We start from the raw sequence: 57,107 nt of genomic DNA on the forward strand, positions 1-57,107 counted from the left end.
GTCCGCCCGGCCGCCGGTCGTACGGGCGGGTCAGCTCGACGAGCAGGACTCGCCGTTCAGCGTGAAGGCGTACGGCGCCGAGTTCTGACCGCTCCAGGTACCGAGGAAACCGAAGGACAGGGTGCCGTTCGCGGCCACCGACTGGTTGTAGTTCGCGGCGTCGGCGGTGACCACGCCGCCGTTCTGGCTGACGGTCGCGTCCCACATCTGGGTGACCTTCTGGCCGTCCCGGAAGGACCACTGGACCCGCCAGCCGGACAGGGCCTGGGTGGTGGTGACGGTGACGGTGGACTGGAAGCCGTCGGTCCACTGGTTGACCAGATCGTAGGAGACCTGGCAGTCGGGCGCCGCCGCGGAGGGGGTGGGAGTGGCGGAGGCGGTGGCGTGGTGGCCGCCGGTGCTCGCCGTGGCCGAGGAGGTGCCCTGGGGCTCCGGGTCGGGGTTCTTGTGACCCGCACTGCCGGCGGCGGTGGCCGAGGCCGAGGGAACGGCGGAGGCGGTGTGCGTGGGGGTCGGGTCGGCCGACGGGACGACGGAGCCGGGGTCGGCGACCGGCTGCCGGTCGTCCTGGGAGGCGGAGGCAGCGTCGTCGCCGGAGCCGCCGCCCATCGGCATCATCGACACGCCGAGCGCCACCAGCGAGATCATCACCGCCGCGCCGAGCAGACCGTGCCGCAGCACCTTGCCCCGGCCGCTGCCCTCCTTGGGGTCGCCGCCGTCGTGGTCAGCGGTGACCGGACGGCCCGCGCCGAGCCGTACCTCGGCGGCGCGGCGGCGGCGCTCCAGGTAGGCGAGGCCGCCCCAGCCGATGACCCCGCCGGCGAGTGCCGCGGGCAGTCCGCCGCCGTGCAGCCGCAGACAGGCGGCGGCCTCGGCGCACTGCACGCAGGTGGCGAGGTGCCGGGAGAGGTCCTCGGGCGTGTCGGCGGAGGAGGACCGGGTGACCGCGTCGAGGAGCCGGGCGTAGCTGCGGCACTCGGCGGCCATCGGCGTGTCGAGGTGGGCGCGGTGGCAGCGGTCGCGGAAGAGTACGCGCACCTGCTCCAGCTCTTGGGCGACGACGACCGGGTCGAGACCGAGCCGGCGTGCCACGGAGGACAGCGGCAACGCCTCCACCTCGGCCAGCCACAGCAGTTCGGCGTCCGCCTCCTGCATGTCCCTGAGGCCGCGCAGCGCGACGGGCCGCTGCAAGGGCAGACCCGTGTAGCGGGCGGCCTTCTCGGAGTTGAGCCACAGCCGCAGGTCCGGGTCGAGCTGGTGCCCGAGCCCTTCGGCCTCCCAGGCGGCCGCCGTGTTGCGCACGGCGGTGAGCAGCAAGGGGATCATCGGCAGCCGGGCGGCGCGCCGTCCGGAGCTGCGGACCGGAGCGAAGTCCGCTTCACGGGCTTCACGCATACCGAGCGTGAAGGCCTCGGTGGCCAGTTGATTGGCCGTCAGAGAGCCGGACGTGCACAGGTCGGCGTAGGAGAGCACCGCGTCCCAGCATTCGGAGAACAGCGCTGCCTCGGCGGCGTCCTGAGGGGTCGGCAGGTCGGGCATGGGTCTCCTGCATCCAAAGCGAGGTCAACTCACCGTATCGGCAACGGAGTTGGGGGGAACCTCGCGGCGGGCCCGAGTTTTTCACGTCTCCTGCACAACTGACAAGCGGCATATTCAAAACCGGCTACCGGTGGTCGTGCCACGGATTTCCCCGTCGCCCATACCACCGGTCCCCGGTGTCACGTCAACCGCTGCGCCCAGCTGTCCGGCCGCTCCCCGGCCGCCACCCGCCCCCGCGCGTCGAGCGCCCGCACCGGGTACGCGGACCGCGCGCGGGGATCGCGGTCACCGTACCGGACAGACGCTGACGGCCGAAGCGGGCACCTCGCCGTGGATCGTAGCCCGGCCGGAGAACGCGTTCGTTTCCACCGTGGTCCACAACTCCGCCCCCTAGTACGGACAGCGACCGCGTTTCGACTCACCGTTCTCGTCAGTCACTTGCGGCGGGCCGCCGGGAGTCACACCTTCGTCGGCTCCTCCGCCGGCAGGCTGTCCATGAAGGAGCTGACGGAGAAGACGGCACGGCCGGGTCCGGGCTCGCCGTAACCGGGCGGGGAGGAGAGGCCGAAGTCCTCCATCGTCTGACGGTAGGCCTGCAGCAGCCGGATGTGGTACTCCAGCGGGGCGCCCTGCGGGTTGGCCTTGCCGAGCGGGGTGGTCGGCTCCGGGCACCAGGTGGTGAAGCGGGGCGTGATGCCGTGCGACATGAAGAAGCGCAGCCCCTCGGTGGTCGACGCGATCGCCTCGTCGACCGTCTTGAAGCCGAACGGCTCGGCCATCTCCACACCGGCCACGAAGTTGGGGATCACGTTCCGCGCGCCGAAGATCTCGGCCGAGTCCAGGATCCGCTTGTGCCACTCGTCCCGGCCGACGTACCGCTCCTTGCCCGGGCAGTACATCTTGAAGAGGTACTCGTCCCACACCTCGAAGTTGGGGTGGTAGATCTGTACGCCGTAGTCCTTGAACCGCTGCACGTCGTCCCGCGGCAGCGCCTGCGCGACGACCTTGCCGATCCAGCGCCCCGGGAACCGCTCCTCGATGGCCTTGGCGTAGTGCCCGTAGAAGTCGGCCTCGTCCCGCCCGGCGACGGTCTTGGTGATCGCTCCGCCGGTCAACGTGTAGGCGGTGGACGCCTTCGCCGTGTCGTAGCGGTCGATGATCTCCAGGGCTTCGAGGACCTCCTCGACGTCCTTCACGCCCGTGTACGGGCGCCCGGCCGCCTTGTGCTGGCGCCAGTTGTGGTTGATGTCGCAGTACTGGCACTCCTCCTTGGCGCCGAAGTACTGGCAGACCCGGAAGACGGTGAGGTAGATCAGATAGCCCCACTGGATGGTCGGGGCGACCTCCATCACGGACTTCCCGCTGGCGAGCTTGTGCCGGTAGTACTCCGGCATCGGCGGCACCCCGACGTCGGCGATCCGCTTCCCGTCGAGGTAGAGCCCGAGCATGCCCTCCTCGTCCGCGGCCACGCGGTACGGCGAGGCCGGGTTCACCCGCACGGACACCACGGTCCGGCGCAGGTCGTACGGCCCGCCGGTGAGGATGATCTCCTCCGGGGGCCGGCGCAGCGCGGCCTCGCCCAGCTCGGGCAGGGTGCCGTGGTCGAAGGAGAAGATGAAGTACGACTTCGGCTTGACCTCGCCGCTCTCGTTGTCGCTCAGCGCGGACGGATCGAAGGCCAGACCGCCCCGGAGCAGGTCCTCCTTGAAGACGGCTTCCCGTGGTACGTGCGGGAACCTCTCCATCAGATCTTCGACCAGCGCGGTACGGCTGCCCATCCGTTTCTCCTCCCGGCTCAGGCGTTCGACTCCTCACGTTATGCCCATGCTCGGGCGTCAGCCGTGCCGGGTCCCCTCACGGCGCGCAATATGCCCCGGTACGGGGGTGTTGGGGGGCAGTGCGGGATCCGTCACCGGTGTCCCCCAGGCCGAGGTCAGCGGCAGGACGCCGGCCCACAGCCCCAGCTCCGCGTCCGGTCCGTCACCGTCGTCCGGCGCTCCGGTACGGATCTTCACGGAGGCCTCCTCCAGGGAGAGGGCGAGGAGGGTGGTGGCAGCCAGCTCCCTGCGGTTCGGGCGGCGGGCGTACGACCACTGGCCGGGGGCCGCGTGTTCGGAGAGAAGGCGCAGGCCTGCCAGCTTCTCCTCGGGGTCGGTCACCTTGCGGGCGATGCCGTGGACCACCGCGCTGCGGTAGTTGACGCCGTGCTCGAAGACGGACCGCGCCAGCACCAGGCCGTCGACATGCGTCACGGTGACACACACCGGGGTACCGCCGGCGAGACTGCGGCTGGCGACCGAGCCGTGCAGGTAGAGCTGCCGCTCGTCCCGCCCGTACACCGTCGGCACGACCAGCGGGCGCCCCTCGACCACCACCCCCAGATGGCAGACGAACCCGGCGTCGAGAATCGCCTCCAGCTCGGCCCGGTCGAGACTGCCCTGCTCGCGCAGCCGGCGATGGCGGGTGCGGTCGGTCACGGGAAGGCGTGGGGACAGCGATTCAGCGGCCATACCCGCACGCTACCGATACCGCAGTGAAATGACCACAGCATTGCCGATTGCAGCAACCGGCAGCATGCCATACAACGAAATCCGCAGACTTCTCCGGTCGCTCAGCCGCCGGCGGCCCGCCGTGTCGACTCCCGCAGCACCACATGCGTCCCGAGCACCAGATGCTGCCCGTCCGGGAGCTCGTCGCGGTGCAGGGCGAGGCGGACGGCGGCGCGGCCCAGTTCCTCCTGGGGCACGTGGACCGTGGTGAGCGTCGGGTAGACGTCCCGGGCGACCGGGATGTCGTCGTAGCCGGCCACCGCGATGTCGTCGGGTATGCGGCGGCCGGACTCCCGTAGCGCCTGGATCACGCCCGTGGCGATCATGTCGGTGGCCGCGAAGACCGCCGTGAACTCCCGCCCGGAGGTGAGGAGTTCACGGGTCGCCTGGTAGCCGTAGGAGCGGGAGAAGACGCCGTCGAGGATCAGGTCCGGGTCGGGGGCGAGGCCGAGGAGTTCATGGGCCCGGGTGAAGCCGGCGATGCGCTGGGCGCTGGTGGACAGGCCGGGGACCCGGCCCAGGTAGGCGATGCGCCGGTGGCCGCCGGCGAGGAGGTGGGTGGTGAGGGCGAAGGCGCCGCCCTCGTTGTCGTAGTCGACGACCGTGGCCGGGACGCCGGGGCCGAGCGGCGGGCGGCCGACGAGGACCAGCCGGGAGCCGGACCGGTCCAGGGCGTGCGCGAAGTGGGTCATGCGGTCGTGGTAGGCCTTGTCCTGAAGGGCGCCGCCCACCACGATCACCGCGTCGGCCCGCTGCTCCCGCATGGTCTCCACGACGGCGAGGATGCGCCGCGGGTCGCCGTGCGTGGTGCAGAGCATGCACAGCCGGCCCTCCGCCGAGGCCTGCTCCTCGACCCCGCGGGCGATGTGCGCGTAGAAGGGGCCGGTGACGTCGTCCACGACGAAGGCGACCGTCTTGTTGGTGGCACCGCCGAGCGCGCGGGCGTGCGCGTTGACCACGTAGTCCAGCTCGCGCATCGCCTTGAGGACCTTGGCGCGGGTGGCGGCGGCGACCGGGTAGGTGCCTCCCAGGACCCGGGAGACGGTCGACGCGGAGACCCCGGCCCGCGCGGCCACGTCCCGTACCGTCGAGGCGTCCCCGTTCAGCGCCGGCTGCGTCCTCTTCGCCACCGCTCGGCTCCCCTTCGTCATGTGTTCAGGTCACCCTACGAGACGGCCGGAGGCACCCGGCGGACGGCCCGTCACGCGGCCCGCTCCAGGACCGAGTGGTCGATGGCGTACAGCAGGCCGTCTCCGGTCAGCAGCCGTCCGGCTTCCTCCACGACGGTGAGTCCGAGCCTCGCCACCTCGTTGCCCTGCGAGCCGGCCAGGTGCGGGGTGAGGAAGGCGCCCGGGAGGTCGAAGAGGGGGGAGTCGGGGGGCAGCGGCTCGGGGTCGGTCACGTCGAGGATCGCGGTCAGGCGGCCGGCGCGCAGCTCCTCGATCAGGGCGTCGTGGTCGAGCAGGGAGCCGCGCGCGGTGTTGATCAGTACCGAGCCGGCCGGCATCAGGGCGAGTTCGCGGGCACCGAGGAGATGCCGGGTCTCCGGGGTCTGCGGGGCGTGCACGGTGACGATGTCCGAGGTGCGCAGCAGCTCGTCGAGCGGCAGCAGGGGGACGCCGAGCCGGGCGGCCTCCGCCTCGTCCACGTAGGGGTCGGCGAGGGCGGCCGACAGGTCGTACGGGCGCAGGAGTTCGAGGAGCCGGCGGCCGATGCGGGAGGCACCGACGATGCCCACCCGGCGGTGGAAGTTGCCGATGCCGGGGACGATGTCGCCGTACGGGAAGGCGCGGCGGGTGCGCAGCAGGTCGCGGAAGGCGAAGACGTCCTTCCCGGCGAGCAGGATCATCGCGAGGGTGTACTCGGCGACCGGCAGCGCGTTGGCGGCGGCGGCCGAGGAGACGGCGATGCCGCGCCGCCACACCTCGGGCGTGGTGAAGCCCTTGACCGAACCGGCCGCGTGCAGCACCGCCCGCAGTTTCGGCGCCGCGTCCAGGGCGGCCGCGTCCAGGACCGGGCAGCCCCAGCCGGTGACCAGGACCTCGGTGCGGGCGAGCGTCTCCCGTACCCGGGGATCGGTGAAGTCGTGCGCCACCAGAGTGGGATCGATTTCTACGTACTCGCACAGTCGCGCGAGCACCTCCGGCGGAAAGATGTGCGGCACGTTCTGGGCCGTCATGGCGAACAGTGCCTGGGGACGCTCGGGCAAGGAAGTGACCTTCCGGCTCGGTGACGCGCGGATAGCAACCGGTCTCTACCGTAGGTCTCGGCGAATGAGAGGGTCAATGGACAGGCACTCCCCGGAGGGGACGGACACTGCCCTGAGAACGACGGCACTCCCCCCGGCGAACGAACAGAAATGGGACGGCAGAGATGACGGATCCGGCGCAGACGGTCACCAACTGGGCGCGCAACATCACCTACACCGCCAAGGAGTTCCACCGCCCGGACTCCCTCGACGAGCTCCGGTCGCTGGTGGCCGGCAGCGCGCGGGTACGGGTGCTGGGCAGCGGGCACTCCTTCAACCGCATCGCCGACCCGGGCCCGGAGGGCGTCCTGGTCTCGGTCGCCGGGCTGCCGCCGGCCGTCGAGGTGGACACGGCGGCCCGTACGGTCCGGGTCGCGGGCGGGGTGCGCTACGCCGAACTGGCCCGCGCGGTGCATGCGCGGGGCCTCGCGCTGCCCAACATGGCCTCGCTGCCGCACATCTCGGTGGCCGGCTCGGTCGCCACCGGCACCCATGGCTCGGGCGTGGCCAACGGGTCGCTCGCGGCACCCGTACGGGAGGTGGAGCTGGTCCTCGCCGACGGCTCGACGGCCACCATCGCGCGAGGCGACGCCCGCTTCGAGGGTGCGGTGACCTCGCTGGGTGCGCTGGGGGCCGTCACCGCGCTCACCCTGAACCTGGAGGCGGCATATGACATGGCGCAGACTGTATACACCGAACTGCCCCTGGACGGCCTGGACTTCGCGGCAGTGTCCGGGGCCGCCTACAGCGTGAGCCTGTTCACCGACTGGCGGGAGCCGGGCTTCCGGCAGGTGTGGGTGAAGCGGCGCACCGACCGGCCGGCCGTGGACTTCGGGTGGGCCGCGCCCGCGACCGAGGCGATGCACCCGGTGCCGGGCATGCCGGCGGGCAACTGCACCCAGCAGTTCGGGGTGCCGGGGCCCTGGCACGAGCGGCTGCCGCACTTCCGGGCGGAGTTCACGCCGAGCAGCGGGGACGAGCTCCAGTCGGAGTACCTGCTGCCGAGGGCGGCGGCCGTGGATGCGCTGCACGCCGTCGACGGGATCCGGCAGACGGTCTCGCCCGTCCTTCAGACCTGCGAGGTGCGGACGATCGCCGCCGATCCGCAGTGGCTCAGCCCCGCCCACGGCCGCGACTCCGTCGCCCTGCACTTCACCTGGGTGGACGACCTGACGACGGTGCTGCCCGTGGTGCGCCGGCTGGAGGAGGCGCTGGCGCCGTTCGACCCGCGGCCGCACTGGGGCAAGGTGCACGCCGTGCCCGGCGAGGTGCTGCGCGGCCGCTACCCGCGGCTCGCCGACTTCCGGGCCCTGGCCCGGGACCTCGACCCCGACGGGAAGTTCACGAACCCCTTCGTGGCAGAAGTCCTGCACGGCTGACCGCGACCGACCACGGCCGACCACGGCCGACCACGACTGGCGGACTTAATCCAACCCTTAATGTAATGGCTTGTCGAAAGCGCTTCCCAGGCCATAGCCTTGCGCCGTGTGAAGCACACATCACGTGACATCCGCACCGCCAACCGCTACGAGGTGCTGCGGCACATCATCGCCGAGTCTCCCACCTCCCGACAGGAGCTGGCGGCCGTCACCGGGCTGAGCCTGGCCACGGTCGCCACCCTCGTCGGGGAGCTGCTGGAGCTGAGGATGATCACGGAGGTCGGCTTCGAGGACTCCGCGGGCGGCCGTCCGCGCGGACTCGTCGCGGTCAACCCGTCGGGGGGCGCGCTGATCGGCGTCGACATCGCGGAGACCTACGTCCGCGTCGAGCTGTTCGACCTCGCCCTGAACGTGCTGGCCCGCGCCGAGGAGGACGTGCGCCCCGGCGAGAACCGGCCGGAGCAGGTGGTCGGGCAGGTGGCCGCGGCGGTCGGCGCGGTGGTGGCGCAGGCCGGGATCGAGGGCGCGCGGGTGCTGGGCGTCGGGGTGAGCGTGCCGGGGCAGGTGGACCGGGCCACCGGCATCGCCGAGTACGCGCCCAACTGGGACTGGCACGACGTACCGTTGCTGCGCCTGCTGTCCGGACACATCGCGTATCCCCTCCACCTGGACAATCCGCTGCGGGCCTGCGCGGTGGCCGAGCAGTGGTTCGGGGCGGCGCGCGGGCGCGGGGACACCGTGGTGGTGAACCTCGGAACGGGGGTCGGCGCCGGGCTCGCGCTCGGCGGCGGACTGCACCGGGGTGTCAGCAACAGCGCCGGGGAGTGGGGTCACACGACGCTCGTCCTGGACGGCCGGCTGTGCCACTGCGGCAACCACGGCTGCGTCGAGACGTACGTCGGCGCCCCCGGCATCATGCTGAATCTGCGGGAGTTGAGCCCGCAGAGCCCGCTGCTGCACCCGGAGGACCAGACGGCCACCGTGGACGCGCTGGCCCGGGGCGTGGCGGACGGTGACCCCGTCGCGGTCGAGGTCGTACGGGACACGGCCCGTTACATCGGCGCCGGCATCGCCAACCTGGTGAACCTGCTCAACCCCGAACTGGTCGTGCTCAGCAGCTGGGTGGCCCGCCGGCTCGGCGAACCGCTGCTGGCGGAGGTGCGGGAGGCCGTCCGGCGGCACGCGCTCGGCCGGCCGTTCGCCGCCACCGAGATCGTCCTCTCCCCCATCCCCACCGACCCGGTCTGCCTGGGCGCGGCCACGTTCGCCCTGGAGGGCGCGCTGCGGTCGGTGGGCCTGCGCAACGGGGGCCGCACGGGCCGCACCGTGCCCGCCTCCCGGTGACCGGCCCCGCCGACCCGGCCGTCCCGCCCGTCGACGTGCTCTCCTCGCGGTGATCGAACAGTCCAAATCGCGGGTCGATTAATCCATTGCCGGGCTCCTCGGCGCTCTGCGACCGTCGTGGCGTATCCGCGGCCGGTCGGCCTCCCAAACCGACCGGCCGTATGTCGTGCACGGAACGAGGGGGTCCTCAGCGTGGCCGGAAGTATCGAGGTCCGCGGCCTGTCCCGCACCTTCCACACCACCGTCCGGCGGCCGGGTTTCGCGGGCGCCCTGCGATCCCTGGTCAATCCCGAGCGCGTGGAGAAGCACGCGGTCTCCGACATCTCCTTCGACGTCGCCCCGGGCGAACTCCTCGCCCTGCTCGGCCCGAACGGCGCGGGCAAGTCGACCACCATCAAGATACTCACCGGCATCCTCACCCCGACCTCCGGCGAGGCCCGGGTCGCGGGCGTGGTGCCGTACCGGGAGCGGGAGCGCAACGCCCGGAACATCGGTGCGGTGTTCGGGCAGCGGACCCAGCTGTGGTGGGACCTGCCGGTGCGCGAGTCGTTCGCGATTCTCCGCGACATCTACGAGGTACCGAAGGCCGAACACGCGGCGCGCCTGCGGGAGTTCGACGACCTTCTCGAACTCTCCGCCTTCTGGGACACCCGGGTACGGCACCTCTCGCTCGGCCAGCGCGTCCGCTGCGACCTGGCCGCCGCGCTGCTGCACGACCCGCCGGTCGTCTTCCTGGACGAGCCGACCATCGGCATGGACGTGGTGGTGAAGGAGCAGGTCCGCGAGTTCCTGCGGTACCAGGTGGCCGAGCGCGGCCGTACCGTCCTGCTCACCACGCACGACATGACCGAGGTCGAGCGGCTCGCGGAGCGGGTGGTGCTGGTCAACCACGGGCGGCTGGTGCTCGACGGCACCCTGGACGAGGTCCGCCGGGACTTCGGCTCCACCTGGCAGGTGCGGGCGACGCTCGCCGACCCGCACACCCCTGTGGGCCCGCTGCCGGGCATCGCGCTGGTGAGCCATGACGGGCCCCAGGTGGTGTTCGGCCCGGACGGTCCGGCCGCGCCCACCGTCCACCAGGCGCTGAAGCTGGTCATCGAGCGGTACGAGGTGACCGGTGTGGCGGTGGACGAGGCGGACCTGGAGGACGTGATGCGCGCGGCCTACGCCGAGGCCAGGGCCAAGGCCGAGGCGGCGTGATGACGACCCTGACCTACGCCTGGCGCGCCGCCCGGGTCACCCCGCTCGGCGAGCTGTACACCCCGCCCCGCATCACCGCCGCGCTGCTGCGGCTGACCGTGCAGGTGGTGCTGGTCGCGTCCCTGTGGCACGGCCTGTACGCCCAGACCGGTACGACGGCCGGGCTCTCCCGGGACCAGGCGGTCACCTTCGCCGTGCTGGCCGTACTCGCCTCCCGGCTGCGGGAGCTGGACCAGTACGCGGGCCGGGACTCGGTCGCGCAGCACATGTACTACGGCACGGTCGTCTACTGGTACCTGCGCCCGCTGTCCCCGCACCGCTACTACGCGCTGCGCGCCCTGGGCGAGCAACTCTACGGACTCGCCTGGGCGTTGGCCGGATACGCGATCTGCCTGGCGGCCGGCGTCGTGGTGCCGCCCGAGTCGGCGGCCGTGGCAGGGGTGTTCGCGCTCAGCCTGCTCCTCGGCCAGTGGGTCCTGCACTACGTCATGCTGCTCATCGACCAGTTGTGCTTCTGGACGCTGCGCAACACGGCCGCCCTGCTGATCCTGATCTTCGCGCAGAACCTGATGTCCGGGGTGTACGCCCCGCTGTGGTTCTTCCCGCACTGGTTCCTGGTCCTCAGCTCCTTCCTGCCGTTCCAGGCCACGCTCAACGTGCCGCTGTCGCTGTACGTGGGCCGCATCCCGCTCTCCGACGCGGGCTTCCAGCTCGGCGTCCAGGCCGCCTGGCTGGTGGCGCTGCGCGTCCTCACCCGGTTCCTGTGGCGGCGCGCCGCCCGTCGAGTCGTCTCCCAGGGAGGCTGAGGCCCATGAACGCCGTACGGATCATGTGGCGGGTCACGCAGCTCAACTTCCGTGCCCAGCTGGAGTACCGCACCGAGTTCCTGATGATGATCGCGATCGGGGCGGTCTGGCAGGTGTCGGTGATCGTGTTCGCGACCGTGCTGTTGACCCGGTTCGCCGGGATGGGCGGCTGGGACAGCTCGGACGTCCTGCTCATCCCGGCGACCCGGATGCTCGCCCACGGTCTGTTCGTCCTGTTCCTGGGCCGGGTGCACGGTCTGGGCCGGCACATCCAGGAGGGCAAGATCGACGCGTATCTGCTCCGCCCCCTCCCGGTCTACCGCCAGGTCCAGCTGGAGTTCTTCCCGACCAACGCGATCGGCGACCTGACGGTGGCGGTGGGCCTGATGGCGGGCGCGCTCGGCCGCAGCCACCTGGACTGGACGGCGGGGAGGATCTCGTACCTGATCGCCGCGGTCCTCGGCGGCATGCTCCTGGAAGCCGCCCTGTTCACCGTCGTCGCCTCGGCATCCCTGCGCTTCCCGGCCGCCGACTACTGGGGCCGCTGGCTGGAGGAACTCCTCGGCACCTTCGGCAGCTACCCCCTCAACGTCCTCCCGAGGGCGGTCGGCGGCTTCCTCACCTACGGCCTCCCGCTCGCCTTCGTCGCCTACTTCCCGGCGGCCGTCCTCACCGGCCACGGCCACTCCACCGGCGCCCCCTACTGGCTGGCCGCCGCCTCCCCCCTCCTGGGCCTGCTCGCCTACCTGGCCGCCCGGTGGCTGTGGCGGTGGGCGCTGGGGCACTACACGGGGGTGAACGGCTGACGTTCCGCTCGTGCGTCAGCTGTGCCGCGCGCCGCGGACCGGGGTGCACAGGCCGACGGCGGCGACGAGGGTGCAGCAGGCTCCGGCCACCGCGGCCACACGGGCGGTCCCGTACTGTTCGGCGGCCCAGGTGAGGACGGCAGCGCCGACCGGGGCGACCGAGTACTGAAGTGTCCAGTAGGCGGAGGTGACCCGGCCCAGGAGGGGCTCGGGGGTGATCTCCTGACGCAGTGACATGGAGCAGATGCCCGCCATGCCCAGACAGGCCAGGTAGACCGCGGTCAGGACGGCCACGGCGGGGACCGTGTGCGCCCGGCCGAGCCCGGCGAAGGCCAGTCCGCACACCGCGGTGGAGACGATCCAGGTGGGCCCGAAGCCCAGCCGCCGCCGGACCCGGGCGACCAGCAGCGCCCCGGCGATCGTGCCGACCGCGCCGACGGCCATCACCGTCCCCACCGTGCCGTCGTCGTGGCCGAGGTCGTGCTTGAGGTGGTAGATGACGAGGTCGGTGACACCGAGGCTGAGGAAGCTGAACACGGCGAGGAGACCGGCGAGCGAGCGCAGGACGGGGTGGCGGACCAGGTACGAGAGCCCGGTGCGCAGGTCCTGCCACAGACCCGTGTCCTTGACCGGCCGGTCGTCCGCGGCGCGCTCCCGGACCCGCACGAAGAGGAGACAGCCCGCCGAGACGGCGTAGCTGGCCGCGTCCACGGCCACCGCGTCGGCGGGCCCGGTCCGGGCGGCCACCAGGCCCGCGCCGAGCGGTCCCAGCACGCCGGCCGCGGCCGCGGTGGCGTTCAGCCGGCCGTTGGCCTCGGTGAGTCGGCCGGGCCCGACGAGTCCGCGGACGACGGTGACGTAGCCGACGGCGAAGAGCATCCCGACGGCCTCGCACAGGGGCAGGACCACATACAGGAGCCAGAGCTGCGGTCCCGCGAGCCAGACGAGCGGGACCAGCCCGTAGAGGACCATACGGACCAGGTCGCAGGCGATGAGGAGCTTGCGCCGGTCGACCCGGTCCACGACCACACCGGCGAAGACCGCCGCCAGCACCATCGCGGCGCCGCCGACGCCGGTGAGCAGACCCATCCGGGCCACCGAGCCGGTCGCCTGGAGGACCAGCAGGGGCAGCGCGATCAGGCTGAAGGAGTCGCCGAGGACGGACAGGGTCTGGGCGAGCCAGAAGAACCCGAAGTCCCGCTGTCTCCACAGCGGTTGCCCCTCCGCCGTCCGCTGCCGTGCCGCCCGCGTCACGCGCCGCGCCCCGTTCGCCACGGCTCCCCCTTCCGTCTCCCGGCACTCTATGCCGGTACCCCGGCCGGGCGCGCCGCGATAAATCGCCTGACGGGCAAAACCTAGAGACCCTAGGATCTTGGCTAGGAATCTATGATCCTGTCCAGGAACCCCAGGGGAGGCAGCACATGGCACGTGCCGGGATCACCGCCGACCGGCTGGTCGCGGCGGCGGCCGAGCTGGCCGACGAGGCCGGTTTCGAGCAGGTCTCGCTGTCCGCGCTGGCCCGCCGCTTCGGCGTGCGGGACGCGAGCCTCTACTCGCACGTCCGCAACCTCCAGGACCTGCGCCACCGGATCGCTCTGCTCGCGGGCGGCGAGATGATCGACCGGATCGCGGTCGCCGTGGCCGGGCGGTCCGGGCGGGACGCCCTGGCCGCCTACGCCGACGCCTACCGCGCGTACGCCCTCGAACGTCCCGGGCGGTACGCGGCCACTCAGATCCGGATCGACCCCGCCCTCGTCGACCCCGACAACCCCGCCATGCGCCGCACCGTGGAGATCACCTACGGCATGCTGCGCGGCTACGGTCTGGCCGAGCCCGATCTCACCGACGCCGTACGCCTGTTGCGCGCCACCTTCCACGGCTACTGCGGCCTGGAGGCATCGGGCGGCTTCAACGCGCCGCGGGACGTCCGCGCCTCCTGGGACCGGGCGGTCGACGCCCTGCACATCGCACTGGAGAACTGGCCCCGCGAGGAGACCGACCACCATGTCTGACCTGTACTACGACGTCACCGGCAGCGGCCCCGTGCTGCTCGTGCTCCCCGGCGGAGCGGGGCACCCGATGGGTCTGGGCCCGCTCACCGAACGCCTGGCCCCGCACTTCACGGTCGTCACCTGCGACCCGCTCGGCCTCGCCCATGGCCGCCTGGGCGACCCGGTCGCCGACCAGACCGTGCGGGACTGGAGCGAGGGAGCGCACCGGGTGCTGGAGGAGGTACTGGCGCAGGGCGAGGGCGAGTCGGCGTACGTCTTCGGTACCAGCGCCGGCGGTATCACCGCCCTCGACCTGCTGGCCCGCCACCCGGACCGGCTCCGGCACGTCATCGCGCACGAGCCGCCGTGCGTCACCCTGCTGCCGGACGGCGAGCGGCTGCGCACCGAGCTCATCGAGCAGCTCGGCGCCGCCCGCCCGGCCCCCGGGACCCCGATGGCCGTCTTCCTCGCGCACGTCCTCCGGCCCTTCACCACCTACCGCCCACCGGCCGCGCTGCCCCGCCTCACGATCGCGGCCGGAATCGACTCGGAGGGCCAACTCCTGTACCGCACAGCGGAGTTCGTCGCCGAGCACACCGGCGCGGCTTTCACGGAGTTCCCCGGCGGCCACCTCGGCGTCCTCGAAGACCCGGCCGGGTTCGCCGACCAGGTCAGGGAGACGCTGCTCGGGACCGGGTGACACCGCTGGGATGACACAGAGCGACCGGCCGCACACCTGGAATGCAGCGACGGAGGAGGCGTGACTATGGTGGACAGTAGGTTTTCACCGAGGGCCTGACCCAGGGCGCAAGCTCCGCCTGGCCACTGCACGGCGGAGGCGCATCGCGACGCTCGTCAGCCTTGCGCGCTCGGCGCCATGCCCTTCCCGGACTTCCCGATCATGCCGTTCTCGGATTTCCCCAGGGAGCATTCCCATGGCTGCTAAGACCGCCTCGATCGTCCTCGAACCCGAAGCGCGGGAACTCGCCGAAGCAACCTCGCACCATCCGTTCCTGTACGAGCTGGATCCCACCGCGGCGCGCAAGGTCCTCGACGACCTCCAGGCCGCGCCGATCGACAAACTGCCGGTCGACGAGGAGTGGATCACCGTGCCGGCCGCCGTGGGCGACGTACGGGTACGCATCGTCAAGCCGCAGGGCGCCACCGGAATGCTGCCCGTCGTGCTGTACATGCACGGCGGCGGCTGGGTCCTGGGCAACGCCGGCACCCACGACCGCCTGGTGCGCGAGCTGGCGGTCGGCTCACGCGCGGCCTTGGTCTTCGTGGAGTACACGCCGTCGCCCGAAGCCCACTACCCCGTGGCCATCGAGCAGGGCTACGCCGCCGCGCAGTGGATCGTCCGCGAGGGAGCGTCCAAGGGGCTGGACGCGCAGCGGATGGCGGTGGCCGGGGAATCGGTCGGCGGGAACATGACGGCCGCACTCGCCCTCATGGCCAAGGAGCGCGGTGACGTCACGTTCGTCCAGCAGTCGATGTACTACCCGGTCACGGACGCGGCGATGAACACCGGTTCCTACGACCAGTTCGCCACCGGCTACTACCTGAGCCGCAAGCTGATGGAGTGGTTCTGGGACGCCTACACGCCCGACCCGGACCAGCGCGCGGAGATCACCGCGTCTCCCAACCAGGCCACCACCGAGCAGCTCTCCGGCCTGCCGCCCGCCCTGCTGATCGTCGACGAGGCCGACGTGCTGCGCGACGAGGGCGAGGCGTACGCCGCCAAGCTCCGGGCGGCCGACATCCCGGTGACCACGGTGCGCTACGACGGCACGGTCCACGACTTCATGCTGCTCAACTCGCTCAGCAAGTCCGAGGCCGCCCGTGGCGCGATCGACCAGGCCACGGCGTTCCTGCGCGATGCCCTCGGAACCGACCGGGCCTGACGGAAAGGTCCACACGCACGGCAACCTTCCGGGACCCGGCGGCGACCACAGGGCATGACTTCTGCACCACGCACCACACGTCACCGCCGGGTCCACGCCTACCGCAAGCCCGCGATCGGGCTCCTCGCCGCCGGCGGTCTGCTGGCCGGCGCCTGGTACGCCACCGCCGGAGCGGCGACGGCCCCGGACCTGAAGGTCACGTCCACGGCGGTGAGCCTCGGCGCCAAGTTCCCCTATCTCTCCGCGGGTTACAACAACACCCGGGAGTGGAACCGCACCGCCACCGCGGTCGCCCCCGACGGCACGCTCCGGGTCGCCTGGCCCGCCGCCGACGGCGTGCACGTCACCCCGCTGACCGCGGCCGGCAAGCGGTCCGGCGCCGACACGGTGGTCAAGGGCGCGAAGGAGGTGGGCGGTCTGGTCGCCCACGCCAACGGGTTCGCGCTGCTCACCCGGGTCGCCGACACCAACAAGTGGAAGGAGACGGCCGCCGCGATCGTCCGGTACACCGGCGGCAAACGGACCTGGACCACCAAGCTCACCGGCACCGCCTCGCACGACACCTCCCCCACCCTCGACGGGCAGCTCACCTGGAACGGCTCCAAGTACGGCGCCTACTTCGTGGTGCACGGCGCGGGCGGCTTCGCCGACGGGCACTTCGGCGACAAGCTGTCCTACGTCAGCGCGGGGGGCAAGAAGCTGAGCGGCGGCTGGAGTTGGGGGTGCAGCCACAACGAGGGCATCGCCCTGCACGCCGAGACCTCCGGCGCCTTCACCTCACTCTGCTTCGACGACTGGCGCTCGGGCCTGTTCGTCTCCACCGGCATCGGCGCCCCGGACGTGGCCCCGGTCGTGCAGCGGGAGCAGTGCTGGGCGGGGTACTGCGGTGGTACCTTCCCCGGCCGCACCGGCGACCTGGTGAAGTCGTCCACCGGCAGGTACGCGACCGCCTTCGCTTCCCGGGGCGCTGCCTCCGCCAAGAAAAACCCGGACGACAGCAGCGGCCGCGGCTGGACGGTCACCCCGAAGACCGCCACCCACCAGGTCGCCATCGCATTCCTGAAGAACCGCAACTCCGGTCCCGGCAAGGCCATCTACCTCACCAGCGCCAAGACCGTCGAGAACGTCAACGTCCACCTCGCGCCCTACGGCAAGGACAAGCTCCTGCTCTCCTGGGAGTCCCTGAAGAACGCCAAGTGCTCGGCCGGCACCTGCACCGGCACCTTCACGGGCACGCATCTGCGGCTGGTCGACTGGAACGGCAGGTTCGTCAGCGCCGACAAGGTGGTGAGCACACGGTTCACCGGTGACATCGCGGTCCTCAAGGACTCCTCCCTCGCCTGGGCCTACGCACCTGTCACCCCGGCCTACGGCACCCCGCTCAGCGGGGCGTCACCGACCACGACGACGCTGCGGATCGCCCGTCTCACTCCGTGACGCGGGCCGTCGTACCGAGCGACTCCGCAATCCGGCGCATGACCTCGACAGGCAGCGCCGGATTGCGGGCGGCCCTGCGGTCAGGTGCAGCCCTGAGTGCGGGTCATGACGTGCTCCACATCCACTCCGTCGCCCTGCCACCGGACCCGCAGTCCGGGTCCCCCGTTCCACAGCACCGTCAGCTCCCGGTCCCCCTCCGCGCGTACGGTCACCGTCTCCCCCAGCGGTACGGCGTCCGCCGTGCCGGTGAGCCGGCTCAGCGCGACGAACAGGGTCGCGTCTCCCGCCGTGACCCCGGTCAGCGCGTCGTCGAGGCCCACGGCGGGCAGCAGTTCGGCCCGGAGACCCTCCGGTGCGGCCCAGCCGGTCACCCGCACCGGCGTCCCGGGCTCCGCCCCCGTGACCCGGAAGGCCCGCACCTCCACGGCCCCGTGCGCGAGCACGGCGCTCGTCACCCGGGCGCCCGCACCGGCCGAGTGCCGCGACGCCGCCCACCCCTCCCCCACGCCCAGCGGCTCGATCCCCGTGCGGCTCGGGTCGTCGCCGACGATCACGCTGTTGTCGTACGAGGCGGAGGGTCCGGTCACGGTCGAGTAGCCGAGGCGGGTGTAGTAGGGGTCGTAGCGGACGTCCTCGCTGCCGTGGTTGTGGAGGCGGACGATCCCGTCGGAACGCGTGGACTGGAGGAGCCAGTTGGCGGGCGTGATCGGGGTGACCGCGTCGGTGCGCTCCACCGGGCCCGGTTCCTCCGCTGCCGTCCACACCTCGTGGTCCGGCGGGAGCAGCAGGCCGAGGAAGCCCTTGCTCGCCCAGTACGGGGAGGCGGGGCCCGAATAGCCCTGCAGGACGGCGGGGTCGGGGCCGTGCCAGCCGAGGGTCAGCAGGCCCCGGTCGTCCAGCGCGTCCCGGTCGAGGAAGTACCTCAGTGCCCCGGAGGCCAGTCGCCGGGTCTCCCCGGAGGACAGGGGGGTGCGACCGGTGAGCGCGCCCAGCCACAGCGGGGCCGTGGTCGCGAAGCGGTAGGTCAGGGAGCGGCCCTGGTGCATCGGGGCGCCGTCGCCGCCGAACAGGCGGGCGTAGTCGGCGAGATGGCGTTCCAGGCGGCCGCCGTACAGGTCCAGCAGCTGCTCGTCGTCGGCCAGCCAGGCGTGCAGCACCGGGTAGAGGTGCATCGCCCAGCCGTTGTAGTAGTCGAACTTGCGGCCGTCGCCGTCCGTGTACCAGCCGTCTCCGACGTACCAGTCCTCGATGCGGGCCAGGCCGTGGTCGACCGCCTTGCGCGCGGCCTCGGGCTCATGGCCGACCTCGGCCAGGAAACCGCCGACCGTCACCGGGAACAACTCCCAGTTGCAGGGCCAGGGTTCGGCGGTCAGCGCGTCGGCGAGCCAGGCCGCCGCCCGTTGCCGTACGGCGTCGTCGAGCCGGTCCCACAGCAGCGGGCGGGTCAGGCGCAGGGCGAGGGCGACCGAGGCGGCCTCGACCAGTGGCTGGCTGCGGTCCTCGATGCGCGGCCAGACGCCCGCCACGCCGGCCGCGAGTCCGTCGGCGTACCGCTGGAGCACGGTCTCGTCGCGGCGGAACGCGGCGAGGAGCAGGGTGCGGGCGTAGCCCTCCAGACCGTCGGAGAGGTGCCCCGACCAGCTCTGGTGGTCGCCGGGGAGGTGGTAGAGGGCGCGGTCCGGGGTGGCGTACGGCTCCACGGCGGCGAGCAGCGTGTCGGCCGCGGCCTCCCAGTGGGCGCGGGTACAGCCGGTGCGCGGGCTGAGGCGGCGGTCCTCGGGAGGCAGCTGCATCAAGGCTCTCTCTCGCTCGTACCGTTCGAAGCGCTCGTACCGTTGGAACCTGGGGCGCCCCGGTTCCGGTCGGGGCGCCCCAGGGGCTCATCCCGCCCGCACGGTGCCCCGGGGCACCAGGTGCTGGGCGAGAAGCTCATCACGCACCAGGCCCGCGTAGACGGTGGCGCCGTACGCGGAGGTGTGCGTGTTGTCCTTCTTCTCGTTGTACAGGTACAGCGCCTTGGAGCCCTCCACGCCGAGGGACTCCACCAGCGCCTTGGTCTTCGCCGTGAGGTCGATCAGCGGAACGTCCTCTGCGGCGGCGACCCAGCGGATCACCTCAGGATGATTGACGCCGAGCCCGTTGACCAGAAGCGCGATGTCGTTGTTCAGCGTGCCGTCGGCATTGAACCAGCGGCGCACGATGGGTGTGACCAGCACCGGCCGCCCGCCTTTCTCCCGTACGCCCGCCACCAGTGTCTCCAGGTTCGCGCGGTAGGTCGCCTCGTCCGTCGTCTTGTCGTTGTGCGCCAGCTGGATCAGGACCAGGTCACCCGGGCGGATCAACTGCTGGACGGTATCCCAGAGTTGGGGGTTCTGGAGATAGGTCACCGTACTTTCGCCGGAGTCGGCGTAGTTGGCGACGGCGACGCCCTTGCGCAGGAACTGCGGGAGCTGCTGGCCCCAGCCGGAGTAGGGGTCGGCGGGCTGGTCGCAGACGGTGGAGTCGCCGACCAGGAAGATCTGCCGGGTGTGCCGGGGGGAGGGGGTGACGCGGATGTCGGCGAGTGCGGGGGCCGAGCCGCCGATGGTGAGATCCAGTCCCGGGGTTCCGTCCGGGCCCGTCGGCTCGCCCTCGGGGGTGCGGACGTTCACGGTGAAGCCGCGGGTGACGTGCCGGCCCGCGGCCGCGGCGGTCTCGGGGAGGAGCGAGCGCCGGGTCTCCCCGCTGATGCTCGTGCTGGACGCGGCCGCGCCGCCGAGCCGGACGGTCACGTCGTAGTCGCCCGGCGGCACGTCGAAGTGGCAGGCGGTGGCGGTGCAGTTGCCGATGCCGGGCGGCGGCTGCCGGTCATGGGCCTGGGCGGCGGGAACGGCCGTCAGACAGGCGCCGAGGACGACCGCCGCGAGCGCGGCGACACGAACACCGTTGAAACGTCTCACCCGGGACTCCTCCGTCGCGGTGACAGGACCTGGCGGGGACCGTACCGCCATCCACAAGCGCTTTCTAGACCTTGGACCTCTTTCAGGAGATTGCCAACTCCGGGCGAGCGAAAGCCCTTTCGCGAAATCGATTCAACTGTCACTCTCACAGACACCCGCACCCACGCCCCACCGAAGGAGGCACCCCCATGTCCGGATCCACCGGGAGACCGCTCGGACGCCGTACCTTCGTCCTCGGCAGCGCGGCCGCCGCCGGTACCGCCGCCCTCACCGGCCCGCTGGCCACCGCCGCCTCGGCGGCGAGCTTCGGCTGGTCGGACGACGGCTCCAACTACGTCGTGGACACCGGCGCCGGCCTGGTCTTCAAGGTCAGCAAGACCAACGGCGACCTGACCTCGCTGGTCTACAAGGGCACCGAGTACCAGGGCTACGGCGGCAAGAACTCGCACGTCGAGTCGGGCCTCGGCACCTCCACGGTGACCATCGCCCAGTCCGGCACCACGATCGTGATCTCGGTCGCCTACGGCACGCTGAAGCACTACTACGCGGCCCGCAGCGGCGAGAACAACGTCTACCTGTGGACCGACAAGGCCGACTCGTCCGTCACCGCCACCCGGTACATCGTGCGCGTCAAGGCCGGCCTGTTCCTCAACGACGAGCCGGACTCCTACACCTACGCGCCCACCGTCATCGAGTCCGCGGACGTCTTCGAGAAGTCCGACGGCCAGACCCGCGCCAAGCACTACTCGAAACTGCGGGTGATGGACTACAGCTACCTCGGCTGGACGACCGGCAGCGTCGGCCTGTGGATCGTGCGCAGCAACCACGAGAAGGCCTCCGGCGGCCCGTTCTACCGCTCGCTGCTGCGCCACCAGAGCGCCGACGGCGGCGGGCTGTACGAGATCCTCTACTACGGCGAGAACCAGACCGAGTCGGAGCGCTACGGCCTCCAGGGCCCGTACGTCATCGCTCTCACGGACGGCGGCGCACCCTCCTCGTCCCTGTACCCGGGCACCCTCACCACGTCCTGGGCGGACTCGCTCGGCATCTCCGGGTACGTGGCGGCGAGCGGGCGCGGGCGGGTGGCCGGCGTCGGCATCTCGGGGCGGGACACGGCGTACGCGTACACCGTGGGCCTCGCCAACTCGGCGGCCCAGTACTGGGGTTCGGCGCGCGCGTCGGACGGCTGGTTCTCGGTCGCGGGCGTGCTGCCCGGGACGTACACCCTCACCGTCTTCAAGGGCGAACTGGCCGTCTACACCGGCTCGGTGAGCGTCTCCGCCGGTGCGACCACCACCCTCAACACCATCGCGATCCCGTCCTCCAACGATCCCGGCAACGCGTCCGCGATCTGGCGGATCAACAACTGGGACGGCACTCCGGGCGGGTTCAAGAACGCCGACCTGATGACGTACGCGCATCCCTCCGACGTACGGGCCGCGTCCTGGACCGGGAACGTGGTCATCGGCAGCGGCACCGAGACCTCGGCCTTCCCCTGCTACCTGTGGAAGGACGTCAACAGCGGGATCGTCGTCTACTTCAAGCTGACGGCCGCCCAGGCCGCCGCCGCGCACACCCTCAGGATCGGCGTGACGACGGCCTACGCGAACGGCCGGCCGCAGGTCGTCGTCAACGACACCTGGACCTCCGCCGTCCCCTCCCCGCCCACCCAGCCGAGCACCAGGTCGCTGACCGTGGGCTCGTACCGGGGGAACAACTACACGTTCACCTACAGCGTTCCGGCGTCCGCCTGGCTGACGGACACCAGCGCCTACAACACGCTGAAGATCTACGTGGCGAGCGGCTCGGGGACGACGTCCTTCCTCAGCGCCGGCACCTCGATCGACGCGATCGACCTACTGGCCTGAACCATCCCTGATTCATCATCAGGTCCCGCGCGTCCACTGCTGGTTCGTGCCGCCGTTGCAGGTGTACGTGATGATGGCGGCCGAGTTGGCGGTGGACGCGCCGCTCACGTCCAGGCACTCACCCGACGTACGGGCCTTGATGTTGACGTAGGAGCCGGAGGTGACGACCGACCACTGCTGGGCGGTGGCGCCGGTGCAGTCCTCCTGGGTGACGCTGCTGGAGTTCTCCTGGAGGCAGAGCGAGCTGCCCCGGCCCATCAGTTCGTAGTAGCCGGTGCCCAGGTCCTTGAACCACCACTTCTGGTTGGTGCCGCTGTTGCAGGTGTACTGGCTGATCGCGACGGCCTCCCAGAGGGACTGGTTGGGGACGTCGGCGCACTTGCTGCTGTGCCGGGCGATCAGGGTGTTGTACGTGGCGCTGGTGCCGCTGATCGTGCCCGCCGCGGTGTCGACGGAGACCTCCGGGTACCAGGACATCGACATCGAGGTGGAGGTCGGGAAGGTCAACGGCAGCCACACGTAGCGGGAGTCGTTGACCGTGCCGCCGAAGGAGTTGCCCCAGCGGTCGCCCATGTAGAGGTACGAGGTGCCGGACGTGCCGGTGACCGGGAGGACGTACGCGGTCTGGGAGTTGTAGGCCGTGGAGTCGCCGACGTTGGTCCAGGAGGTCCAGGGACCGGCGAGGGAGGTCGCGGTGGCGTACTCCTGCTGGTTGGCGCTCCAGCCGGTCGCGCCCGAAGTGAGCATGAAGTAGACGCCGTTGCGCTTGAAGAGGGCCGGGGCCTCGCGGTGGCCGCCGGCCCAGGGGTTGGCGACCAGGCTGTCGATGGCGGTGTAGTCGGCGGTGAGCTGGTAGATCTGCAGGTCGTAGTTCTCGTTGGCCGCCGAGACCATGTAGGCCGTGCCGTCGGTGTCGACGAAGGTCGTGATGTCCCGGGACATGTACTGGCCGAGCGGCTGGAAGCTGCCCTGGTAGGTGTAGTTCCCGTCGACGGTGTCGGAGACGGCGACGGCGGCCTTGGCCTCGCTGTAGTCGACGCCGTTCTCCTTGTGCATCCACATCACGAACTTGCCGGTGGAGGCGTTGTAGATGACCTTCGGGCGCTCGATGTAGGCGGTGCCGAGCTCGGAGGCGGAGGACTGGGTGAGGACGTGGTTGCGGAACTCCCAGGTCTTCAGGTCGGTGGAGCGGTAGGCGTCCACGTACTTGAAGGTGTTGTCGGAGTTGCGGTCCTCGCCGAACCAGTAGTAGTAGCTGCCGACCTTGATGACCCCGCCGCCGTGGGCGTGGACGATGTTCCCCGAAGTGTCGGTGAACTGGGTGCCGTTGGTGACCGTCTGGGAGGCGGCCGCGGCCGGTCCCGCGGTGGCCAGGGCGCCGATCACCGCCAGGCAGAGGGACAGCAGGATCGCGTACGCACGTCTCATCTCACACACGCTCCTTGGGGGGAAGGGAAGCTGTTCGACATACCGAACTGCATTTGTCATGACGAACGTTGTGATCGCCGAAAAGGTAAGGGTGTGTTACGCGCGGGTCAACGGGTCTGACGAGACAAGGGGGAAAGCGATTTCCAACCGATCCGGGACGGTGGCCGTTTTTCTGTTATCGAGGACCGTCCCCCACCGTCTCCCATGATGTGCGCAGCCACCTCCACACCACCGCAGCGGCCGCCGGCGCCCTCGCCGCCCTCCTGGCCTCCGCTCCCCCGGCGTCCGCCGCCTCCGCCGCCGCCCCGGCCGCAGAGGCCGGCACCCGGGACGTCACCGCCGACGTCCTCGCCGACCGGGACGTGACCGTCACCGGTGACACGGTCGTCACCGTGCCGGCCGGGACGACCACGTACGACGGCGTCCTCCGCGGCGAGGGCACGCTCACCGTGCGCGGCGGCGGCACCCTGATCCTCACCAAGGACAGCGACTTCACCCTGCCGAAGTCCCGGCAGCGGCAGGTCGTACGCACCCAGGGCGGCAACCACCCGTATACGACGGTCACCAACCCGGACCCGCCCGCGATCACGGTCGAGCGCGGCGCAACCCTCCAGTACGGCGCGGGCGGCGGCACCGGCCTGATCGGCCACTTCCCGTACGACACCCCCGGCTACCAGCTCAACCAGCTCAACATCCGCGTCGACGGCACCCTGCGCCTGTCCCTGACCCGCACCTTCAACATCGGCACCATCAGCGGCTCGGGCCTGGTGACCCAGCCCCGCAACATGTGGGGCACGCTGGACCTGGCGGGCACCCACCCCTTCTCCGGCGTCATCGACAACGGCACCGGCATGGCCGTCGGCCGCCCGGAGTACCCGGTGGCGCTCCCCGACGCGCGCGCGATCCTCAACCAGGGCTCCTGGATCATCGACACCCCGCTCGACCAGACGATCACCCTGCGCCAGGACTTCTACCAGCGCGAGTACGGCAGTGACGTCAACGTCCACTCGCGGCCGGGCAGCAAGGTGGTCCTCACCGGCCAGTACAGCTACAGCGACCGGGGCGGCGACACGAACCCGTCGCTGAGCGACCCGTCCCTCAACTGGAAGGCGGTTCCGCACCAGTTGAACAAGCGCGGCACCAACATCGAGGGCGCCGACGTGCACTGGGGCGACGGGACGACAAACCGCATCTTCATGCCGGGGACGAAGGACACCGTCTACATCAACCTGCACGAGGCGAGCGGCCGCCGTTCCACGCTCACCTTCGACTACGACGGCCCGGTGACCCTGGGCGCCCCGATCGGCGGCGGCCGCTACCACGACACGCTGGCCGCTCCCGGCGCCGGGGACATCGTGATCGCGGGAACCCGCGGGAACGACGTGACCTTCGCGGCCGCCCAGGACTACGACGGCTCGACGACGATCCGCAACGGCGCGGTGCTGCGGCTGGGTTCGGGCACGAAGGGCGGCGACGGCTCGCTCCTGACGGGCACCGAACGCCGGCGCGTCGACAACGACGGCACCCTGGTCGTCCGCAACACCTCGACCCCGATCCGGCTGGCATACGTCGGCGGCTCCGGGTCCCTCGTGCAGTCGGGGGCGGCCACCACCACGCTCACCGGCGGCGCGGTGACCTACACGGGGACGACCACCGTCAGCCAGGGCACCCTCGCCCTGCGCTCCGGGGCGACGCTCGCGCACAGCGAGGCCATCCGGCTCACCTCGGCCGGGGCCCGTCTGGACCCGGGCACGGCGGGTCTGCGGGTGCTGACCACGCTCTCCGGAACGGGCACCGTACTGGGGTCGGTCACCAACGACAGCCTGGTGACCGGCGGGCTGACGGTGAAGGGGGACTACACCCAGCACAAGCGGGGTGAACTGGTCCTGCAGAAGCGCCCGTTGAAGGTGACGGGCCGCCTCGCCCTGGCCGGTGCGCTGGACCTGTCCGCCGCGGGCACCGCTTCGGCCCGCCGCATCACCCTGATCGACCACACCGGCACGACCCGCACGACCGGCGGCTTCGACGGGCTGCGCGAGGGCACCGAGGTCAAGCTGGCCGACACGGTCTACCGGATCACCTACCGGGGCGGCGACGGCAACGACGTGGTCCTGAACGCGGAGACCGCCAGGGCCTCGACGAAGGCGGACACCGCCGACCCGGCGTCCGCTCCCCCGGCCGTGACCACCCGCACCGCCGCCGAATCGACGGACGCCTTCGGCTGGTGGCCCTACGCCCTCGCCCTCGGCCTCCTCGGCGGCCTGATGGTGCCGGCGGCCCGGCGCACGCAGCGCAGGGGCCGCCGGAGGAACAGGCGGCACGCGGCCTGACCGCCTGCCGGTGCCGCCTACCGGTGCCGCCCGCTGGGCGGCTCCGGGAAGCCCAGCTCCGGTGCCGAGGCGCGCGCCTCGGCCGCCCACCGAGCGAGGAAGGCAAGCGTCAACCCGCGTTCCCGGTAGCGGAGTTCGGCGGAGATCGGGCGGCCGCCCCCGTAGTCCAGCTGCTCCTCGCCGGCGCGGGCCAGCATCAGGGCGGTGAGCCAGTCGTACTTCACCGCCGAGGCGCACACCGCGAGCCGTACCAGGCGCTCGTCGATGTCCCGGCCGGACTCGCGCAGACCCCGGAGGTAGGCGTCGTAGGCCGCCGCCGCGTACTCGGGCAGCCGGGCGGCCGGGACGAAGAGGTCGAAGACCGAGTCGGGGAGGTAGTTGCCGAGGTCCTCTCCCAGGGCGCCGTCCCCGGCGAACGACCAGTCGAGGGCGACGGTGGCGGGGCCGTCGGAGCGGAGGTTCGCGGGCCACATGTCGAGGTGGCAGAAGGCCCGCGGCAAGTCCTCCAGCACCCGGAGGAACCACTCGCGGTCGTGGTGCAGCCGGACCATCTCGCGGCGCAGGCCGGGCGGGAAGTGGTCACGGACCAGGGGCTGTCGCCAGGCCTCGTCGTCGTCGAGGAGTTCCTGGCCGAGGGTGTTGCCGCCGATGTACCGGCGCAGGAAGCGGTGGCTCAGCCATGGGTGGTCGCCGGGCCGTACGGCCCCCTGGGCGGCGCCGAGGCGGCGGGCGTGCTCGACGTGGCGGGCGAGCGGCCATGCGGTGGCCGGCTCCCCCGGCACGTCCTCCAGCCACAACGCGACATCCCCGTCGGGCCGTTCGACGAGAGCGAGCAGCCGGGGCGCGCGGATGCCGTAGGGCTGCCAGACCTGGGCGAGACCGGACTCGTAGACGTGCGCCTCGCGCCGCCAGTAGTTCCAGTGCCGGGGCTCGTCCGAGGCGGCCCAGCGTTCGGTGGCCTCCTTGGTGCGGGTGATCACCTTCAGAACGGCCGAGCGGCGACCGGCGCTCACCCGCCACACGCCGCCGGTGACGCCGTTCTTCGGGTTGTGCACGAGGGGGTCGAAAACGGCTCCGTCCACGCCGAGCACCTCGCGGGCCTCGGTGTCCTGGAGTGTCGTCTCAGGCATGGCCCAAGGCTAGTTCGCGGGCGATCTCCGCCGCGCCGCCCACCTGGATCCAAGGGCCGTCCGTCCCGTGGCGCACGACGGCCCTGATCGTCGCCGGGGTGCCGAGCGAGTCGCCCATGTCGGCGGTGACACCCCGCAGGCCGTCCCGGGCCAGGCGGGCGGCCAGGCAGGCCGTGCTGTTGGCGTTGGCGATGTCCTCGGGGACACCGATCGACGGGGCGAACATACGGGCCGCGACCCGGCCGTCCGGTGCCGGGGCCGAGTAGACGTAGCAGCCCAGCAGGGCCTGCCGGTCGCAGGCGGTGCGGAGGCGGTCCAGGTCCGGGGCCAGCGCGGAGACGGCGGACCGGGTGGGCAGCGGGACGAGGAGTCGCGGCCGCCCCAGGGTGGCGACGACACAGCCGGGCGTGTCTCCGGCGACGCCCAAGGCGGTGAGGACGTCCGCGTGTTCGCCGGCCCCGGGCACGCGCAGGCCGACCGGGCCCGGCATGAACCAGGCCTCCAGGCCGCCGTTCCCGTCGTGCCGGATCGCCCGGCCCGCGAGGGCGCCTCCCCGCGTCCGCAGGGTGACCTCGCGGGTGCCGGTGCGCGCGGCCAGGACGGCCAGCGCCGCGACCGTGCCGTGGCCGCAGCCGGGCAGTTCGCCCTCGGCGGTGAAGAAGCGCAGCGTCGCCCCGCCGCCGTCCCGGTCGGCCGAGAGGAACACGGCATGGGACGTACCGGCCCGGACGGGCACCTCGCGCCGCTCGTCGTCGGTGAGCGGCGCGTCGTCCAGGACCGCGGTGGGGCTGCCCCCGCGGCCGTCGCGCAGGCAGGCACGGACGATGGTGACGTTCACGGCAGCGAGCGTAGGGCAGGACGCCGCCGTGGCGCCGTCAGACGGTGGGGGCGACGTCAGTGCGGCAGGCCGGCGTGACGTTCGAGGAACGCGGCGACGTCCGCCGGATCCTCCAGCGGAAGCGGGTAGACCACGAGCCGGTCGACGCCGAGGTCGGCGTAGCGCCGAGCGTCGTCGGCGTTCACCGGGGAGAGCTGCGTGAAGCTGATCTCGAGTCGGCCCAGCCACTCCGGGCGTTCGACCTCGGCGGCGGCTTTCCGCAGCCCGGCGAGATGCCCGGCGAGATCCTCCGGGCTGTCGCCGTTGCCGAACCACCCGTGGCCGCGCGCGACCGCCCGCCGGAACGCGGCCGGGCTGTGGCCGCCGATCACGATCCGCGGTCCGTGTGCCCCGACGGGCCGCGGGTGTGCGTCCACGCCGTCGAAGGCCACGTACCGGCCCTGATAGGACGGCGCCGGCTGGGTCCACAGCGCCCGCATCGCGTCCAGGTACTCGTCGGTGCGCCGGCCACGCTCCGCGTACGGCACTCCGACGGCGGTCATCTCCGGTTCGAGGTAGCCGGCTCCGACCCCCAGAAGCAGCCGGCCGCCGCTGAGCACGTCGAGGCTCGCGACCTGCTTGGCGAGCACCAGCGGATTGCGCTGCGGCAGGATGACGATCCCGGTGCCGAGCTCCAGCCGTTCGGTGACGGCCGCGACGTAGGCCAGGTGCACCAGCGGGTCGAGAATCGGATCCGTCGGCTCCATCGGCGAATCCGGTACCCGGGGGCTGGGCAGCACCACGTGCTCACCGGCCCACCACGACCGGTACCCCAGCTCCTCCGCCAGCCGAGCCAGCCGGACGGTCTCCGCAGGTCCCAACACGGCCTTCGCGTTCAGCCCGTTGACGCCCAGTTCCACCGGTGCCCACCTCCCTACGCCCCGGGCGGCGACGACCTCGGCGCCCTGCTCACACCCACGCGCTCCATCATCGAATCCCGCCCACCGGCTGTCCAAGAGCTGCTGTTATAGCCTCTGGCTATGGATGTCCACATCCGGGACCTGCGCTACTTCGTCGCGGTCGCGGAGGAACTCAGCTTCACCCGGGCCGCGAGCGACCGGCTCTTCGTCTCACAGCCGACGCTGAGCAAACAGATCCGCCGGCTGGAGCTCTCCTTGCGGACCGCGCTCTTCGAGCGTGACCGGCGGACGGTCGCCCTGACCGCCGCGGGCAGCGCCCTCCTGCCCCGGGCGCGGCGGCTGGTCGAGCAGTGGGAGGAGGCCCAGCGTGCGATCGCCGACGCCGTGGCCGCCCAGAACTCCACGCTCACGGTCGGTTTCCACACGAGCATCGGGCGCGGGCTCGTCCCGGCCGTCACCGCCACGATGGAGAAGCTGCTCCCCGGTTGGCGACTCCGGTTCCGCCAGATCACCTGGGCCGACCCGACGGTGGGACTCGCCGGCGGCGATGTCGATGTCGCCATCGGCTGGCTGCCCGTCCCGACGGGTGGCGACTACGCGCACAAGGTGATCAGCAGGGAGGACCGCTGGGTCGCTCTTCCGGCCGGTCACCGTCTGGCCGACCGCCCGGTCGTCTCCTTCGAGGAGCTCGCCGACGAGCCTTTCATCGCCCTTCCGGCGACGGCCGGAGCGCTCCGCGACTTCTGGCTCGGCAACGACCGTCGCCGGACACCGGCGCGCGTCGCCGCGACGGCCGAAACCGCCGACGAGACCTTCGAAGCGGTCGCTTCGGGGCTCGGGGCAGTCCTCCTCGCCGCGGGCAACGCCGAGATCTACCGGCGGGAGAACGTCACCTGCCGGCCGGTCAGCGGTCTCCCGCCCAGTGAGCTCGCCGTCGTCTGGCGCACGGACGACGACCGCAGAGCCGTACGGGTCTTCGTCGACGCCTGCTGCCTCTGCACGGCGGCCTGCCCGTAGGGGGCTGCCCGCACAGTGGACACGGTCCGTCGTTTCGCTGCCGGGTCGACTAGCGTCGGAGGCATGACCAGCGACAACTCCCCCAGCCTCGCCGACGCCCTCGCCGCCGGGACGGTCGTGCTCGACGGCGGCATGTCCAACCAGCTGGCGTCCGCCGGGCACGACCTGAGCGACGAGCTGTGGTCGGCCCGGCTGCTGGCCGACCGCCCCGACGCGGTGAGCGACGCGCACCTCGCGTACTTCAGGGCGGGCGCCGACGTCGCGATCACCGCCAGCTACCAGGCCACGTTCGAGGGCTTCGGCAAGCGCGGGATCTCCCACGAGGAGGCCGCCCGGCTGCTCGCGCTGAGCGTGGCGCTGGGGCGCGACGCGGTACGGCGGGCGCGGGCGGAAGGGATCGTACGGCCGCTGTGGGTGGCCGCCTCGGTCGGGCCGTACGGTGCGATGCTCGCGGACGGCTCCGAGTACCGGGGGCGGTACGGGCTGAGCGTCGGGGAACTGGAGCGGTTCCACCGGCCGCGGCTGGAGGTGCTGGCCGCGGCGGGGCCGGACGTGCTGGCGCTGGAGACCGTGCCGGACGCGGACGAGGCGGCGGCGCTGCTGCGGGCGGTGCGAGGGCTGGGGGTGCCGGCCTGGCTGTCGTACAGCGTGGCGGGTGGGCGGACCCGGGCGGGGCAGCCGCTGGAGGAGGCGTTCGCCCTGGCCGCCGAGGTGGACGAGGTGATCGCCGTGGGGGTGAACTGCTGTGCGCCGGAGGATGTGGACGATGCGGTGGAGGTGGCGGCGCGGGTGACGGGGAAGCCGGTGGTCGTCTACCCCAACAGCGGGGAGGCGTGGGACGCGGAGGCGCGGGCGTGGACGGGGCGGTCGTTGTTCGACACCGGGCAGGTGGAGGGGTGGCGGGCGGCGGGGGCTCGGTTGATCGGGGGGTGCTGTCGGGTGGGGCCGGAGGCGATTGCCGGGATTGCTCGGGTGGTCTGAGGTCGCCTGTTCGCCGTGGGTGGTTGGGGCGGTGGGCGGCTGCGGGCTCGGTGGGGGCTGGTCGCGCAGTTCCCCGCGCCCCTTTCGGGGCGCTGTAGTCCCGTTCCCTGCAACCCTGAAGGGGCGCTGCAGTTCCGTTCCCTACATCCGTGAAAGGGCGCTACTGTCCCCGTGGGAACCGGTTGGCGGGGGTGGGGTTGACCAGGAAGAGCGGGGACGCGGGGCGGAGCACCATTCGCGATGTCGCCGCCCGCGCCGGAGTGTCGGCCTCCACCGTGTCGCGCGTGCTCGGCGGCGACTATCCCGTCAGCGCCGCCACCCGTACCCGGGTCCTGCGTGCCGTGCGTGAGATGGACTACGTCGCCGACGCCCGCGCCAAGGCCGTGGCCGGGGTCGGTACACCCACGCTCGCCTTCGTGCTGGAGGACATCACCGGGCCGTCCTTCGCGCACATGGCGTACGGCGTGGAGCGGGAGGCGGCGCGGCTCGGGCATCTGTCACTGGTGTGCAGCACCGACGGTGACGTGCGGCGGGAGCTGGAGTTCATCGGGATGATGCGGGCCCAGCGGGCCGCCGCTGTGATTCTCGTCGGCGGGGCCGCGGACACGGCCGAGTACCGGGAGCGGACCCGCCGGGTCGCCGACTCGCTCGCCTCGGCCGGGTCGCGGCTGGTGCTCTGCGGGCGGCCGCCGCTCGGGCCCGGCGCGCCGGTGACGGTCATCGAGTACGACAACGAGGGCGGCGCCTACGCCCTGGTCGCCCACGTCCTCGCGCAGGGGCACCGGCGGGTGCTGTTCCTGGGCGGGAAGCCGGACCACACGACGGCGATGGGGCGGGAGCGGGGCTATCTGGCCGCGCATCGGGCCCGGGGCCTCGAACCCGACCCCGAGCTGCTGCTGCACGGCGACTTCACCCGGGACTCCGGGCACCGGCTGATGCGGCAGGCCCTGGCACGGGGACCGGAGTTCAGCGCGGTGGTCGCCGCCACCGACATGGTGGCGGCGGGGGCGCTGACCGCGCTGCACGAGGCGGGTCTTGCGGTGCCGGGGGACGTGTCGCTGGCCGGGTACGACGACATACCGTTCGCCCGCGATCTGCACCCGGCCCTGACGACCGTGCACGTGCCCTACGAGGAGCTGGGGCGGCTCGCCGTACGGACCGCGCTCGGGCACGGCGGGGAGTCGGCCGACGAGCACCTGCTCCTCGGCACGCATGTGGTCGTACGGGACTCAGTGGCGGCGTACGGCGGCCACTGAGCGGCGCAGCCGGCGTACCGCCAGGGCCAGTTCGGCGGTTCGTTCGGGGTGCGGCGGCGGTGCGCCGGGGTTCCAGAGGGCGAACTCCTCGTCCCGGGGGCCGGACACGGTGCGGGGCTCGCCGTCGCCGAGGACGCGGACCGGGTGGGTGTCGTCCCAGGGCTGCCAGCCGGGGTCGCCGGTGGCGGCGAAGCGGACCCAGGCGCCGTGCATGGCGTCGGCGAGGTCCTGCGGGGCGCCCGGGCCGGCCAGCCGGGCCGCGTCGGGCCCCTCCCCGGTGTCGAAGACGAAGCCGAGTTCCAGGGCGTGACAGGCGCCGAGCCGGGGGCGGTTGGAGGGCCAGGCGAACTCGTAGAGGTATGACGAGCCCGGGCGGGTCTCGGCCAGCCGGTGCAGCGGGAGGCGGAGCAGGTGGTCGGTGACCATCTGGCCGACGGTCTCGGCGGGACCGGCCCCGGGGTGCAGGGTGCGGTAGCCGCGCGGCACCTCGTGGCCCACGTGGCAGCGGGCCATGGCGCCGGCGAGGGCGACCGGGCCGAGCCGGTCGACGTGGTCGACGAGACCGCCGGGGACCAGCCAGAGCCGGTACTCGTCGCGGGTCCAGCCCATCAGGAGGTCGACGCCCGTGGCCGCCTCGCCGTCGAGGAGGGCCTGGAGCGGGTCACGCGGGACGAGGTCGCCGTCGACGACGATCCCGAAGGCGGGGCCGCCGAGGACGGGGCTGCTGAGCCGGCCCACCTCGGCCTGGGTGCGCAGCAGCAGCGCGCGGTCGACCTCGGCGAAGGCCTGCGCGGTGGCGGGGATCCTCAGGCGGCTGGCCATCCGGCGGACCATGCGCCGTACCTTGTCCCGCTCCGCGGCCTCGGGCGGGCCGCTCTGCAGGACGGCCCGGCGGATCAGGCCCTGGGTGTGGGGTGCGGCGAGCAGGGCGCCGACGCTGATGGCGCCGGCGGACTGGCCGCACAGGGTGATGCGGGCCGGGTCGCCGCCGAAGGCCTCGACGGTGTCGTGGACCCAGCGCAGGGCGGCGAGTTGGTCGCGCAGGCCGGGGTTGGGCGGGGTGTCGGGGAACAGGCCGTAGCCCTCCACGCCCAGCCGGTAGTTCACCGAGACGAAGACGACCCCGTCACGGGCGAACGCATGCCCGTCGTACACCGGCACGGCCGAGGATCCCCTGGTCAGGGCGCCGCCGTGCAGCCAGACGAGGACCGGGAGCCGGGAGCCGGGGCCCGGCTCCGGGGTCCACACGTTGAGGTTGAGGCAGTCGTCGCCGGGGATCACCGGGTCGGACAGATACTGCGCGAACGCCTGCGAGTACGGCGGTTTGGGCGCCGTCGGCCCGAAGGCGCCCGCGTCCCGGACGCCGTCCCAGGGCTCGGGCGGCACGGGCGGACGGAACCGGTGTTCCCCGAAGGGCGGGGCGGCATAGGGGATACCGCGGAACACGGCGACCCCGCGCTCCCACCTGCCGCGCACCGCCCCGTACGGGGTGTCGGCCACGGGGTCCTTCGGCTCCGTCCGGTCCGCCGTCATCCGCCCACCAGCTCCTCCCGCCGCGTGTGCCAGTACGCCGGTAGGAAAAGAGCACCACATCCGCTTCCAGTATTCCGGCACACACGACGGTCGGGCGGATACGCGCGGCTACTTGGCGTACATCAGGGTGCCGAAGCCGAGCTGGTCGTAGCCGCCGCTGTCGGAGCCGTAGTCACCTCCCCCGCCCTCGGGGGCGACCAGGTCGTAGTACATGGCGGAGATGTACTTGTCGTCGAGGTACAGGCGCCGGTTGTAGTGGAAGTGGAGCATCGCCCAGACCGGGCGGACCTGGCCGCGGGAGCCGGCGGAGACGACGGTCTGGGACGACTGGGCGCAGCTCTGCCCGGTGCCCCAGGTGTAGGTGGTGAAGGGGACGTCGTCGCCGATGTTGTACTTGGCCACGTACTGGGCGGCCTTCATGAACCTCTTGTCGTCGTAGGAGTACAGGTCGTCGCCCTGGTTCCAGGCCATCTCGCAGACCGCGCCCATCTGTCCCATGCCCATGACGGTGTGGCCCTGGTCGCGGCCGGACTCCTGCCACTGGCCCAGCGCGTAGCCGTCGGAGTCGGTGTACAGGTAGGGCACCGCGTGCGCGATCGAGCCGTTTCCGGCACCGGACTTCAAGTAGGTGACGGCTTGGTCGTACTTGGCCTTGTCCTCGTTGAGGATCCCGATGGCCAGGATGGAGGCCATGTTGCACAGGTCCCAGTTGGCCCAGTAGTTGGTGATGCAGGCGTCGTTGTGGTTGGTCAGGAAGCTGTTGTTGAGCGGGTAGAAGACGTTCGCGAGCATCGTCTGGGCGGCGGCGAGGTCGAAGCCGGAGTAGTCGCGCATCAGCTCGCAGGCGTTGGCGAACTGCCAGCCGTAGAGGCCCGACGCGAGGAACCGGTCGGCGTTCCCGGTGACCGACGTCAGTGTCCTGGACCAGGCGTTGAGGATGTTCGCGGCGCAGACCGCGTTGGCCTCGGTGCCGCCGACCTTCCAGCGCAGGGCGTTCTGGTAGGCGGCGGCGATGTCGTTGTAGAGCAGGCTGTAGTTCTGCCCGTCGCCGCCGCGGATGATGGCGGCGGTCGCCCGGTTCGTCCAGGTCGACTGGGAGTGGGAGTTGGCGGTCAGCTTGTTCCAGCCGGACAGCCAGGGGTCGGTTCCCGCCGCGACCCTGACCTTGGCGCGGTTGATGTCACCGGCGTTGTGCAGCATGCCGGGGTGGGTGAACGTGGCCGGGGCCGCGTGTGCGGTCGTGGCCACGGTGGCGCCGCCGAGGGCGAGGGCGGCGGCGAGACCGCCGGCGGTCTTCAGCAGACCGCGGCGGCTCAGCTCTGTTTCGCGGAGGTGCTCGTGGGGGGAAGTGCGGCTCATCGCTGTGCATCTCCAATCCGTCTGGCTCAGGTGGGCGTGATGCTCACCTCGTCGAACTCGGTGGTGCAGCGGACCAGTTGGCTGCGCGAGCAGACCACGAGGCCCACGTGGTAGGGGGCGTCACCGAAGGCGGGGATCTCCCCGTCGGCTATGGGGGTCCAGGTGACGCCGTCATCGGTGGACAGGGCTGCGGCGAAGGCGGTCCCGGTGCGCTTCAGCCGCAGCAGGGCGGGGAGGGTGACGGCCGCGCCGCCCGTGAAGGCGGAGGCGCCGGCCACGGTCCTGCGGAGCATGAGCTGTGCGGTGGTCCCGCCGGTGACGACGACTCCGGCCGCCTGGTCGAACGGCGACAGCGACTTCGCCATCAGCAGCCCCACCCGGTCGGCGCTCACGCCGGTGCGGGAGACGAGCCGGGCGACGATCTCGCAGTCGCCGCTGACGGGCCGTCGCACGAACTGCCCTGTCATTCCCTGGCCGTTGGCGTTCAGGTCGACGCCCGCGCCTCGCACGGTGAAGGTGCCGTCGTGGTACGACGTACTGCCGGGCGTGGTGATCGCGACCACGCCCAGCGTCCCGAAGGCGCGGTCGTCGAGCACGGTGTCGCCGAGGTCCCCGTACGTCCACGGACCGGGCGGCGCGGTGCCGACCGTGAGCGCGAGGGTGCCGGTCGTGGTCCCGGAGGCGTTGGCCGCGGTGGTCGTGACCGTGAACTCGCCCGTTCCGGTGGGGGTTCCGGAGACCAGACCGGTGCGCCGGTCGATCCGCAGCCCGTCCGGCAGCCCGTCCGCCGTGAACAGCACGGGCTCGTGCGCGGCCCGCAGCAGATACCGGAAACCGACGCCCTGGTTGGCGAACGCGGCGGTGGCGGAGGTGAGCCGGGGCACCGACGGAGTGGGCATCGCAGCCCGCGCGGAGGCAGAACGCGGGCCGCGGCCACCGGTGTTGGTCCTCGCGACGGTGTAGTGGTAGGTCGTGCCCGGCGTGCCGGTCGCGTCGGAGTACCGGACGCGGGTGCCGAAGCCGACCGCCCCGACGCCGGTGGCGAGGGTCCGGTAGGGTCCGTCGGCACGCGCCCCGCGCAGCACCGTGTAGCGGGCGGACAGGTCCGGGTCGCTCCAGGCCAGCTCGACGGCGTCGGCGCCGGTGACGGCCCGCAGGTCGGTGGCGGCACGGGCGGGGCGCGGCACGCACCACACCGCGCCGGACGGCGAGGTCACGCTGACGTTGTCGAAGGCACCGGTACCGGTCTCGGCGTAGTCCTCCTCGACACCGAGACAGGAGGTGAGCGCGAGGCCCGCGTACCCGGTCCGCCCCAACTCGACGTCGCTGGAGCCGACTTCGGTCCAGTGGACGCCGTCCGGGGAGACGGCGCCCGTGCACCGCGAGCCCTTCCGGGTCACGCGTACCCAGTAGGGCGCCCGCAGCCGGTAGCCGTCGCCCGCGCCCTCGACGTAGGGCGCCTCCAGGGGGGTCGCCGATTCGGGCAGCGCCCCCAGGTTGGAGAGCGGGAAGGCCGCGCTCACCGTGATCGCCTGCTGCTGGGAGGGCGGCACCGGAGTGCTGCCGGTCCCGGAGACCTCCGCACCGGCCGCCGGCCGTACCGTCCAGACCCCGCTCCAGGTGTGCAGCGGCAGCCCCTGGACCAGCATGGAGGCGTGGGCCGCGGACGCGTCGAGGGAGGCGCGGACGGTGACGCCGATCTTGGAGTACTGCGAGCTGAGCGGCCACACGATCCGCGCGGTGACCGTGCCGTCGCCGCGCAGCGGCAGGTGGACGAGGCGGTAGGTGTCGTCGGTGCCGCTCGCCTCCAGGACGAAGCGCTCGCCGTCGAAGGCCGCGGAGCCGGGGATCTTCACGTCCCCGACGTCCTGGGTCGCCCAGGGCCCGGGGAGTCCGGCGGAGGCCGCCGCCCAACCCGAAGTCCCGCTCCTGCCGAGGGAATCGGTGGCAGCGACCGTGTAGTAGTGCGTCCGTCCGGCACGCACGCGCAGGTCGGTGTACGTCGGCTCGCGGACCCCGGAGGCGATCTCCTCGTACCGGCCGTCCGCGGCGCTCGCCCGCAGGACCGTGTACGAGTCGGCCCAGGCCGACGGCAGCCAGGTCACGGTGACCGACCGGTCCTCCCCCACCGCAGTGACGCCGGCCGGCGGGGCCGGCGCACTCGCCGCGGGCGCCGTCGCACCCGCGTAGGCGAAGGTGCCCCAGCTCGGCAGGTCGTCGTTGCTGCCCTCGACGACCCGGGTGCCGCCGGCGCCGCGGAAGACGGCGTTCCTCGTGTACGGGGTGTCGAGGCCGCGCACACCCGCGTAGTGGGCGTACGCCATCTCGTAGATCGGCGGCAGGGTGCCGCGCGAGGTGGCCGAGACGGCCAGTTTGATGTACTTGCCGGTGCGGTCGAGGCCGGGGACGAAGGGGACGTCGCCGCCGAGGTTGTAGCGGGCGGCGTACTCGACGTTGGCGAGGATGCGGTTGCCGTCGAAGCCCCACAGGTCGACGCCCTGGTTCCAGGCGACCTGCGCCGCGTCGGCGAGCAGGCCGACCGCCAGCTGTTCGTGGCCCTGGTCGCGGCCGCTCTCCTGGCCCTGGCCCGCGTCGGTGACGATGCGGTGCAGGACACTGCCGTTGCCCGCGCCGGCCGCGGCGAAGCGCAGCGCGTCGTGGAAGAGGGTGGGCTCCTCGCAGAACACGCCGATGGCCAGCAGGGATTGAAGAGCCGTCAGATCCCAGTTGCCGTTGGCGTAGAGCGTGTAGCAGGAGAGGGCCGGATACCAGACGCGCAGGAAGGACTCCTCGCAGCGCGCGATGCCGGCCTCGCTCCAGCCGTCGTAGCCGGTGTGCCGCAGGAGTTCGGCCGCGTTGACGAACTTGAAGGCCTGGAGCCCGGCACCGAGCGGGCCGTCGGCTCCGGTGATGGCCGTGAGCGAAGCGGACCAGGCGTCGAGGATGTCCCGGGCCTTGTCGGCGTGCGCGGTGTCGCCGGTGACGGCCCAGACGAGGGCGTTCTGATAGGCGGCGGCCGAGTCGGCGACCGCCTGGTTCTGGTAGTTGGCGGGACCGCGGCCCCAGGTGGTGATCTGGCCCGTGTTCTGCACGGTGTACGAGGCGGCGGAGCGGGCGTGGGCGGCAAGCGCCAAGTAGCCGTCGTAGACCGGCGACTGCTTGGCGGCGACAGCGGCCTTCATGCGGGCGAGGTCGTCGGCGGAGTGCAGCAGGCCGGGGTGAGCGAAGGCTCCGGTATCGCTGTCGCTCTCGGCGGCCCGGGCGGCACCGGGCACGAGCAGTCCGCTCGCGCCCGTCGCCAGCAGCAGGGCCGCGGAGCCGCCGATGAATCCCCGACGGCTGACAGGACCCGCTGCAGTCGGCTGCGGTTCGGCAGCGCCAGCGCCCCGAAGGGGCGCGGGGCTGTATTCATCAGCGGCTCCGCCGCGGGGCGCGACCAGCCACGACGGAGCCGCAGCCGCCCCACGGCCCCTCCCCGCGCCTCCAGCGGAGCTAGGTGCGGGGATCGTCATGACGCGGCGGCCGCCTCGGCCTCGGCGGTGGTGAGGAACTTCAGGTTGGTGACGTGCTCGTTGGAGAACCACTGGATCTCGTCCGTGGTGTAGTACCAGCTCGGCTTCTTCATGGAGTCGGCGATGACGACGCCGTTGATCACCAGGTTCTCGAAGGTGACGTTGGTGATGGCGTGATCGGCGTCGTAGCCGAGGAACAGGGACGGGTTGGCGTGTGTGCCCGTGTAGCTGAGGTTCTTGACGTAGACGCCGTCGATGCCGCGGCCGACCGAGGTGTTGTACTTCGTGTTGTACATGACCTTCATGTAGATGACCTGGCCCCACCGGAAGTCCTCGATCCGGACGTCCTCGATGCGTACGTTCCTGATCAGGTTGGAGTCGCCGGGGTTGAGGGCGATGCAGCCCTGGTAGTTCATCTGGGGTTCGCGGTGGTCGAGGATGTCGATGTTGCGGATGACCAGGTTCTCGATGGTCTCCGGGGCGTCGGTGTTGCCGTGCGTACCGATGTTGACCGGGTGGGCGACGTCGGCCCACAGGGAGCAGTTCTGCACGGTGATGTCGCGGGTGTCGCCGTAGTAGTCCCAGCGGTGGGCGTAGATGGCGATGCAGTCGTCGGAGTTGCGCAGGAAGCAGCCGTCGATGAGGACGTCGCTGGAGGAGAAGATGTCGATGCCGTCGCCGTTGCCCTTGGAGCTGAAGCCGCGGACCTTCTTGATGTGCACGTTCTGGGCCTCGCCGAGGGTGGCGATGTAGTTGCCCGGGTTCATGATGATGACGTCCTCGACCCGGATGTTCCTGCTGCCCTCGCAGAGCACGCCCTGTCCTGAGCTCGCCCAGATCATGCCGTGGCCCTTGAGGGCGGCCTTCTCGACGTCCTTGAAGTAGACGGTGGCCTTGAGGACGGCGCCGCCGGCGAGGTAGACGGTCTTGCCGCTGGGGACGGTGAGAACGCCGCCGGTGACGGTCTGCACGCCGGGGCCGAAGTAGATGACGTCGGGGTCGTCGGCGGCCGGCGGGCGGTGCTCGACGCGGTTGGTGATGACGTGCAGGCAGTCGAAGATCTCGTCGTTGATCTGGACGACCAGGTCCTTCGGCTCGTCGAGGGTGAACCGCAGGGTGTCGCCGAGGAGTTCGGGCGTGATGCCGTACGAGTCCGGTCTCACCCGGGCCTTGGTGGTGCCGCCCTTGAGGTAGGTCACCTCGACTTCGACGGAGTGCCGGAAGTCGAAGTACACCATCGAGGAGTTGTAGACCTTGCCGGAGCCGGTGGTGGCGTTGATCTCCTCCAGCTGCGGCCGGTAGATGTCGAGGGTCTGCCAGTCTCCGTCGGGGGCGGTACGGACCCGTACCTGGAAGCTGGTGTTGGTCGGAACGGCGGACGGACGGGGGTAGGTGACCAGCTTCGGGCGGGACTTGGCGTCGTCGGCGTGGGCGGCGGTGGCGGTCAGGCCGCCCGAGAGGCCGGCGGCGAGCGCGGTGGCTCCCGCGGCCTGCAGGGCGGTGCGGCGGGAGAAGGGCGCGGTCATGGGTGACTCCTTGCAACAGGTCTGCGGGTTGGGCTACTTGAGGCCGGACGTCGACAGGCCGGCGACGAAGCCGCGCTGGGCGACGAGGAAGACCAGCAGGATGGGGACGACGTACATCACGGAGGCGGCGGCCTGGAGGTTGGTGATGGGGGTGCCGGCTGAGGAGACGTAGGTGGTCATCACGGCGACGGCGAGGGTGGAGCGGTCGGTGGACAGCAGGAGCTGCGGCGCGATGTAGTCGCCCCAGGTCCAGGTGAAGGCGATGACGAAGCTCGCGGAGAGCACCGGCCAGGACTGCGGCAGGAAGATCCGCCAGAACATCCCGGCGTATCCGCAGCCGTCGACGATGGCCGCCTCCTCCAGTTCGCGGGGCAGTCCTGCGAAGAACTGCCGGAAGAGGAAGACCAGGTAGGGGGCGGACGACAGGCCCCACAGCACCCAGGGCCAGTAGGTGTCGACCATGCCGAGCTTGGCGAAGATCAGGTAGGTCGGCAGCAGGGTGATCATCTGGGGCAGCATCATCGAGCCGATGAGGATGCCGAACAGGGTCTTCTTCCCGGGTGCGGTGAGCCGGGCGAAGCCGAAGCCGACCCAGGCGGAGCTGAGGGTGACGAGGGTCGCGTAAAGGGTGGCGATGATCAGGGAGTTGCGGGCGTAGCCGAGGAAGTCGATGAGTCGGTAGGCGTCGGCGAAGTTGTGCCACTGGAAGTGGGTGGGCAGCCAGTGCACGGGGGCGGCGGCCAGTTCGGCGGGGGCCTTGAGGCCGGTGAGGACCAGCCAGCCGAACGGGCCGAGGAACAGGCCGGTGACGACGACGAGGACCGTGTAGAGGACGAGGCGGTTGACGCGTATCCGCATCCGGGCCGGGGACTTGGGGTTCACGCTGGTGGCGGTCACTTCTTCGCCTCCGGGTCGACGTTGTAGAACACCACGCCGGAGGTGAATCTGAAGATGAGTCCGGTCGCGATGAGGATCAGGACGAAGAGCACCCACAGCAGTGCGGAGGCGTATCCGTAGCGGCCGAGCGCGAAGTACTCGGAGAACACATGGATCATGTACGTGTAGTTGGACTGCGGGATCGTGGTCAGGCCCCCCGTGGTGGAGAGCGGGGCCAGCAGCATCGGCATGATGGTCTGCACCGAGGCGATCACCCCGGTCACGGTCTGGAAGAGCAGCACCGGCGACAGCAGCGGCACGGTGATGCTGCGGAAGGTCCGCCAGGCGCTCGCCCCGTCGATGCGGGCCGCCTCGTGGAGCTCGCGGGGCACGTCCTGGAGCCCCGCCAACGAGATGATCATGATGTTGCCGGCCGCCCAGAGGACCGTCATGACGAGGACGTAGCGGGCGTAGGGGTCGGCCAGCCAGCCGATCGCGTCGAAGCCGAAGAAGGTCAGAACCCCGTTGGCGGCACCGGAGTTCTGGTCGAAGAGGTTCTTGAAGGCGATGCCCGCGCCGACCGGGGGCACCACGGCCGGCAGGTAGAGCAGGGTGCGGAAGAGCCCGCGTCCCCTGACCGGCCGGTTGACCAGGACGGCGAGCCCGAGCCCGGCGACGATCGACAGCGGCACCGAGAGCAGCGCGAACAGACCGGCCCGGCCCAGGGCGTCCCAGGTCGTCGAATCGCCCATCAGCTCGCGGTAGTTGCCGAGGCCGACGTAGTGCCAGTTCGGCGAGATGCCGTCGTACGTGGTGAAGCTCAGCCACAGCGCGTAGGCCATGGGCGTGATGGTCAGCAGCGCGAACCCGACGATCCACGGGGAGGTGAACATGTAGAAGGCGCGGTGCCTGCGGACCGTCATCGAGGGCCCGGTGCGCTCGGCGGAACCGGCCCGGCCGGCACCCGCGGCCGAACTCGGCCGGCCGGCGACGGAGGAGACCTGATCAACCGTCATCCCACTTGCTCCTTACCGCGCTTGAGCTGCTGGTTGATGGTCGAGTTCAGGTGTCCGGCGAGGCTGTCGACGGACATCTCGCCCTGCATCGCGGGAGTGGCGACCTGGTTGAAGAGCGCCTCGAAGGCGTCCCCCGAGATGTAGGGCGACAGGGAGACCACCGAGAAGTGCCTGAGCTCGTTCTCCTGCGCCCGCAAGGTGCGCTTCTGGTACTCCTCCTTGGCGGGCATCAGCGGCCGCAGGGACTTCAGGGTGGGGATGCCCCAGCCACTGGAGGCGCGCGCCTTGGCCGGCGCCTCGCCGAAGAACCACTCGAAGACCCGCCAGGCGGCGTCCTTGTTCTTCGCCTTGCGTGGCATCCACAGACCGGTGCCGCCCTGGCAGGCGCTGATCCGCGGACCGCCCGCGAAGACGGGGGCGGGAGCGAGCCGGGAGACCTGCGCCAGCTTCTTGTCGGTGCCGATCATGCCGCCCATCCAGTAGCCGGAGTTCGACATGGCCAGCCGTCCGGCCTGGTAGGTGGGCCCGTCCCAGCCGTTGGGGTCGGGCAGGACCGGGCTGGGCCCGACCTTGAGCCTGCAGTAGTCGATGTACCAGGCCAGCGCCTTACGAGCCTCGGGGGTGGTGAAGTCGACCCTGGAGAAGTCGTCACTGAAGAGGCTGCCGCCGGCGGAGGCGGTCATCGTCGCCATGAGGGTGAGCTTGACCAGGCCGTTGTAGCTGCCGCCGAAGACGGTCGTCTGGCCCTGGGACCGCTGGGCGAGCCGTCGGGCGTCGTCCAGCCACTCGTCGAAGGTGACGGGTTCGGTCTCGGACGGGTAGGTGACGCCCTTCTTGTCGAAAGCGGCGGTGTTGAACCAGAACATGGAGTCCTGGGAGAAGTCCTTCGCCATGCCGTAACGCGGGCCCTTGCCCTGGGACCTGCCGTCGTAACGCCACAGGTCGTTGACGGGGTCCAGGTCGTCGAGCCTCAGGACGCTGCTGGCGGCGAAGTAGTCGTCCAGCTCCTGCATCACGTCCCGCGCCGCGAAGTACGCCGCGTCCACGGCGCCGACACCGCGCACCAGGTCCGGCGGGCTGCCGCTGGTGAGCATCGCGATGAGCTTGGTGATGTCGTAGTCCACCCGCTTGATCGTGATGCCGGTTTCCTTCTTGGCCTGCTGGACCAGGTCGGGGCTGAGGTCGTCGGCCTTGACCATCATGGTGACGGTCTCGCCCGAGCCGCTGACCCCGGTGGACACCTGGAGCGCACAGCCGCCGAGCGACGCGGCACCGGCCGCGGCACCCGCCGCCGACAGAGCGAGAAAGCGGCGCCGGCTGACCGGGGCACGGGCGTGCGTCTGCATGGACTACCCACTCTCTGAAGGGAGGTGACCGGATGTCGGCCCGGTTGGCAACCGGTTGCTATGAGCGGTGAGGGGAGCTTCAACCCGTAGGAGAGCGTCGTCAAGAGGCGCGGCGAACTTTCGAAAACCCTTCAGCGGCAACCGGTTGTTCTTGCGTACCGGTTGCTGCTCACGGACCGTTCGACCGACCGCACGTCGAAAGATTCCGACTCATACCCCTTGCTGGGAGCGGCCGAGCCGTCCTACTGTCCCGTGGAAACCGGTTTCTAAGGCACTGCCGAGCCGCCGCCCTCCTCCCCGAGAGCGCCCACCTCCGAAGGAACACGGTCAGATGAACTCCACCAGGTTGGTCCGCGCCGCGATCGCGGGCCTCGCGCTGACAGGTCTGCTCTCCGCCTGCGGCGGATCGGACTCCGGCTCCGGCGGCTCCGACTCGGCTTCGGGCCCGGTCACCCTGCCGTTCTGGGGCTGGGCGAACGGCCAGGACGCCGTGGTGAAGGCCTTCAACGCCTCCCACAAGGACGTCCAGCTGAAGTACACGAAGGTCACCGACCAGCTGACCATGCAGAAGCAGCTCACCAACGCGGTGAAGGCGGGCAACGCGCCCTGCCTGGTGCAGAACACCGCCGAGTACGTGACGAGTTGGGTCGCCCAGGGCGCCCTCGCCGACATCACGAAGTACGTCGGGTCGGCCAAGGACAAGTTCAACTCCGGTTCCTGGTCGGCCGCACAGGTGCAGGGCAGGCTGTACGGCGTCCCCACCAGCTCCGCGCCGAACTTCACCATCTACCGCACGGACGTCTTCCAGAAGTACGGCCTCAAGGCCCCCACCACCTGGGACGAGTTCATCGCGGCGGGCAAGACGCTCAAGAAACACGGCGTCAGGATCACCAACTTCGCCGGCGAGGACCCCAGCACGCTCGAAGTGCTCGCCATGCAGGCCGGCGCCCACTGGTACGCGATCGACGGGAACTCCTGGAAGGTGGACTTCCAGGACGCGGGCACCCTGAAGGCCGCCGGCGTGATCCAGCAGATCATCGACAACGACCTCGACTCCACGCTGTCGTTCGCCGACTACGCGGCCGTGCAGCGCAATTACGACAACGGCGGCACGGCGACCCGGCAGATCTCCACCTGGCAGATGGCCGGCATGGTGCAGAACTTCACCAAGTCCTTCGGCAAGTGGGCCCTCGCCCCCTGGCCCACCTTCTCCGGCGAGGCCGCGAAGACCCCGGCGGGCACCAACCTCACCGGCAGCGTCACGCTCGTCACCAAGCAGTGTGCCCACCAACAGCAGGCCGCCGAGGCCGCGTTGTGGATGTCCACCGACTCCGGCGCGGTGAAGACGATGGCGAGCCCGACCACCGGCAACGGCGTGATGCCCGCGCTCGCCGACAGCGGCGCCTACGTCGACGAGGCGATCTCCCAGAAGCTGCTCGGCTCCAACTACGACCCGGCGAAGAAGGTCGTCACCGACAGCCTGAACACGGTCACCACCGACTGGACCTTCGGCCCCGACTGGACGGCCATGTTCACGGAGCTGCAGAGCGGCTGGGCGAAGGTGGTCAGCAAGCAGCAGAAGGTCACCGACCTCCTGGCCCACATGCAGCAGTGGACGGTCGCCGACCTGAAGTCCCGCGGCATCAGCGTCGAGGGCTGAGGCGGGCACCCGGATGGTCCGCTCCCAGCGCTGGAAGGGTGCCGCCTTCACGGTGCCCTTCCAGCTCGGCTTCGTCTTCCTCTACCTGATCCCGATCGGGTACGCCGTCCACGAGTCGCTGTACCGCTCCCAGTCCTCCGGCCTCGGCCTCGGCGGCACCACCGACGAGTTCTCGGGCCTGGCCAACTACCACCAGGGCCTGACGGACCCGGCGTTCCTCGACTCGGTCCTGCGTGTGCTCGTGTTCGCCTGCGTCCAGATCCCCGTGATGCTGCTGATCAGCCTGCTCCTCGCACTCTTCCTGGACGCGCTGACGTCCCGGGCGGCAGGCCGTTTCCGCATCCTGCTCCTGGTCCCGTACATGATCCCGGGCGTGGTCGCCGCGATCGTCTGGATCAACCTCTACAGCCCGGACGTCGGCCCCCTCACCCCCCTGGCCAAGGCGTTCGGCCTCGACTGGAACTTCTTCGCGCCGTCGATGGTGTGGCCGTCCATCGGCAACCTGCTCACCTGGCACGGCATCGGCTACAACATGGTGATCATCTACTCGGCGCTGCAGGGCGTCCCGCGCGAACTCTTCGAGGCGGCACGGCTGGACGGCGCCTCGGAGTCCCGCATCGCCCTGAGCATCAAAGTCCCCTACGTGCGGGGCGCGTTGGTCCTTACCGGCATGCTGTCGATCATCCAGATGCTGCAGATCTTCAACGAGCCGGCGCTGTTCCGGAACGTCACGCCCCAGACGGTGAGCGACAGCTTCACCCCGATCATGGTGATCTACAACCAGGCGTTCAACGCGGGCAACTACCACTACGCGGCGGCCCTTTCGGTGCTGCTGGCCCTGATCCTCGGCGTCGCCTCCTTCCTCTTCTACCGGCTGACCGCGAAGGAGGCCGACTGATGGCACTCACCGAGGAGCGCACGAGGACCCACCCCGTCCGCCGCATCAACAAGCCCGATCCGGCGGCCCGTTCCCGGGGCGGCCAGCGGTTCCTCCTCGTCGGCCTGGCGCTGGCGAGCGCGTACAGCCTCTTCCCGGTCTGGTGGCTGATCGTCGCCGCGACGAAGGACCGCACCGCCCTCTACCAGAGCAACGGCCTCTGGTTCTCCGGCTGGCACCTCTGGACCAACCTGCACCAGCTGTTCACCTACGAGAACGGCATCTTCCTCCGCTGGACCGCCAACTCCTTCCTCTACGCCGGAGTCGGCTCCCTCGGCGGCACCCTGATCGCCCTCGCCACCGGCTACGGCCTCGCCCGCTTCCAGTTCCCGGGCCGCAACCTGGTCTTCGCCTGCGTCGTCGGCTCCTTCCTGGTCCCGATCGCCCTGCTCACCCTCCCCCTCTATCTCCTCTTCTCGAAGATCGGCCTGGTGGACACCCCCTGGGCGATGCTGATCCCCTGCCTGATCAACCCGTTCAGCGTCTACCTGGCGAAGGTCTACACCGAGGCCGCCATCCCCTACGAACTCCTCGAAGCCGCCCGTATCGACGGCGCGGGCGAACTGCGCATCTTCTTCTCCATCGTCCTGCGCATGATGACCACCGGCGGCGCCACGGTCTTCCTGCTGGCCTTCGTCAACACCTGGAACGCCTTCTTCCTCCCGCTCACCGTGCTCCGCGGCGAGCAGAACTGGACCCTCAACCTGGGGCTGTACAACTGGTCCGGCAAACGCCTGGAATCCGGCGTCGACCTGACCGGTCTGGTCCTCACCGGCGCCCTGCTCTCCATCGTCCCGATGGCCGTCATGATGATCGCGATGCGCCGCTACTGGCGCTCCGGAGTCACCCTGGGAGCCCTCAAGTGACCGAGCTCCGCAACCCGGTGATCCGCGGCTTCGCCCCCGACCCCTCGCTGGTCCGCGCCGGCGACTGGTACTACCTCGCCAACAGCTCCTTCGAGTGGTTCCCGACGATCCCGATCCACCGCTCCCGCGACCTGGCCCACTGGGAGTACGCGGGCCACGTCGAGGGCGCGGCCCCGGGCGGCTCCCTGGCCGGCGTACCCGACTCGGGCGGCATCTGGGCCCCGTCCCTGAGCTGGGACGGCGAGCGCTTCTGGGTGGTCTACTCGATCGTCCGCTCGGTCGGCACCCCGTACTTCGACGCGGACACCTACGTCAGTACGGCCGCGGAGGTGTCCGGCCCCTGGAGTCCCCCGCGCCGCATCCCGAGCCACGGCTTCGACCCTGCGCTCCACCACGAGAACGGCCGCCTCTGGCTCCTCAACCTCCAGAACGACCACCGCCCCGGCGGCAGGCGCTTCGCCGGCATCGTCGCCACGGAACTGGACCGGGAGACGCTCACCCCCGTCGGAACCACCCATCTCCTCCTCCAGCAGGACCGGTTGATCGAGGGCCCCAAGCTGCTGAAGCGGAACGGCTGGTACGTCCTGGTCCTGGCGGAGGGCGGCACGGGCTTCGAACACGGGGTACGGGTGGCCCGCAGCCGCAACCTCACCGGCCCGTACGAACTCGACGAACGCCCCCTGCTGACGACGAGGGACGCCCCGGAGTGGCCGTTGCAGAAGGCGGGACACGCGGAGTTGGTGGAGACACCGGAGGGCGAGTGGTTCCTGAGCCACCTGACGGCCCGCCCTCTGAAGACGTCGAAGGGCCTACGGTGCCCACTGGGCCGCGAGACGGCGATCCAGGCGGTGACGTGGGACGCAGAGGACTGGCCGAGACTCCGGCACGGGGACACCCGTCCGGCGCTCACGATGGAGACACCCGAACTGGAGCGCCCCGTAAGGGGCGCGGGGCTGCATTCGATATGCGGCTACCGCCGCGTGGGCGCGCCAAGCCCCCACCGGCCCGCAGACAACAGCGCACCCCCCTACTACACCCTCCGCTCCCCAGCCGCCCCCTCCTGGATAGACCCCACCACCCGCCCCGGCTGGCTACGCCTCCGCGGCCACCACGGCCCCGACTCCCTCTGGTCCCACCACCTCCTGGCCCGCCGCATCACCGAACACCACACCGAGGCCCAGGTAACCCTCCAGGCAACCCCGTCCACCTTCACCCAGTCGGCCGGCCTGCTCCTCTGGTACAACACCTCGGCCTACTACGCCCTGGACCTCACCTGGGCAGAGCCGGAGGGCGAAGCACAGCACGGCCAGCAGTGGCAGAACACGGGCCGGACCGTGCTCGTACTGACCACCCGCGACGAGAACGAGACCCGCCGCGCAGCCGTACGGGAAGTCGACGCGAACGCCCCCCTCACCCTCGGCGTCACAGTCCACCGCACCGAAGCCCGGTTCTGGCACCTCAGCGAAGACACCCGCTCCCCCGTCGGCCCGCCCCTCGACTTCACCCGCCTCTCCGACGACCACGGCAGCCGCCTCCGCTTCACCGGAGCAATGGCCGCGATCCACTCCGTAGACCTCGTCGACGCCTCCTTCACCGCCGACTTCACCGATTTCCGGGTCGTCTGCACCCCCGCATAGCCCCGGCCTCCCTGTTCGAAGTTTCGAAAGTCCGACCCCCGCCGATCCCGTGAATTCCCAGGTCTTCACGCCGAGTTGACGCGCACCTATCTTAGGAAGCGCTTACTGCACGGCTTGCACACAGACCGCGGAAGCAGCGTTGGTCGCAACTTTCGTTACTTTCGTTGGCCCAAGGGCGGGCCGGAGAGGCGGGTTCCCCATGGTCCGTGCCGGAGGTACGAGCGTGGCGGCGGCCGGTCCGACGCTGGCGGTGGTGGCCCGCGAGGCGGGCGTCTCCGTGCCGACCGCGTCGAAAGTGGTGAACGGCAGGGACGATGTGGCCCCCGAGACCCGGCGCCGGGTCACCGAGGCCCTGGAACGCCTCGGCTACGTCCGCAGACCGCGGTTCGACGCGACGAAGGCCCCCGCCCTGATCGATCTGGTCGTGCAGGCGCTGGACAGCTCGTGGTCGGGTGCGGTGCTGCACGGGGTGGAGGAGGCGGCGTACGAGGCGGGTCTCGAGATCGTGGTGTCGGCGGGGCCGGCCCGGACCCGGGCCGGCCGCCCGGAGCGCGGCTGGCTGGACAAGCTCACCGCACGCGGCTCCTCCGGGGTGCTGTTCAACCTGGCCGAGGTGACCCAGGCGCAGTACGCCTGGCTGGGCCACCACCGCATCCCGTACGTCCTGATCGACCCGGTCCATGAGCCCCCGGCGGGCGTGGTCTCCGTCGGGGCGGCCAACTGGCAGGGCGGGGTCACCGCGGCCGAGCACCTGATCGCCCTCGGCCATGAGCGGATCGCGGTGATCGCCGGCAACCGGCGCCGGATGTGCAGCGGCGCCCGGGTGGCCGGCTACCGCTCGGCGCTCGCCTCGGCGGGGCTGCGCCATCGGGGCGAGTACATCCGGCACGCGGGCTTCGACGAGGACACGGCCCGGCACCGTATGCACGAACTGCTCGACCTGCCGGAGCCGCCGACCGCCGTGTTCGTCTGCTCCGACCGGATGGCGCTCGGGGTGTACGCGGCGCTGGCCGAACGCGGGCTGCGGGTGCCGGCGGACATCAGTGTGGTCGGCTTCGACGATCTGCCCGAGGCGCGCTGGGGGACCCCGGCGCTGACCACGGTCCGCCAGCCCCTGTCGGAGATGGCGGCGACGGCGCTGCGGCTGCTGGTACGGCTGATGCACGGGGACCGCCCGGAGGGCACCCGGACGGAACTGTCGACCAGGCTGGTGGTGCGGGCCAGTACGGCGGCCCCGCCTGCCCGTTCGGCCGTACGAGGGTGACCGCGCCCTCGCCAAGATCGTTTCCAGGGCATGAATCCCACCCTGCGCACCGCGGCGGCCTGTGCCCTGGCCGTGGCCGCCGTGACCACGGCCCTGGGCACCGCCCGGGCCACGCCCCTGACCCTCGCCCCGGCCCGGCCCCACACCGCGGTGGCCGTCCCGGCGGCCGACGAACACGACCCGAAGGAGGACGTGGAACTGGACGAGAACGGCCGCCCGGACCTGAACGAGGACTGAGGCAAAGCGCCCCGCCAGGGGCGCCAGGAGCTGCGGGTCCAGCCACAACGGACCCGCAGCTCCCCACCGTCCGGTCTCTCAGTCGTCGTCGCCCTGACGCGGCTCCCCGAGCAGCGCCTGGATCGCGTCCACGGCGCTGCCGTCGTGGTCACTGCCGGCCGTGCCTCTGCCTGCCTGGATGTTCGCCGTGCGGTCCACCTCCAGGATGGAGTCCGCGTTGGAGTTGTCCAGCACGGTGATCAGGCTGTCGGCCGCGTGCGCGGGGGCCACGGCCGCGCCGAGCAGCGCCGCGGTGAGGGCCGCGGCGGTCCGCAGCCGCGTCACACGCCCACGCCCTCGGGCTCGTCGAGCCGTTCCCGGGCGATGTTGCGCTCCAGCAGGGTGGTGGACGCCTTGACGCCCACGCCACTGGTCGCGTCGACGGACGGCAGCCGGCCGTCCGCGGACTTCAGCTCGCTCAGCGCCGAGTCCATCGCCTCGTGCGCGGCGAAGAGACAGGGCGTGGAGTAGATCGCGACGTCGACGCCGAGGTCGTCCAGCTCGGTGAGCGAGAGCCGGGGCGACTTGCCGCCGGCGATCTGGTTGAAGAGCAGCGGTTTGTCGCCGACGACCTTGCGGATCCGGCGGATCCACTCCTCGCTGCGCACCCCGTCGACCAGGATCACGTCGGCGTCGGTGGCGGCGAGCCGCTCCGCGCGGTGCAGGATGTCGTGCTCGTCGGTGGCGTCCGTGCGGGCCACGACGACCAGGTCCTGGCGGGTCTCCAGGACCTTCTCCAGCTTGTCCAGGTACTCCTCCAGGGGCAGCACCTGCTTGCCGTCGGCGTGCCCGCAGCGGCGGGGCCGCTTCTGGTCCTCCAGGATCACCCCGGAGGCACCGATCCGCTCCAGTCCCTCCACGACGTGGCAGGCGACCTCGGGATCGACGTACCCGTCGTCGATGTCGACGAGGAGATGGTGGTGCGGGAACGCGCCCCGCAGCCGCTGGACGAACGCCACCATGTCGGGCCAGGCGATGAACCCGATGTCCGGCAGGCCGTAGTACGAGGCGGCGAAGCCGAAGCCCGATACGAACATCCCGTCGTAGTGTTTGGCCGCGATCGACGCCGAGTACATGTCGTAGACGCCGATCAGCGGGGTGGTCCCCGGCCCGGCGATCTGCTCGCGCAGCTTCTTTCCGTAAGTCAAGGTCCGGCTCCTCCTGTGGGTGGGTGGCGCGGCGACACGACAGGCCTCCGCGTCTCGACAGCCCTTTGCCAAGACAAGAGCATCTCTAGATACGCACGTGACTATCTCCGTGCGCGACCTTTACTCACCCCAATGGCGGATCCGGTTCACCGGAGAAACGTCACTGGACCAGCCGTGCGGCCCAGGCCACACCCCCGTGGAGGTGGGCCAGGAAGCCGGAATCCCGGTACGCCTCCCGGGCGTGACCCAGGGCGGTGTAGAACACCCGTCCGGCCCCCTGCTCCCGGCACCAGGCCAGCGGATGGTCGTCCCCCATCCCGCCCCCGTCGTACGACGTCTCGTCGGCGCGCAGCAGGACCCGGACCCGGCCGCGCGGGTTGTCGCGGAAGTCGTACCACTCGTCGGTGAAGTCCCAGGCGGCGGGCAGGTGCCGGGTCGCGGGGTGGTCGTGGTCCTCGACCAGCGCCCGGCCGGGCTGGTACTCCGGGTGGCGGTCGAAGCGGGCGCCGAGGAGTCCGCCGTAGTACGGCCAGTCGTACTCGGTGCAGGCCGCCGCGTGCACGCCGGCGAAGCCGCCGCCCGCCTCGACGTAGGCGGCGAGCCGCGCGCGTCCTGCCGGGGTCAGGATCTCCCCGCTGGTGGAGAGGAAGACGACGGCCGCGTACCCGTCCAGGGGCTGTTCGAGGGCGGCCGGGTCCTCGGTGGCGTCGACGTCGACATCGGTGAACTCCCGTACGGCGGAGACGGCGTCGGGGATGGAGTCGTGGCGGTAGCCGGTGGTACGGGTGTGGACCAGCAGTCGAGGGGCCATGCCCGCATGATCGCCCACGACCGGGGCCGGCTCAAAGGCCCGGCGTCGGCACGCTGTTGTCGGGCGCCCCGCCGTCGCTCGGCAGGTCGCCGCGCTGCACGGGCTGGTCGTCGGTGAAGGCCGGGTCGGGGGTGGGCAGCAGGGTGTCGAGTTCGGCGGCGGTGGGACGGTGGACGGCGCGCAGCGCCTTGCCCAGCACGGCGCCGGTAACGCCGCCCTCGCCCTCCAGCCACACCACGCAGCCCTTCTCCGACACCTCGTACTTGTGCTGCCCGGCGTAGCGCAGGTGGTCGGTGTAGAGGTGGATGACGGCGCCGGCCTTGTCCGCGTACGAGGCGGAGAAGCCGTCGTCGCCCTGTACGCCGACGGACTGCTGGGCGAGGGTGAACCCCGGCGCGTCGGTGACGTAGACCATCTCCGGGGCGATCCCCAACGCCTTTGCCTTGGAGGCCAGTTCGGCCGGGTCGGCGGGGGCACCGGAAGCTCCGGAGGCTCCGGGGTCCGCCTTCTCGGTGCCGCATCCGGTGAGCAGGGCGGCGGCGAGGAGCAGGGGCGGCAGGACGCGCACGGCACGGATCATGCGCTCATCGTGCCGCACAGGCGTTCCACAGGGGACCGGTTTTTTTCTCGCTCCCGGAGCCACCGGTACCGCACCGGGAGCGGGTAGCCTCGGCCGGGATGGACACCATTCCCCCGTTCCTCGACCACCTGGTGCTGGCGACGCCCGACCTAGCGGAGCTCCGCCCCCTGCTGGCGGCCCTGGGCACGGAGCTGACCCTCTCCGCGGGGCCGGTGTCGCTGTCCTTCATCGTCGGCACCCCGCACGGCCCGGTGACCTTCGGCTGAGCCCGGTGTCCGATTCCTTCAAGACCGGCGTCCGCCCCCCGTCTACCGTGACGGCATGACTCCACGATTCGCCGTGATCGGTCTCGTCACCTCCGACCTGGCCGCGTCCCTCGCCTTCTACCGCCGTCTCGGCCTGGCCTTCCCGCCCGGCGCCGAGGAACAGCCGCACGTCGAGGCCGAGTTGCCCGGCGGGCTCACCCTCGCCCTGGACACGGAGGAGACGATCCGCTCCTTCCACCCGGCCTGGCACCCGCCGGCCGGCGGCGGCCGGGTGGCCCTCGCCTTCCGCTGCGACTCGCCCGCCGGGGTCGACGCGCTCTACGACGACCTGGTCGGCGCCGGCTACCACGGCGAACTCAAGCCGTGGGACGCGTTCTGGGGCCAGCGGTACGCCACGGTGCACGACCCCGACGGCAACGGCGTCGACCTGTTCGCCCCGCTACCCGCCGAGTAGCCCGGTCAGCGGCAGCCCCGCCAGCTCCCGTACGTCCCGGGCCAGATGGGGCTGATCCGCGTACCCCGCCCGGACGGCCGTCTCCGCGAGCGGCACCCCGGCCCGGGCGAGCGCGAGCGCCCGCTGCATCCGGAGCACCCGGGCCAGCGTCTTGGGCCCGTAGCCGAAGGCGGCACGACTGCGCCGGTGCAGTTGGCGGGCACCGACGCCGAGTTCGTCGGCGACGGCTGCGACGGGGCGCCCCGCGCCCAGGGCTTCGACCAGCCGTCGCAGCGACGGGTCGGAGGGCAGCGCCCGTTCCAGGGCGATCTCCTCCAGCGCGCCGGCCGGATCGCCCGCACCCGCGACCCGGTCCCGCAGCCGCCGCACGTCGGCGACCGGCCACAGGTCGCTCAGCTCGACGCGCTGGTCAAGCAGCGCGTACGCCGGCACGCCGAGGACGCCGGGCGCGGTACCGGGACAGAAACGAAGGCCCACCCACGCACCCTGGGCACCCTCGGACACGTAGGCACGCGTATCGGGCCCGGCCACCAGCAGCCGCCCGTCATGCCAGAGCAGATCCATACACCCGTCGGGCAGCACCCGCCCGGCGCCGCCCTCGTCGGTCCTGTTCACCCAGACAACCGCACCGGAGACCCGGGACGCCCGCTCCTTGTACACAGCCGCCAGCGTAGACGCGCCCCGTCCGATGGCACCCCGTCCGTTCGCGCCCCGTAGGGGCGCGGGGAACTGCGCGAGCAACCACGACGCGCCCGCACCCCGCCGACAACGCCTCCCCCCGAATCGAACCCGGCGTCGGCCCTCAAGCCTCCGGCTTGTGAGGCGGATGGCTGCTCTTCACATGCGCCCGCAACCGCGCCGTGACGTCCTCCGGCGGCAGGAACCGGGACCAGCGCTCCGGGAACTCCGACGGCATGTCGGGGTCGTCGGGGTCCCCGGGATCGGCCTCCCGCGCCGCGGCCGCGCGGGCCACGTACTCGGCGACCTGGGCCTCCCGCAGCCGCTCGTTGGCGGCGCGCGCCGCGGCCGTCGCGGCGGCCGGCCAGACCCGGTCGATCGCGGCGTTCACGGCGGCGCCGACCAGCACGGCGAAGGCCGCCACGCCGATCCACAGGAGCACGGCGACGGACGCGGCGAGCGAGCCGTAGATCGTCGCGCCCTCGATGGTGTGGGTCAGGTAGATGCGCAGCAGGAAGCTGCCGAGGACCCACATGGCCAGGGCGACCAGAGCGCCGGGCACGTCCTCGATCCACGGGGAGCGGACCGGTACGGACACGTGGTACAGCGTGGTCAGGAAGACGACGGACAGGACGATCACGACCGGCCAGTACAGGACCTGTACGAGCGTCTCCGACCAGGGCACGATCCCGACCACCGCGTCCGGTCCCGCCACCATCAGCGGCAGCGCCACCGAGCCGATCAGCAGCGCGGCGATGAAGAGCAGGAAGGAGACGATCCGGGTCTTCACGATGCCCCGGACGCCGTCGAGGCCGTACATCACCGTGATCGTGTCGATGAAGACGTTCACCGCGCGGGAACCCGACCACAGGGCGAACAGGAAGCCGATGGAGATGACGTCGGGGCGGCCGCCGCGTACCACGTCGTGCAGGATCGGCTCGGCGATCTCCTTCACGCCCTTGTCCGACAGGACCGTACGGGAGGCGTCCAGGAGGTTGGTCTCCAGGCTGGCGATGGTGTGGGCACCGGTCCAGGCGTCGACGTAGCCGAGCAGTCCGATGAGGCTGAGCAGCAGCGGCGGGACGGACAGCAGGGTGAAGAAGGCGGCCTCGGCGGCGAGGCCGAGGATGCGGTACTCCATGCAGGAATTGACGGTGTCCTTGAGCAGCAGCCAGGCGGTCCTGCGCTTGGAGACGTTCCGGTAGAGGGCTCGGGCCCGGTGGAGCCGGCCGGAGGGCCGCTCGGGAGTATCGCTTGCTGGCTGCACGCCCTAACGGTATCCGCCGTCCGGGACCCTCCTCACCTCACGGGGCCCCGGCCGGGGCGGACGCGGTGGGCGGGGCCGTTGTGTCAGGCTGGAGACCACCGCCGCCGCCCCCGGGTAGGTTCGCAGACATGGCAGGCAACACCACGCATACCGTCAGCAACCAGCCGCCTCCGCTGGCCGGATACGACCTCTTCGCCGCCGACCGGGCCCTCGTCGAGGCCGTCGAGCGGCACACCGACCCCGAGCTGCTCGGCGAGGTACGCACCGAGCTGTCGGGGATCGGCGCCTCGGCCGGCTCGGCGCAGGTGCAGGAGTGGGGGGCACAGGCGAACGAGCACCCGCCGCGGCTGCGCACCCACGACCGCTACGGCCACCGGATCGACGAGGTCGAGTTCCATCCCGCCTGGCACCGGCTGCTCGGCAAGGGTGTCGGCGCGGGCCTGACCACCGGCTGGGTACGGCCGTCCGGGCACGTCCGGCGGGCCGCCGCCTTCCTGGTCTGGACCCAGGTCGAGGCCGGCAACTGCTGCCCGCTGTCGATGACCAACGCGGCGGTGCCCGCGCTGCGCACCGACCCGGAGCTGGCCGCCGTGTGGGAGCCGCTGCTGACGTCCACGATCTACGACCGTGAGCTGCGGCCGACCGCGCGGAAGGCCGGCGCCCTGTTCGGCATGGGCATGACGGAGAAGCAGGGTGGCAGCGACGTCCGGGCGAACACGACCACCGCCACCCCGCTCGCCGAGGCCGGGACGTACACCCTCACCGGACACAAGTGGTTCTGCTCGGCACCGATGTCGGACGGCTTCCTGGTGCTGGCCCAGGCACCGGCCGGTCTCACCTGCTTTCTCGTGCCGCGCGTCCTGGCGGACGGCACCCGCAACGTCTTCCTCCTCCAGCGGCTCAAGGACAAGCTCGGCAACCGGTCGAACGCGTCGGGCGAGGTCGAGTTCGACGGGACCTGGGCGCGACGGGTGGGCGAAGAGGGGCGCGGGGTGCGGACCATCATCGAGATGGTCGCCGCGACCCGGCTGGACTGTGTGCTGGGCTCGGCGGGGCTGATGCGGCAGGCGGTGGCGCAGGCCGTGCACCACGCCACGCACCGCGAGGCGTTCGGCGGGCGGCTGGCCGACAAGCCGCTGATGCGCAACGTACTGGCCGACCTCGCGATCGAGTCGGAGGCCGCGACCACCCTCGCGCTGCGGCTGGCCGCGGCCTACGACGACGACGGCGAGTCCGAACGGGCCCTGCTCCGGCTGGCCTTGCCCGCCGCCAAGTACTGGGTGACCAAGCGCTGCGCGCCACTCGTCGTGGAGGCGGCGGAGTGTCTGGGCGGCAACGGCTACGTGGAGGAGTCGGGCCTGCCCCGACTGGTCCGCGAGTCCCCGCTCAACTCGGTCTGGGAGGGGGCCGGCAACGTCCAGGCCCTGGACGTACTCCGCGCCCTGCAACGCGAACCGGGCGCACTGGACGCCTACCTCCAGGAGATCGGCCGGGCCCACGGCGCCGACCACCGCCTGGACCGCGCGGTCAAGGACCTCTTCTCCGAACTGGCCGACCTGGAGGGCATGGAGGCCCGAGCCAGACGCCTGGTGGAACGCCTGGCAACGGTCCTCCAGGGTTCGCTGCTGGTCCGCTTCGCCCCGCCGGAGGTGGCAGACGCCTTCTGCGCGTCGAGGCTGGGTACCGACTGGGGTTCGACGTTCGGCACGCTGCCAAGCAGCCTGGACCTCACAGCGGTGGTGGACCGAGCCCGAGCTTGCTGAGGACGCTCCCTGCAACTCCCCAGGGGCGCGGGGAACTGCGCGACCAGCCCGACACAACCGTCAGCCGCCAACGCACCGCAAGCCGCACCCCCTGCCGCGACGGCCAACGCGCCGCCGGCAGGGGTGGTGCTGCGCCGACACGGCACCACCCCCGCCTCTTCGGCCCATATGCAGGCCTCCGACGCCGCGGCGTCCGCTCAAGTTTCGGCCACCTCCGGCTCGTTCACCAGGGTTGCAAGGGGTTGCAACATATCGGTGACTGTGTGCGGACTGTGTGCCTCCGGCACCGGAAAACGGCAGTATAAGACGCGCAGTCGGACCGGAAACCGCCGCCCGGACGGCTTGACAGCGACTCATCGATGCCTTTTTCGAGGCGTATCCGGGAGGACCTCAGTGGGGAACCCGCCGATGGACGTGGCGCGACTCGCCGCGAAGGACGCGGC

General features: G+C 71.4%; 49 protein-coding genes (1 of these 49 only partly in view). 24 read left to right on the forward strand and 25 right to left on the reverse strand.

Going from position 1 to position 57,107, the window contains the following annotated elements:
- Positions 1-30 precede the first annotated feature (30 nt).
- The 5 genes from SSP29_RS33230 to SSP29_RS33250 form a co-directional block, all read right to left on the reverse strand.
- Positions 31-1,539, reverse strand: a complete 1,509-nt coding sequence (locus SSP29_RS33230; protein ID WP_089104579.1) for a cellulose-binding domain-containing protein — start codon at positions 1,537-1,539, stop codon at positions 31-33.
- Between the two features lie 458 nt (positions 1,540-1,997).
- Complete coding sequence (locus SSP29_RS33235; RefSeq protein WP_089104580.1) at positions 1,998-3,317, reverse strand: radical SAM protein; 1,320 nt, start codon at positions 3,315-3,317, stop codon at positions 1,998-2,000.
- Between the two features lie 57 nt (positions 3,318-3,374).
- The gene (locus tag SSP29_RS33240; protein ID WP_089104581.1) at positions 3,375-4,049 is read right to left on the reverse strand and encodes a pyridoxamine 5'-phosphate oxidase family protein; all 675 of its coding nucleotides are present in this window, start codon (positions 4,047-4,049) and stop codon (positions 3,375-3,377) included.
- A 101-nt stretch (positions 4,050-4,150) separates the two neighbouring features.
- Positions 4,151-5,218, reverse strand: a complete 1,068-nt coding sequence (locus SSP29_RS33245; protein WP_245883346.1) for a LacI family DNA-binding transcriptional regulator — start codon at positions 5,216-5,218, stop codon at positions 4,151-4,153.
- A gap of 71 nt (positions 5,219-5,289) precedes the next feature.
- Positions 5,290-6,297 carry a hydroxyacid dehydrogenase gene (locus SSP29_RS33250; RefSeq protein ID WP_089104583.1) on the reverse strand — a complete coding sequence of 336 codons (1,008 nt, stop codon included), beginning with the start codon at positions 6,295-6,297 and terminating at the stop codon, positions 5,290-5,292.
- 164 nt (positions 6,298-6,461) lie between these two features.
- Between SSP29_RS33250 and SSP29_RS33255 the strand changes: the two genes are divergently transcribed.
- From SSP29_RS33255 to SSP29_RS33275, 5 genes are all read left to right on the forward strand, one after another.
- Positions 6,462-7,715 carry an FAD-binding protein gene (locus SSP29_RS33255; RefSeq protein ID WP_089104584.1) on the forward strand — a complete coding sequence of 418 codons (1,254 nt, stop codon included), beginning with the start codon at positions 6,462-6,464 and terminating at the stop codon, positions 7,713-7,715.
- Positions 7,716-7,823: 108 nt separating this feature from the next.
- Positions 7,824-9,059, forward strand: a complete 1,236-nt coding sequence (locus tag SSP29_RS33260; RefSeq protein ID WP_089104585.1) for an ROK family transcriptional regulator — start codon at positions 7,824-7,826, stop codon at positions 9,057-9,059.
- 192 nt (positions 9,060-9,251) lie between these two features.
- Positions 9,252-10,259 (forward strand): ABC transporter ATP-binding protein, encoded by a 1,008-nt coding sequence (locus SSP29_RS33265; RefSeq protein WP_089104586.1) that lies wholly within the window; start codon positions 9,252-9,254, stop codon positions 10,257-10,259.
- On the forward strand, positions 10,259-11,065 hold the full coding sequence (locus SSP29_RS33270; RefSeq protein ID WP_089104587.1) for an ABC transporter permease: 807 nt from the start codon (positions 10,259-10,261) through the stop codon (positions 11,063-11,065). Before SSP29_RS33265 ends, SSP29_RS33270 begins: the two co-directional genes overlap by 1 nt.
- 5 nt (positions 11,066-11,070) lie before the next feature.
- The gene (locus tag SSP29_RS33275; RefSeq protein WP_089104588.1) at positions 11,071-11,871 is read left to right on the forward strand and encodes an ABC transporter permease; all 801 of its coding nucleotides are present in this window, start codon (positions 11,071-11,073) and stop codon (positions 11,869-11,871) included.
- Positions 11,872-11,886: 15 nt separating this feature from the next.
- Here SSP29_RS33275 and SSP29_RS33280 read toward each other — a convergent pair whose 3' ends face one another.
- The gene (locus SSP29_RS33280) at positions 11,887-13,146 is read right to left on the reverse strand and encodes an MFS transporter (RefSeq protein ID WP_089104589.1); all 1,260 of its coding nucleotides are present in this window, start codon (positions 13,144-13,146) and stop codon (positions 11,887-11,889) included.
- A gap of 146 nt (positions 13,147-13,292) precedes the next feature.
- Between SSP29_RS33280 and SSP29_RS33285 the strand changes: the two genes are divergently transcribed.
- The 4 genes from SSP29_RS33285 to SSP29_RS33300 all read left to right on the forward strand — a co-directional run bounded on the left by SSP29_RS33285 (position 13,293) and on the right by SSP29_RS33300 (position 17,203).
- The gene (locus SSP29_RS33285; protein WP_089104590.1) at positions 13,293-13,883 is read left to right on the forward strand and encodes a TetR/AcrR family transcriptional regulator; all 591 of its coding nucleotides are present in this window, start codon (positions 13,293-13,295) and stop codon (positions 13,881-13,883) included.
- On the forward strand, positions 13,876-14,562 hold the full coding sequence (locus tag SSP29_RS33290; RefSeq protein WP_089104591.1) for an alpha/beta fold hydrolase: 687 nt from the start codon (positions 13,876-13,878) through the stop codon (positions 14,560-14,562). Before SSP29_RS33285 ends, SSP29_RS33290 begins: the two co-directional genes overlap by 8 nt.
- A 235-nt stretch (positions 14,563-14,797) precedes the next feature.
- Positions 14,798-15,766 carry an alpha/beta hydrolase gene (locus SSP29_RS33295; RefSeq protein WP_089104592.1) on the forward strand — a complete coding sequence of 323 codons (969 nt, stop codon included), beginning with the start codon at positions 14,798-14,800 and terminating at the stop codon, positions 15,764-15,766.
- A 54-nt stretch (positions 15,767-15,820) separates the two neighbouring features.
- Positions 15,821-17,203, forward strand: a complete 1,383-nt coding sequence (locus SSP29_RS33300) for a hypothetical protein (protein WP_089104593.1) — start codon at positions 15,821-15,823, stop codon at positions 17,201-17,203.
- Positions 17,204-17,283: 80 nt separating this feature from the next.
- Here the strand turns inward: SSP29_RS33300 and SSP29_RS33305 are convergent, their stop codons facing one another.
- On the reverse strand, positions 17,284-18,996 hold the full coding sequence (locus SSP29_RS33305; protein WP_089104594.1) for a DUF2264 domain-containing protein: 1,713 nt from the start codon (positions 18,994-18,996) through the stop codon (positions 17,284-17,286).
- 87 nt (positions 18,997-19,083) lie between these two features.
- Positions 19,084-20,142, reverse strand: coding sequence for a rhamnogalacturonan acetylesterase (locus SSP29_RS33310; RefSeq protein WP_089104595.1), 1,059 nt, complete (start codon positions 20,140-20,142; stop codon positions 19,084-19,086).
- Positions 20,143-20,330: 188 nt separating this feature from the next.
- Here SSP29_RS33310 and SSP29_RS33315 point away from each other — a divergent pair, with 188 nt between their 5' ends.
- The gene (locus SSP29_RS33315) at positions 20,331-22,010 is read left to right on the forward strand and encodes a rhamnogalacturonan lyase B N-terminal domain-containing protein (protein WP_089104596.1); all 1,680 of its coding nucleotides are present in this window, start codon (positions 20,331-20,333) and stop codon (positions 22,008-22,010) included.
- 18 nt (positions 22,011-22,028) lie between these two features.
- On the opposite strand, the gene SSP29_RS33320 is transcribed toward SSP29_RS33315, so the two are convergent.
- Complete coding sequence (locus SSP29_RS33320) at positions 22,029-23,438, reverse strand: RICIN domain-containing protein (protein WP_089104597.1); 1,410 nt, start codon at positions 23,436-23,438, stop codon at positions 22,029-22,031.
- Positions 23,439-23,647: 209 nt separating this feature from the next.
- On the opposite strand from SSP29_RS33320, the gene SSP29_RS33325 reads away from it, so the two are divergent.
- On the forward strand, positions 23,648-25,768 hold the full coding sequence (locus tag SSP29_RS33325) for an autotransporter (protein ID WP_089104598.1): 2,121 nt from the start codon (positions 23,648-23,650) through the stop codon (positions 25,766-25,768).
- A 17-nt stretch (positions 25,769-25,785) separates the two neighbouring features.
- On the opposite strand, the gene SSP29_RS33330 is transcribed toward SSP29_RS33325, so the two are convergent.
- The 3 genes from SSP29_RS33330 to SSP29_RS33340 are packed head-to-tail and all read right to left on the reverse strand — an operon-like array spanning position 25,786 to position 28,635.
- Positions 25,786-26,898 carry an aminoglycoside phosphotransferase family protein gene (locus tag SSP29_RS33330; RefSeq protein ID WP_089104599.1) on the reverse strand — a complete coding sequence of 371 codons (1,113 nt, stop codon included), beginning with the start codon at positions 26,896-26,898 and terminating at the stop codon, positions 25,786-25,788.
- The gene (locus tag SSP29_RS33335; RefSeq protein ID WP_089104600.1) at positions 26,891-27,736 is read right to left on the reverse strand and encodes a PhzF family phenazine biosynthesis protein; all 846 of its coding nucleotides are present in this window, start codon (positions 27,734-27,736) and stop codon (positions 26,891-26,893) included. Before SSP29_RS33335 ends, SSP29_RS33330 begins: the two co-directional genes overlap by 8 nt.
- 56 nt (positions 27,737-27,792) lie before the next feature.
- Positions 27,793-28,635, reverse strand: coding sequence for an LLM class F420-dependent oxidoreductase (locus tag SSP29_RS33340; protein ID WP_089104601.1), 843 nt, complete (start codon positions 28,633-28,635; stop codon positions 27,793-27,795).
- Between the two features lie 120 nt (positions 28,636-28,755).
- On the opposite strand from SSP29_RS33340, the gene SSP29_RS33345 reads away from it, so the two are divergent.
- The 3 genes from SSP29_RS33345 (at position 28,756) to SSP29_RS33355 (ending at position 31,889) form a co-directional block, all read left to right on the forward strand.
- Positions 28,756-29,652 carry a LysR family transcriptional regulator gene (locus SSP29_RS33345; RefSeq protein WP_089104602.1) on the forward strand — a complete coding sequence of 299 codons (897 nt, stop codon included), beginning with the start codon at positions 28,756-28,758 and terminating at the stop codon, positions 29,650-29,652.
- A gap of 63 nt (positions 29,653-29,715) precedes the next feature.
- Entirely contained in the window at positions 29,716-30,633 is a 918-nt protein-coding gene (gene mmuM / locus SSP29_RS33350) for a homocysteine S-methyltransferase (protein WP_089104603.1), read from the forward strand.
- Positions 30,634-30,830: 197 nt separating this feature from the next.
- The gene (locus tag SSP29_RS33355) at positions 30,831-31,889 is read left to right on the forward strand and encodes a LacI family DNA-binding transcriptional regulator (RefSeq protein WP_089104604.1); all 1,059 of its coding nucleotides are present in this window, start codon (positions 30,831-30,833) and stop codon (positions 31,887-31,889) included.
- Here the strand turns inward: SSP29_RS33355 and SSP29_RS33360 are convergent.
- From SSP29_RS33360 to SSP29_RS33390, 7 genes are all read right to left on the reverse strand, one after another.
- Positions 31,863-33,422, reverse strand: coding sequence for a carboxylesterase/lipase family protein (locus SSP29_RS33360; RefSeq protein ID WP_174856031.1), 1,560 nt, complete (start codon positions 33,420-33,422; stop codon positions 31,863-31,865). The genes SSP29_RS33355 and SSP29_RS33360 overlap by 27 nt on opposite strands.
- Positions 33,423-33,530: 108 nt before the next feature.
- On the reverse strand, positions 33,531-34,781 hold the full coding sequence (locus SSP29_RS33365) for an alginate lyase family protein (RefSeq protein ID WP_089104605.1): 1,251 nt from the start codon (positions 34,779-34,781) through the stop codon (positions 33,531-33,533).
- A 26-nt stretch (positions 34,782-34,807) separates the two neighbouring features.
- Positions 34,808-38,107: an alginate lyase family protein gene (locus SSP29_RS33370; protein ID WP_107436296.1), complete on the reverse strand. Its 3,300-nt coding sequence runs from the start codon at positions 38,105-38,107 to the stop codon at positions 34,808-34,810.
- 182 nt (positions 38,108-38,289) lie between these two features.
- Entirely contained in the window at positions 38,290-39,819 is a 1,530-nt protein-coding gene (locus SSP29_RS33375; RefSeq protein ID WP_089104607.1) for a glycosyl hydrolase family 28 protein, read from the reverse strand.
- A 33-nt stretch (positions 39,820-39,852) separates the two neighbouring features.
- Positions 39,853-40,716 carry a carbohydrate ABC transporter permease gene (locus SSP29_RS33380; protein WP_089104608.1) on the reverse strand — a complete coding sequence of 288 codons (864 nt, stop codon included), beginning with the start codon at positions 40,714-40,716 and terminating at the stop codon, positions 39,853-39,855.
- The gene (locus SSP29_RS33385) at positions 40,713-41,711 is read right to left on the reverse strand and encodes a carbohydrate ABC transporter permease (RefSeq protein ID WP_089104609.1); all 999 of its coding nucleotides are present in this window, start codon (positions 41,709-41,711) and stop codon (positions 40,713-40,715) included. The genes SSP29_RS33380 and SSP29_RS33385 overlap by 4 nt, the downstream gene beginning before the upstream one ends.
- On the reverse strand, positions 41,708-43,057 hold the full coding sequence (locus tag SSP29_RS33390; protein ID WP_089104610.1) for an extracellular solute-binding protein: 1,350 nt from the start codon (positions 43,055-43,057) through the stop codon (positions 41,708-41,710). The genes SSP29_RS33385 and SSP29_RS33390 overlap by 4 nt, the downstream gene beginning before the upstream one ends.
- Positions 43,058-43,388: 331 nt before the next feature.
- Here SSP29_RS33390 and SSP29_RS33395 point away from each other — a divergent pair, with 331 nt between their 5' ends.
- The 6 genes from SSP29_RS33395 to SSP29_RS33420 all read left to right on the forward strand — a co-directional run bounded on the left by SSP29_RS33395 (position 43,389) and on the right by SSP29_RS33420 (position 49,658).
- On the forward strand, positions 43,389-44,717 hold the full coding sequence (locus SSP29_RS33395) for an ABC transporter substrate-binding protein (RefSeq protein WP_089104611.1): 1,329 nt from the start codon (positions 43,389-43,391) through the stop codon (positions 44,715-44,717).
- 13 nt (positions 44,718-44,730) lie between these two features.
- Positions 44,731-45,615, forward strand: a complete 885-nt coding sequence (locus tag SSP29_RS33400) for a carbohydrate ABC transporter permease (protein WP_089104612.1) — start codon at positions 44,731-44,733, stop codon at positions 45,613-45,615.
- Positions 45,615-46,520 (forward strand): carbohydrate ABC transporter permease, encoded by a 906-nt coding sequence (locus tag SSP29_RS33405; protein WP_089104613.1) that lies wholly within the window; start codon positions 45,615-45,617, stop codon positions 46,518-46,520. Before SSP29_RS33400 ends, SSP29_RS33405 begins: the two co-directional genes overlap by 1 nt.
- On the forward strand, positions 46,517-48,157 hold the full coding sequence (locus tag SSP29_RS33410; RefSeq protein WP_089104614.1) for a glycoside hydrolase family 43 protein: 1,641 nt from the start codon (positions 46,517-46,519) through the stop codon (positions 48,155-48,157). The genes SSP29_RS33405 and SSP29_RS33410 overlap by 4 nt, the downstream gene beginning before the upstream one ends.
- A 199-nt stretch (positions 48,158-48,356) precedes the next feature.
- On the forward strand, positions 48,357-49,421 hold the full coding sequence (locus SSP29_RS33415; protein WP_089104615.1) for a LacI family DNA-binding transcriptional regulator: 1,065 nt from the start codon (positions 48,357-48,359) through the stop codon (positions 49,419-49,421).
- 30 nt (positions 49,422-49,451) lie between these two features.
- Entirely contained in the window at positions 49,452-49,658 is a 207-nt protein-coding gene (locus tag SSP29_RS33420; RefSeq protein WP_089104616.1) for a hypothetical protein, read from the forward strand.
- 78 nt (positions 49,659-49,736) lie between these two features.
- On the opposite strand, the gene SSP29_RS33425 is transcribed toward SSP29_RS33420, so the two are convergent.
- The 4 genes from SSP29_RS33425 to SSP29_RS33440 form a co-directional block, all read right to left on the reverse strand.
- Complete coding sequence (locus SSP29_RS33425) at positions 49,737-49,982, reverse strand: hypothetical protein (RefSeq protein ID WP_150135395.1); 246 nt, start codon at positions 49,980-49,982, stop codon at positions 49,737-49,739.
- Positions 49,979-50,845, reverse strand: coding sequence for an isocitrate lyase/PEP mutase family protein (locus SSP29_RS33430; RefSeq protein WP_089104617.1), 867 nt, complete (start codon positions 50,843-50,845; stop codon positions 49,979-49,981). Before SSP29_RS33430 ends, SSP29_RS33425 begins: the two co-directional genes overlap by 4 nt.
- Before the next feature lie 160 nt (positions 50,846-51,005).
- Positions 51,006-51,656 carry a ThuA domain-containing protein gene (locus SSP29_RS33435; protein ID WP_089104618.1) on the reverse strand — a complete coding sequence of 217 codons (651 nt, stop codon included), beginning with the start codon at positions 51,654-51,656 and terminating at the stop codon, positions 51,006-51,008.
- Between the two features lie 31 nt (positions 51,657-51,687).
- Entirely contained in the window at positions 51,688-52,236 is a 549-nt protein-coding gene (locus tag SSP29_RS33440; protein ID WP_089104767.1) for a membrane lipoprotein, read from the reverse strand.
- A gap of 98 nt (positions 52,237-52,334) precedes the next feature.
- Between SSP29_RS33440 and SSP29_RS56880 the strand changes: the two genes are divergently transcribed.
- Positions 52,335-52,502, forward strand: a complete 168-nt coding sequence (locus SSP29_RS56880; RefSeq protein ID WP_368669272.1) for a hypothetical protein — start codon at positions 52,335-52,337, stop codon at positions 52,500-52,502.
- Positions 52,503-52,557: 55 nt separating this feature from the next.
- Entirely contained in the window at positions 52,558-52,956 is a 399-nt protein-coding gene (locus tag SSP29_RS33445) for a VOC family protein (protein WP_089104619.1), read from the forward strand.
- On the opposite strand, the gene SSP29_RS33450 is transcribed toward SSP29_RS33445, so the two are convergent.
- Positions 52,942-53,616: a helix-turn-helix transcriptional regulator gene (locus SSP29_RS33450; protein WP_089104620.1), complete on the reverse strand. Its 675-nt coding sequence runs from the start codon at positions 53,614-53,616 to the stop codon at positions 52,942-52,944. The two genes, SSP29_RS33445 and SSP29_RS33450, sit on opposite strands and share 15 nt — an antisense overlap.
- A 142-nt stretch (positions 53,617-53,758) precedes the next feature.
- Positions 53,759-54,901, reverse strand: coding sequence for a YihY/virulence factor BrkB family protein (locus SSP29_RS33455; protein WP_089104621.1), 1,143 nt, complete (start codon positions 54,899-54,901; stop codon positions 53,759-53,761).
- A 128-nt stretch (positions 54,902-55,029) separates the two neighbouring features.
- Between SSP29_RS33455 and SSP29_RS33460 the strand changes: the two genes are divergently transcribed.
- Both SSP29_RS33460 and SSP29_RS33465 read left to right on the forward strand, forming a co-directional pair.
- The gene (locus SSP29_RS33460; protein WP_089104622.1) at positions 55,030-56,664 is read left to right on the forward strand and encodes an acyl-CoA dehydrogenase family protein; all 1,635 of its coding nucleotides are present in this window, start codon (positions 55,030-55,032) and stop codon (positions 56,662-56,664) included.
- Positions 56,665-57,072: 408 nt separating this feature from the next.
- On the forward strand, positions 57,073-57,107 hold the 5' portion of the coding sequence (locus SSP29_RS33465) for a GAF domain-containing protein (RefSeq protein WP_174856032.1). The gene runs 1,243 nt beyond the window's last position; the window shows 35 of its 1,278 coding nt (coding positions 1-35); its start codon is at positions 57,073-57,075; the stop codon falls past the right edge of the window.

Origin of the sequence: Streptomyces hyaluromycini (genome assembly GCF_002217755.1) — a bacterium.
Taxonomy (GTDB): domain Bacteria; phylum Actinomycetota; class Actinomycetes; order Streptomycetales; family Streptomycetaceae; genus Streptomyces; species Streptomyces hyaluromycini.

What these genes read in the sequence shown, in the direction of transcription:
- SSP29_RS33230 (WP_089104579.1), bottom strand. Translation starts at nt 1,539, where the DNA reads ATGCCCGACCTGCCGACCCCTCAGGACGCCGCCGAGGCAGCGCTGTTC.
- SSP29_RS33235 (WP_089104580.1), bottom strand. Translation starts at nt 3,317, where the DNA reads ATGGGCAGCCGTACCGCGCTGGTCGAAGATCTGATGGAGAGGTTCCCG.
- SSP29_RS33240 (WP_089104581.1), bottom strand. Translation starts at nt 4,049, where the DNA reads ATGGCCGCTGAATCGCTGTCCCCACGCCTTCCCGTGACCGACCGCACC.
- SSP29_RS33255 (WP_089104584.1), top strand. Translation starts at nt 6,462, where the DNA reads ATGACGGATCCGGCGCAGACGGTCACCAACTGGGCGCGCAACATCACC.
- SSP29_RS33270 (WP_089104587.1), top strand. Translation starts at nt 10,259, where the DNA reads ATGACGACCCTGACCTACGCCTGGCGCGCCGCCCGGGTCACCCCGCTC.
- SSP29_RS33275 (WP_089104588.1), top strand. Translation starts at nt 11,071, where the DNA reads ATGAACGCCGTACGGATCATGTGGCGGGTCACGCAGCTCAACTTCCGT.
- SSP29_RS33285 (WP_089104590.1), top strand. Translation starts at nt 13,293, where the DNA reads ATGGCACGTGCCGGGATCACCGCCGACCGGCTGGTCGCGGCGGCGGCC.
- SSP29_RS33290 (WP_089104591.1), top strand. Translation starts at nt 13,876, where the DNA reads ATGTCTGACCTGTACTACGACGTCACCGGCAGCGGCCCCGTGCTGCTC.
- SSP29_RS33295 (WP_089104592.1), top strand. Translation starts at nt 14,798, where the DNA reads ATGGCTGCTAAGACCGCCTCGATCGTCCTCGAACCCGAAGCGCGGGAA.
- SSP29_RS33300 (WP_089104593.1), top strand. Translation starts at nt 15,821, where the DNA reads ATGACTTCTGCACCACGCACCACACGTCACCGCCGGGTCCACGCCTAC.
- SSP29_RS33305 (WP_089104594.1), bottom strand. Translation starts at nt 18,996, where the DNA reads ATGCAGCTGCCTCCCGAGGACCGCCGCCTCAGCCCGCGCACCGGCTGT.
- SSP29_RS33315 (WP_089104596.1), top strand. Translation starts at nt 20,331, where the DNA reads ATGTCCGGATCCACCGGGAGACCGCTCGGACGCCGTACCTTCGTCCTC.
- SSP29_RS33320 (WP_089104597.1), bottom strand. Translation starts at nt 23,438, where the DNA reads ATGAGACGTGCGTACGCGATCCTGCTGTCCCTCTGCCTGGCGGTGATC.
- SSP29_RS33330 (WP_089104599.1), bottom strand. Translation starts at nt 26,898, where the DNA reads ATGCCTGAGACGACACTCCAGGACACCGAGGCCCGCGAGGTGCTCGGC.
- SSP29_RS33345 (WP_089104602.1), top strand. Translation starts at nt 28,756, where the DNA reads ATGGATGTCCACATCCGGGACCTGCGCTACTTCGTCGCGGTCGCGGAG.
- mmuM (WP_089104603.1), top strand. Translation starts at nt 29,716, where the DNA reads ATGACCAGCGACAACTCCCCCAGCCTCGCCGACGCCCTCGCCGCCGGG.
- SSP29_RS33360 (WP_174856031.1), bottom strand. Translation starts at nt 33,422, where the DNA reads ATGACGGCGGACCGGACGGAGCCGAAGGACCCCGTGGCCGACACCCCG.
- SSP29_RS33365 (WP_089104605.1), bottom strand. Translation starts at nt 34,781, where the DNA reads ATGAGCCGCACTTCCCCCCACGAGCACCTCCGCGAAACAGAGCTGAGC.
- SSP29_RS33375 (WP_089104607.1), bottom strand. Translation starts at nt 39,819, where the DNA reads ATGACCGCGCCCTTCTCCCGCCGCACCGCCCTGCAGGCCGCGGGAGCC.
- SSP29_RS33385 (WP_089104609.1), bottom strand. Translation starts at nt 41,711, where the DNA reads ATGACGGTTGATCAGGTCTCCTCCGTCGCCGGCCGGCCGAGTTCGGCC.
- SSP29_RS33390 (WP_089104610.1), bottom strand. Translation starts at nt 43,057, where the DNA reads ATGCAGACGCACGCCCGTGCCCCGGTCAGCCGGCGCCGCTTTCTCGCT.
- SSP29_RS33395 (WP_089104611.1), top strand. Translation starts at nt 43,389, where the DNA reads ATGAACTCCACCAGGTTGGTCCGCGCCGCGATCGCGGGCCTCGCGCTG.
- SSP29_RS33400 (WP_089104612.1), top strand. Translation starts at nt 44,731, where the DNA reads ATGGTCCGCTCCCAGCGCTGGAAGGGTGCCGCCTTCACGGTGCCCTTC.
- SSP29_RS33405 (WP_089104613.1), top strand. Translation starts at nt 45,615, where the DNA reads ATGGCACTCACCGAGGAGCGCACGAGGACCCACCCCGTCCGCCGCATC.
- SSP29_RS33415 (WP_089104615.1), top strand. Translation starts at nt 48,357, where the DNA reads ATGGTCCGTGCCGGAGGTACGAGCGTGGCGGCGGCCGGTCCGACGCTG.
- SSP29_RS33420 (WP_089104616.1), top strand. Translation starts at nt 49,452, where the DNA reads ATGAATCCCACCCTGCGCACCGCGGCGGCCTGTGCCCTGGCCGTGGCC.
- SSP29_RS33435 (WP_089104618.1), bottom strand. Translation starts at nt 51,656, where the DNA reads ATGGCCCCTCGACTGCTGGTCCACACCCGTACCACCGGCTACCGCCAC.
- SSP29_RS33440 (WP_089104767.1), bottom strand. Translation starts at nt 52,236, where the DNA reads ATGATCCGTGCCGTGCGCGTCCTGCCGCCCCTGCTCCTCGCCGCCGCC.
- SSP29_RS56880 (WP_368669272.1), top strand. Translation starts at nt 52,335, where the DNA reads ATGGACACCATTCCCCCGTTCCTCGACCACCTGGTGCTGGCGACGCCC.
- SSP29_RS33445 (WP_089104619.1), top strand. Translation starts at nt 52,558, where the DNA reads ATGACTCCACGATTCGCCGTGATCGGTCTCGTCACCTCCGACCTGGCC.
- SSP29_RS33460 (WP_089104622.1), top strand. Translation starts at nt 55,030, where the DNA reads ATGGCAGGCAACACCACGCATACCGTCAGCAACCAGCCGCCTCCGCTG.